At 71.5% G+C, this 55,639-nt stretch carries 52 protein-coding genes (1 of these 52 cut by a window edge); 29 read left to right on the top strand and 23 right to left on the bottom strand.

Annotated features, from left to right (window positions below; all coding sequences use genetic code 11):
• Positions 1-545, bottom strand: partial view of a sensor histidine kinase gene (locus tag ACYQ8L_RS06250; RefSeq protein WP_459940920.1) — the 5' portion only. 937 nt of this gene lie to the left of the window's left edge; only the first 545 of its 1,482 coding nucleotides appear in the window; it begins with the start codon at positions 543-545; the stop codon falls past the left edge of the window.
• 1,484 nt (positions 546-2,029) lie between these two features.
• Between ACYQ8L_RS06250 and ACYQ8L_RS06245 the strand changes: the two genes are divergently transcribed.
• The 4 genes from ACYQ8L_RS06245 (at position 2,030) to ACYQ8L_RS06230 (ending at position 5,122) form a co-directional block, all read left to right on the top strand.
• On the top strand, positions 2,030-2,572 hold the full coding sequence (locus tag ACYQ8L_RS06245; protein ID WP_459940919.1) for a TlpA disulfide reductase family protein: 543 nt from the start codon (positions 2,030-2,032) through the stop codon (positions 2,570-2,572).
• 24 nt (positions 2,573-2,596) lie between these two features.
• On the top strand, positions 2,597-2,818 hold the full coding sequence (locus tag ACYQ8L_RS06240) for a hypothetical protein (protein ID WP_025323981.1): 222 nt from the start codon (positions 2,597-2,599) through the stop codon (positions 2,816-2,818).
• 353 nt (positions 2,819-3,171) lie between these two features.
• Positions 3,172-3,993, top strand: a complete 822-nt coding sequence (locus ACYQ8L_RS06235) for a DsbC family protein (RefSeq protein WP_459940918.1) — start codon at positions 3,172-3,174, stop codon at positions 3,991-3,993.
• A gap of 25 nt (positions 3,994-4,018) precedes the next feature.
• Positions 4,019-5,122, top strand: a complete 1,104-nt coding sequence (locus tag ACYQ8L_RS06230; protein WP_459940917.1) for a multiheme c-type cytochrome — start codon at positions 4,019-4,021, stop codon at positions 5,120-5,122.
• A 305-nt stretch (positions 5,123-5,427) separates the two neighbouring features.
• Here ACYQ8L_RS06230 and ACYQ8L_RS06225 read toward each other — a convergent pair whose 3' ends face one another.
• Positions 5,428-5,949 (bottom strand): thioredoxin family protein, encoded by a 522-nt coding sequence (locus ACYQ8L_RS06225; protein ID WP_459940916.1) that lies wholly within the window; start codon positions 5,947-5,949, stop codon positions 5,428-5,430.
• Positions 5,950-6,339: 390 nt separating this feature from the next.
• Here ACYQ8L_RS06225 and ACYQ8L_RS06220 point away from each other — a divergent pair, with 390 nt between their 5' ends.
• Together ACYQ8L_RS06220 and ACYQ8L_RS06215 are read left to right on the top strand one after the other, a co-directional pair.
• Positions 6,340-6,864: a peroxiredoxin family protein gene (locus ACYQ8L_RS06220; protein ID WP_459940915.1), complete on the top strand. Its 525-nt coding sequence runs from the start codon at positions 6,340-6,342 to the stop codon at positions 6,862-6,864.
• A 7-nt stretch (positions 6,865-6,871) separates the two neighbouring features.
• Entirely contained in the window at positions 6,872-7,036 is a 165-nt protein-coding gene (locus ACYQ8L_RS06215) for a hypothetical protein (protein ID WP_459940914.1), read from the top strand.
• Between the two features lie 61 nt (positions 7,037-7,097).
• On the opposite strand, the gene ACYQ8L_RS06210 is transcribed toward ACYQ8L_RS06215, so the two are convergent.
• From ACYQ8L_RS06210 to ACYQ8L_RS06165, 10 genes are all read right to left on the bottom strand, one after another.
• The gene (locus ACYQ8L_RS06210; RefSeq protein ID WP_459940913.1) at positions 7,098-8,684 is read right to left on the bottom strand and encodes a peptide chain release factor 3; all 1,587 of its coding nucleotides are present in this window, start codon (positions 8,682-8,684) and stop codon (positions 7,098-7,100) included.
• 128 nt (positions 8,685-8,812) lie between these two features.
• Positions 8,813-9,154 carry a phasin family protein gene (locus ACYQ8L_RS06205; protein ID WP_459940912.1) on the bottom strand — a complete coding sequence of 114 codons (342 nt, stop codon included), beginning with the start codon at positions 9,152-9,154 and terminating at the stop codon, positions 8,813-8,815.
• A gap of 140 nt (positions 9,155-9,294) precedes the next feature.
• Positions 9,295-11,946 (bottom strand): alanine--tRNA ligase, encoded by a 2,652-nt coding sequence (gene alaS, locus ACYQ8L_RS06200; RefSeq protein ID WP_459940911.1) that lies wholly within the window; start codon positions 11,944-11,946, stop codon positions 9,295-9,297.
• A 509-nt stretch (positions 11,947-12,455) separates the two neighbouring features.
• Positions 12,456-13,601 carry a type IV pilus twitching motility protein PilT gene (locus ACYQ8L_RS06195; protein WP_459940910.1) on the bottom strand — a complete coding sequence of 382 codons (1,146 nt, stop codon included), beginning with the start codon at positions 13,599-13,601 and terminating at the stop codon, positions 12,456-12,458.
• A gap of 12 nt (positions 13,602-13,613) precedes the next feature.
• Entirely contained in the window at positions 13,614-14,633 is a 1,020-nt protein-coding gene (gene recA, locus ACYQ8L_RS06190; protein WP_459940909.1) for a recombinase RecA, read from the bottom strand.
• 118 nt (positions 14,634-14,751) lie between these two features.
• Positions 14,752-15,351, bottom strand: coding sequence for an RNA 2',3'-cyclic phosphodiesterase (gene thpR, locus ACYQ8L_RS06185; protein WP_459940908.1), 600 nt, complete (start codon positions 15,349-15,351; stop codon positions 14,752-14,754).
• The gene (locus ACYQ8L_RS06180; protein ID WP_459940907.1) at positions 15,333-15,830 is read right to left on the bottom strand and encodes a CinA family protein; all 498 of its coding nucleotides are present in this window, start codon (positions 15,828-15,830) and stop codon (positions 15,333-15,335) included. The genes thpR and ACYQ8L_RS06180 overlap by 19 nt, the downstream gene beginning before the upstream one ends.
• Positions 15,831-15,924: 94 nt before the next feature.
• Positions 15,925-16,377: a phosphatidylglycerophosphatase A family protein gene (locus ACYQ8L_RS06175; RefSeq protein WP_459940906.1), complete on the bottom strand. Its 453-nt coding sequence runs from the start codon at positions 16,375-16,377 to the stop codon at positions 15,925-15,927.
• 3 nt (positions 16,378-16,380) lie between these two features.
• Positions 16,381-17,838 (bottom strand): HD domain-containing phosphohydrolase, encoded by a 1,458-nt coding sequence (locus tag ACYQ8L_RS06170; protein WP_459940905.1) that lies wholly within the window; start codon positions 17,836-17,838, stop codon positions 16,381-16,383.
• Complete coding sequence (locus ACYQ8L_RS06165; protein WP_459940904.1) at positions 17,838-19,718, bottom strand: two-component system sensor histidine kinase NtrB; 1,881 nt, start codon at positions 19,716-19,718, stop codon at positions 17,838-17,840. The genes ACYQ8L_RS06170 and ACYQ8L_RS06165 overlap by 1 nt, the downstream gene beginning before the upstream one ends.
• Before the next feature lie 112 nt (positions 19,719-19,830).
• Here ACYQ8L_RS06165 and glnE point away from each other — a divergent pair, with 112 nt between their 5' ends.
• The 4 genes from glnE (at position 19,831) to ACYQ8L_RS06145 (ending at position 26,648) form a co-directional block, all read left to right on the top strand.
• Entirely contained in the window at positions 19,831-22,728 is a 2,898-nt protein-coding gene (gene glnE / locus ACYQ8L_RS06160) for a bifunctional [glutamate--ammonia ligase]-adenylyl-L-tyrosine phosphorylase/[glutamate--ammonia-ligase] adenylyltransferase (protein ID WP_459940903.1), read from the top strand.
• Positions 22,729-23,274: 546 nt separating this feature from the next.
• Positions 23,275-25,173, top strand: coding sequence for a DUF4388 domain-containing protein (locus ACYQ8L_RS06155; RefSeq protein WP_459940902.1), 1,899 nt, complete (start codon positions 23,275-23,277; stop codon positions 25,171-25,173).
• Positions 25,170-25,313, top strand: coding sequence for a hypothetical protein (locus ACYQ8L_RS06150; protein WP_459940901.1), 144 nt, complete (start codon positions 25,170-25,172; stop codon positions 25,311-25,313). The genes ACYQ8L_RS06155 and ACYQ8L_RS06150 overlap by 4 nt, the downstream gene beginning before the upstream one ends.
• A gap of 78 nt (positions 25,314-25,391) precedes the next feature.
• Positions 25,392-26,648, top strand: a complete 1,257-nt coding sequence (locus tag ACYQ8L_RS06145) for a multiheme c-type cytochrome (protein ID WP_459940900.1) — start codon at positions 25,392-25,394, stop codon at positions 26,646-26,648.
• A gap of 91 nt (positions 26,649-26,739) precedes the next feature.
• Here ACYQ8L_RS06145 and rfaE2 read toward each other — a convergent pair whose 3' ends face one another.
• The 4 genes from rfaE2 to ACYQ8L_RS06125 form a co-directional block, all read right to left on the bottom strand.
• Positions 26,740-27,264 carry a D-glycero-beta-D-manno-heptose 1-phosphate adenylyltransferase gene (gene rfaE2, locus ACYQ8L_RS06140; protein ID WP_459940899.1) on the bottom strand — a complete coding sequence of 175 codons (525 nt, stop codon included), beginning with the start codon at positions 27,262-27,264 and terminating at the stop codon, positions 26,740-26,742.
• Positions 27,265-27,284: 20 nt separating this feature from the next.
• Positions 27,285-28,901: a LysM peptidoglycan-binding domain-containing protein gene (locus ACYQ8L_RS06135; protein WP_459940898.1), complete on the bottom strand. Its 1,617-nt coding sequence runs from the start codon at positions 28,899-28,901 to the stop codon at positions 27,285-27,287.
• On the bottom strand, positions 28,898-30,346 hold the full coding sequence (locus ACYQ8L_RS06130) for a ligand-binding sensor domain-containing protein (protein ID WP_459940897.1): 1,449 nt from the start codon (positions 30,344-30,346) through the stop codon (positions 28,898-28,900). The genes ACYQ8L_RS06135 and ACYQ8L_RS06130 overlap by 4 nt, the downstream gene beginning before the upstream one ends.
• Positions 30,347-30,413: 67 nt before the next feature.
• Positions 30,414-32,519 (bottom strand): pentapeptide repeat-containing protein, encoded by a 2,106-nt coding sequence (locus ACYQ8L_RS06125; RefSeq protein WP_459940896.1) that lies wholly within the window; start codon positions 32,517-32,519, stop codon positions 30,414-30,416.
• Between the two features lie 192 nt (positions 32,520-32,711).
• On the opposite strand from ACYQ8L_RS06125, the gene ACYQ8L_RS06120 reads away from it, so the two are divergent.
• From ACYQ8L_RS06120 to ACYQ8L_RS06085, 8 genes are all read left to right on the top strand, one after another.
• Positions 32,712-32,906, top strand: coding sequence for a hypothetical protein (locus tag ACYQ8L_RS06120; protein ID WP_459940895.1), 195 nt, complete (start codon positions 32,712-32,714; stop codon positions 32,904-32,906).
• Complete coding sequence (locus ACYQ8L_RS06115; protein ID WP_459940894.1) at positions 32,907-33,176, top strand: OsmC family protein; 270 nt, start codon at positions 32,907-32,909, stop codon at positions 33,174-33,176. It abuts the gene before it with no gap.
• Between the two features lie 110 nt (positions 33,177-33,286).
• The gene (locus tag ACYQ8L_RS06110) at positions 33,287-33,526 is read left to right on the top strand and encodes a ribbon-helix-helix protein, CopG family (protein WP_459940893.1); all 240 of its coding nucleotides are present in this window, start codon (positions 33,287-33,289) and stop codon (positions 33,524-33,526) included.
• Positions 33,523-33,891 (top strand): PIN domain-containing protein, encoded by a 369-nt coding sequence (locus ACYQ8L_RS06105; protein WP_459940892.1) that lies wholly within the window; start codon positions 33,523-33,525, stop codon positions 33,889-33,891. The genes ACYQ8L_RS06110 and ACYQ8L_RS06105 overlap by 4 nt, the downstream gene beginning before the upstream one ends.
• A 76-nt stretch (positions 33,892-33,967) precedes the next feature.
• The gene (locus ACYQ8L_RS06100; protein WP_459940891.1) at positions 33,968-34,552 is read left to right on the top strand and encodes a TetR/AcrR family transcriptional regulator; all 585 of its coding nucleotides are present in this window, start codon (positions 33,968-33,970) and stop codon (positions 34,550-34,552) included.
• 137 nt (positions 34,553-34,689) lie between these two features.
• Complete coding sequence (locus tag ACYQ8L_RS06095; RefSeq protein WP_459940890.1) at positions 34,690-35,940, top strand: efflux RND transporter periplasmic adaptor subunit; 1,251 nt, start codon at positions 34,690-34,692, stop codon at positions 35,938-35,940.
• 13 nt (positions 35,941-35,953) lie between these two features.
• Complete coding sequence (locus tag ACYQ8L_RS06090) at positions 35,954-38,989, top strand: efflux RND transporter permease subunit (RefSeq protein WP_459940889.1); 3,036 nt, start codon at positions 35,954-35,956, stop codon at positions 38,987-38,989.
• A gap of 22 nt (positions 38,990-39,011) precedes the next feature.
• Entirely contained in the window at positions 39,012-40,352 is a 1,341-nt protein-coding gene (locus ACYQ8L_RS06085) for a TolC family protein (protein WP_459940888.1), read from the top strand.
• 106 nt (positions 40,353-40,458) lie between these two features.
• On the opposite strand, the gene ACYQ8L_RS06080 is transcribed toward ACYQ8L_RS06085, so the two are convergent.
• The 3 genes from ACYQ8L_RS06080 to ACYQ8L_RS06070 are packed head-to-tail and all read right to left on the bottom strand — an operon-like array spanning position 40,459 to position 43,233.
• Positions 40,459-41,160 carry an MBL fold metallo-hydrolase gene (locus ACYQ8L_RS06080; RefSeq protein ID WP_459940887.1) on the bottom strand — a complete coding sequence of 234 codons (702 nt, stop codon included), beginning with the start codon at positions 41,158-41,160 and terminating at the stop codon, positions 40,459-40,461.
• A gap of 19 nt (positions 41,161-41,179) precedes the next feature.
• Entirely contained in the window at positions 41,180-41,851 is a 672-nt protein-coding gene (locus ACYQ8L_RS06075; RefSeq protein WP_459940886.1) for a response regulator, read from the bottom strand.
• Positions 41,848-43,233 carry an ATP-binding protein gene (locus tag ACYQ8L_RS06070; protein WP_459940885.1) on the bottom strand — a complete coding sequence of 462 codons (1,386 nt, stop codon included), beginning with the start codon at positions 43,231-43,233 and terminating at the stop codon, positions 41,848-41,850. The genes ACYQ8L_RS06075 and ACYQ8L_RS06070 overlap by 4 nt, the downstream gene beginning before the upstream one ends.
• A 361-nt stretch (positions 43,234-43,594) precedes the next feature.
• On the opposite strand from ACYQ8L_RS06070, the gene ACYQ8L_RS06065 reads away from it, so the two are divergent.
• From ACYQ8L_RS06065 to ACYQ8L_RS06025, 9 genes are all read left to right on the top strand, one after another.
• Positions 43,595-44,896: an Lcl C-terminal domain-containing protein gene (locus tag ACYQ8L_RS06065; RefSeq protein ID WP_459940884.1), complete on the top strand. Its 1,302-nt coding sequence runs from the start codon at positions 43,595-43,597 to the stop codon at positions 44,894-44,896.
• A gap of 14 nt (positions 44,897-44,910) precedes the next feature.
• Positions 44,911-45,351 (top strand): EF-hand domain-containing protein, encoded by a 441-nt coding sequence (locus ACYQ8L_RS06060; RefSeq protein ID WP_459940883.1) that lies wholly within the window; start codon positions 44,911-44,913, stop codon positions 45,349-45,351.
• A 142-nt stretch (positions 45,352-45,493) separates the two neighbouring features.
• The gene (locus ACYQ8L_RS06055) at positions 45,494-45,763 is read left to right on the top strand and encodes a hypothetical protein (protein WP_459940882.1); all 270 of its coding nucleotides are present in this window, start codon (positions 45,494-45,496) and stop codon (positions 45,761-45,763) included.
• Positions 45,760-46,176: a response regulator gene (locus ACYQ8L_RS06050; protein WP_459940881.1), complete on the top strand. Its 417-nt coding sequence runs from the start codon at positions 45,760-45,762 to the stop codon at positions 46,174-46,176. Before ACYQ8L_RS06055 ends, ACYQ8L_RS06050 begins: the two co-directional genes overlap by 4 nt.
• Positions 46,177-46,182: 6 nt before the next feature.
• Positions 46,183-46,398: a 4Fe-4S dicluster domain-containing protein gene (locus ACYQ8L_RS06045; RefSeq protein WP_459940880.1), complete on the top strand. Its 216-nt coding sequence runs from the start codon at positions 46,183-46,185 to the stop codon at positions 46,396-46,398.
• Complete coding sequence (locus ACYQ8L_RS06040) at positions 46,389-47,027, top strand: ferric reductase-like transmembrane domain-containing protein (protein WP_459940879.1); 639 nt, start codon at positions 46,389-46,391, stop codon at positions 47,025-47,027. Before ACYQ8L_RS06045 ends, ACYQ8L_RS06040 begins: the two co-directional genes overlap by 10 nt.
• A complete protein-coding gene (locus ACYQ8L_RS06035; protein ID WP_459940878.1) occupies positions 47,024-48,772 on the top strand; it encodes an FAD-binding protein in 1,749 nt (582 codons plus the stop codon). Before ACYQ8L_RS06040 ends, ACYQ8L_RS06035 begins: the two co-directional genes overlap by 4 nt.
• 106 nt (positions 48,773-48,878) lie before the next feature.
• Positions 48,879-49,163, top strand: a complete 285-nt coding sequence (locus ACYQ8L_RS06030; RefSeq protein WP_459940877.1) for a hypothetical protein — start codon at positions 48,879-48,881, stop codon at positions 49,161-49,163.
• 81 nt (positions 49,164-49,244) lie between these two features.
• Complete coding sequence (locus ACYQ8L_RS06025; protein WP_459940876.1) at positions 49,245-49,901, top strand: flavodoxin family protein; 657 nt, start codon at positions 49,245-49,247, stop codon at positions 49,899-49,901.
• A 124-nt stretch (positions 49,902-50,025) separates the two neighbouring features.
• Here the strand turns inward: ACYQ8L_RS06025 and ACYQ8L_RS06020 are convergent, their stop codons facing one another.
• Positions 50,026-50,766 carry a Crp/Fnr family transcriptional regulator gene (locus ACYQ8L_RS06020; RefSeq protein WP_459940875.1) on the bottom strand — a complete coding sequence of 247 codons (741 nt, stop codon included), beginning with the start codon at positions 50,764-50,766 and terminating at the stop codon, positions 50,026-50,028.
• A gap of 253 nt (positions 50,767-51,019) precedes the next feature.
• On the opposite strand from ACYQ8L_RS06020, the gene ACYQ8L_RS06015 reads away from it, so the two are divergent.
• The gene (locus tag ACYQ8L_RS06015) at positions 51,020-51,292 is read left to right on the top strand and encodes an MTH865 family protein (RefSeq protein WP_459940929.1); all 273 of its coding nucleotides are present in this window, start codon (positions 51,020-51,022) and stop codon (positions 51,290-51,292) included.
• A 109-nt stretch (positions 51,293-51,401) separates the two neighbouring features.
• On the top strand, positions 51,402-52,043 hold the full coding sequence (locus ACYQ8L_RS06010) for a flavodoxin family protein (RefSeq protein ID WP_459940874.1): 642 nt from the start codon (positions 51,402-51,404) through the stop codon (positions 52,041-52,043).
• Positions 52,044-52,064: 21 nt separating this feature from the next.
• On the opposite strand, the gene ACYQ8L_RS06005 is transcribed toward ACYQ8L_RS06010, so the two are convergent.
• The 3 genes from ACYQ8L_RS06005 to ACYQ8L_RS05995 form a co-directional block, all read right to left on the bottom strand.
• On the bottom strand, positions 52,065-52,829 hold the full coding sequence (locus tag ACYQ8L_RS06005; RefSeq protein ID WP_459940873.1) for a 4Fe-4S binding protein: 765 nt from the start codon (positions 52,827-52,829) through the stop codon (positions 52,065-52,067).
• 121 nt (positions 52,830-52,950) lie between these two features.
• Entirely contained in the window at positions 52,951-54,843 is a 1,893-nt protein-coding gene (locus ACYQ8L_RS06000) for a dynamin family protein (protein ID WP_459940872.1), read from the bottom strand.
• Positions 54,840-55,457 (bottom strand): NUDIX domain-containing protein, encoded by a 618-nt coding sequence (locus ACYQ8L_RS05995; protein WP_459940871.1) that lies wholly within the window; start codon positions 55,455-55,457, stop codon positions 54,840-54,842. Before ACYQ8L_RS05995 ends, ACYQ8L_RS06000 begins: the two co-directional genes overlap by 4 nt.
• Positions 55,458-55,639 lie beyond the last annotated feature (182 nt).

The raw sequence follows: 55,639 nt of genomic DNA, 5'->3' as shown, positions 1-55,639 counted from the left end.
ACCCCCAGCAGGGCGGCCACGGCCGAGGTGAACAGGAGGAACCGCCTCGTCACCCCCGACAGGATCACGCCGATGTGCCGAAGGGGAAGGATCACCTCCACGGCGCCGAGGAACGCACCGTCCGGATCCCGCACCGGCTGCACCACGCTCAGGTACCGTTCGGTTCCCACCTCCAGCACCTGCTCCCGGCCCTCGGTTCCGACGCGGTCGGGATCGAGGGGTTGATGGGGTAGGGGCGGGTCGCCGCACTCGGGGCAGGCCAGGCTCAGCAGGTTGCCGTCCCGGTCGTAGAACCGCAAGGCGGGCACGGCAGGCCCCTCGAACGGGCTGATCTCGGCCAGGATCTGCTCCAGGTCCACCGTGGGGTCGGCGGGGTGGTAGTAACGCAGCACCGAGGCCAGGGCCCGGGCCAGGATCCACGCCTTGGACCGGGTGGCCTCGATCAGGTGGTGCTTCTCGTCCTGCACCGACACGTGACCGAGGGCGGCGGCGGCGAGCACGATGAGCGTGAAGATGTAGAGGAACAACCGGGTGGCGATTCGCACCGGCCCGCACTCCTTTCCGGGGCGCTGAACCTCCTCGACGGCCCCATGCTACCGGGGGCGAGGGGGGATGTCACGTTATTGGCCTGGCGACAAATAGGCTTGTTTGTCGCGGAGGACGAGCCAAGAGGGAAGCCCCCATCGGCCCCGGTGGGGCCCCACGACGTGCCGCGTAACCGGGTGCACTCCCCCGCGGGCATGGGTTTCAGGAACCGGAATTCAGCGGACAGAAGACATGGAGGGAAGGAACGACAGGCCTGACCCGGCGTCCGACGGCGTGCGGTCACAACCTGCCCACTTCCAAGTATTAATACCAACGGAAGTATTGCCAGATCCCCTGCGTCCACAAGGGAACCAGCGGGTGGGGGGCTGGTGGAGAGCCGGGAGCGGCCCCTTAGCTCGCCGCGCCCTCACCAAGCCTGAATCACCTTGGAAGTTCCGGAACTTCCGCCACCGGCGCCCCGGCCTACCGGGCTGACAACGGCATGCGAAGGCGCGGCGAAGAGGGTGCCGCACTCGCGCCCGGCCGGAGCCAGCCCCCCACCCGCGTCCGGCAATACCTTCGTAGGCCTTAGTATTTCTTCGCAAACAGGCCACCTCTCGGTCTGCTGGAGCTGAATTCTGGCCCCTGAAACCCATGCCTCCCGGACCATGAGGTGGAGGCGAAGAGGCATGGTAATGCCTAGAACGCGTGGGAATCCTGGAGGTTTTCAAGCCTCCCAGCGTCCCAGCCTCCTAGCGTCCTAGCGGAAATGGCAGGCCCGGTGCAGCGTTTCGCCGCCCTCGGGCTGGGACGGAGCGGCGACTGACGTGGGCAGCCTGCCGTACTTGACAGGCACGGGCGGGTTCCCTACGGTAGCCGGGTCCGTTCATCCTGCGGAGGGCCGAGGTGGCGAGAACCGGTGCGACACGGTGGGTCTGGATCGCATGGCTGGCGGCGGGGATCCTTCTGCTGCACGGGCCTGCGGTCCTGGGGGGCCCGGTTGGGTCGGCCGATGGGGCCCCGTCCGCCACGGTTTTCGCGGCCCCGTCCGGTGTGGGGGGGGAACCGCTGTCCCCGGACGGCCTTGCCGCCTGCCCGGTTTGCCACTACTGCGCCTCTTTGCTCCTGCCCGATCCGGGCGCGGCCGTGACCCTGGACCTGAGGCTCCTGCCCCGTTGCGCCGATTCATCCCCGCCGGACAGCGGCGTCGGGGACGTCCCCTCTCCGATCCCCATCGTCGTCGTTTGAACCCCATGCCTTGCACGGGGCGTGCCTCCCCTGCCGGGGCGGTGGGCACGCGGGGTGCATGGTCTTTTCCGGACGTCGGCAGAAATGCTCGGGACCGGGGTCCGTCCGCCTTTGCGCCGCTGAGGGGAGCTCCTCTCCGTGGACGTTCAGCAACGGGTCGGCCCAAGCGGTTTACAGGATCGTGGGAATGCGGGAACACAAGTGCAGAAATCGGTTGCGGGAAACTAGGGTCGGAGTCGGGCGTTTCAGGGGGCCCTTGCCCCGCAGGCCGGGGTGGCGGATCCTGGGTGCTCTGGTGTGCTTGCTGCTGCTCGCCGGGCCCTCGTGGGCGTTGTTCGGGGTGTCCAAGCGGCCGCAACCCGGCAGCGAGGCTCCCCGGTTCGCGGCACCGCTGCTGCGGGGGGGCACCTTCGACCTGGGGACCTACCTGGGCAAGAACCCGATCCTGCTCGACTTCTGGTCGATCTACTGCGTGGCGTGCCTCAAGGAGATGCCGAGCCTGCTGGACATCTACGAGCGGTACAAGGACCAGGGGCTGGTGGCCGTTAGCGTGAACCTGGACAGCTTCGGGGCCAAGCGGGTCCTGCGGTTCGTGCGGGGGCTCAAGTACGAGATCACGTTTCCGATCGTGATCGACAAGCGGCGGGAGGCGGGCGGGCGCTACGGGGTGAGCGTGCTGCCCACCACCGTGGTGATCGACCGGGAGGGCAAGGTCCTGTACTACCACGTGGGGTACTCCCCCGGCGACGAGAAGGAGATCGAGGCCCAGGTGCGCAAGGCCCTGGGGCTAGCCGAGTGACCGGGGGGCGCAGGAGGAAAGGCAATGGAGAACTGGCTCGAGTTCTGGGAGTTGGCGGCCACTTGGACCTTCGTGCCCCTGCTTGCGGCCATCGTGCTGCTGGTCACGGTCGGCACCGGCTGGTGGAAACCCCGTTGGCCCCGGTTGATGTGGGTGCTGGGGCTCGCCCTGGTGGCGACCAGCCTCTACCTCGGCGTGGCCCGGGGGGAGTGGGGGGAGACCCTGTTCAACGGCCAGCTCCTCTGACTGAGCTGCATAGGGGTCGGGTGACCCCCGGACAGGGCAGTAAAGCTCGGTTTCCGCTATTGCCTCTTCAAAGGCATTGCCAGGGTGCGGGGTGGGGGCCTGGTTCCGGCCGGGCGCGGGGGCGGGTTTGAGATTCGCCAGTCGGCACAGGACAGGAGAGCTGGTTTTATCCGAAGCCTCGGTGGGTGTGGGGCCTTAGTGTCGTGCTCCGTAAATTCGCTGATTCCCCCCCCCGCGGCATATGCTTTCTTGCGGTACCCGACACTCATGGAGTGGCGGGTTGACAACTTGCGAATCGACGTCCGAGGCCGGGGCGGGGCCTGCTGCTGGTGTCGGACGAAGAAGGAGTCGCGATGCGATCGACCACGTTTCTTGCTTTCGTCGTGCTGACGGCCGGGGTTGCAGCCCCGGCTTCGGCTTTCGTAAAGGACGGGTGCGGCGCCGGCGACTGCCGGTCGTGCCACAGCCTCTCCAAAAACGAGGCCGAGAACATCCTGAAGGGGCTGGTGCACGAGGTGCTCTCGGTGGAGTTCAGCGATGTGCCCGGGTTGTGGGTGGTGGACGTGGAGGACCAGAGGGGGCGGCGGGGGCCCGTGTACATCGACTTCTCCAAGCGTTACGTGATCACGGGAAACGTGCTGGAGGTGGCGACCCGTGAAAACCTGACGCGGCGGAGGATGATCGATCTGAACCGGATCGACCCCTCGCGGATTCCCCTGGACGACGCCCTTGTGATCGGGGACCCGGCGGCCGAAAAGAAGATCGTCGTGTTCACCGACCCGGACTGCCCGTACTGCCGGAAGCTGCATCCCCAACTCCGGAAGGTGGTGGAGCGGCGGCCCGGGGTGGCCTTCTACGTGAAGATGTTTCCGATCAAGAAGACGAGCCGGGAGAAGGCGAAGACCATCGTGTGCACGCGGTCCCCGGAGCTCTTGGACCGGGCGATGGAGGGCGGGGAGATCCCCCCGCCCGACTGCGAGACGGACCAGATGGAGAAGAACCTGGAGTTCGGTCGGAGCATCGGCGTGCGCTCCACTCCCACCCTGGTGTTCCCGGACGGCCGGGTGATCCCAGGGGCCAAGTCCGCCGACAAGATCCTGTTGCTATTGGACGAGGCTGCGGCCCCTCCCCGCAAGGAGTCCCGGGCAGGGTCCGCTTGGGCGGTCTCCCGTTGAGTTCCCCACGCCAGGAGGTGCGGTCGTGAAGGGGGCGTTTCTTTCGCTTTGGGTGTTCGTCTGGTTGGGGGGGGTGGCCGGCGCCGCGGTTCTGGACCCGGCCCTGTACGTGGGCAGCGAGCGGTGCCGAGGGTGCCATCCGGAGAAGTACCAGGGGTGGAGCAAGACGTTCCACGCCACCGTGGTGCAGGACGCCAAGAAGAACCCGGAGGCGGTGCTCGGCGACTTCTCCGTGCCGAACCTGGGGTTCACGCTCGAGGACGTGGAGTTCACCATCGGCGGGCACTGGCAGCAGCGGTACATGAAGAAGATCGGCGACGACTACTACGTGCTGCCCAAGCTGTGGAGCGTGCAGTCCCAGAAGTGGCAGGCGTACAACGTGTGGTCGTGGCGGAAGATGCCGTACGGGAAGTACTGCAAGGGGTGTCACGTGACCGGGTTCGACCCGACCCGGGGGAAGGCGGTGGAGCCCCGGATCGGGTGCGAGGCGTGCCACGGCCCCGGCCGGGCCCACGCCGAGGCCGAGGGGGCCGGTCTGATCGTGAACCCAAAAAAGCTCTCGGACGAGCGGCGGGACATGATCTGTGCGGCCTGCCACGTGCGGGGGACCGACCCGTCCAAGACGTACTACTTCCCGGTGGGCTTCATGCCCGGGGACGATCTGGGCGAGCACTACGTGCCCAACGGCAAGGAGCCCGAGGAGACGAACACCCAGGCGGTCCTGCGGATGTTCGCCAAATGGAAGAAGAAGCGCGAGGAAGGCGCCCAGCTCAAGTGCGACGTGTGCGGGATTCCCGGGGTGGCCGAGGAGCGGGACCAGGAGAAGGTGGACTCGATGCTGGAGTTCTGCTTCGGGTGCCACGGGTTCAAAAACAAGTACGCCGAGCACACGCGCCACCCCGCGGGCGTCGGGTTGATGTGCTTCGACTGCCACGTGCAGCAGACAAAGGAGATCATGAACCCGGGCACCAAGGACATCCACTCGTACGGCTACTTCCTCGTGCACAAGGAGAAGTGCTACGACCCGCAGATCGAGAAGGCCTGCGGAAAGTGCCACGGCGACAAGGGGCCCGAGTGGGCCCGCCGCACGGTGGAGTCGTGGGGCAAGCCGGTGGAGCTAGACCACTAACTTCCAGGGAACTTCGGGCCTTCGGCCCGCTAGGCAGCTAGGCGGCCAGGCGGCTCTCGAACCGCGCCAACGCTCGGGGGGCATGGGGTCTGCGAATCAGGAGGCAGAAGACAGATTTCAGTGGACAGGTTGTGACCGCACGCCGTCAGACGCTGGACCAAGCCTGTCGTTCCTTCCCTGTCTCCTGTCCGCTGAATTCCGGTTCCTGAAACCCATGCCCCGCCGCCGGCAACGGCCCCGGACCACCGCACGTTACCCTTCTCCGTTGTTAGGGTCGCGCGGCGGCCGAAGGGGGCTTTCCCGCCTCACCTCGCCACCTCCGCGTTGGCCTCCAGCGCCCGAGCCAGGTACTTCTTCATCCAGGCGGGATCGATGTAGTCCGGGAAGCACATGCGGTTCCCCGAGAGGTCCTGGATCACCTCGCCCCGGTAGTCCAGGAAGATCATCAGGCAGTTGTAGTTGTAGTCGAACTTCTGGCCCAGGGCGATCTCCTCCTTGGTCATGTTCTCGTTCAGGTTGATGCGGACCAGGAGGAACCGATTCTTGATGATGTCGGCCACCTCGGGGTCGGTGTACATCTTGGTGGCCAAGCCCTCGCACCGGCTGCACCCTTCCGGGAAGTAGAAGTCCACGATGATGGGCTTCTTCTGCTCGCGCGCCAGCCGCATGGCGTCTTCGAGGGTGTACCAGTCGAGGGGGATGTTGCTCGCGACCGAGTCTTCGATGCGCATGTGGGCGTTGCCGGAGCGGCGGTTCTGGCCGCCGGTGGCGCACGCCCCGAGGACCAGAGGGATCAGGGCCGCTGCTGCGATGAATCGGCTTCTCATGGGTCGTCTCCTGTCAGGGGAGGGACCGGTCCCGGTCCCAGGGTCCGAAAGGGCCCGCGAGCACGGGCCGTGTCCGGCAACTATACCCGATTTTGTCCTCGGGGCAATTCAGGGGGTTCTCTGGACCGGCGACAACGTTGGCGCGTTTCAGGACAGAGACTAGAATTTGGGGCCACGCCCGGCGCTCCAGCAGGCTCCACGCCCCAGAGCGCGTCTATTTGGCCGCCGGAGTAATAGGAGGCGCTAGCCTCCATTTGTGGGCCTGACGGACAAGCAGGCGCTACCCTTCCCAGCTTGGAGGGGCAAGGGGCCAGCCCTGGCCCCCGCGGCGGGGTCTCGCGTAGGATATCCCGCTCGGGATTCCGGAGGGTTGAGCGGAGTGTCACCGTGATGCGCGGCTTGCGTGTGCTCCTGTGGATGCTCGTCGCCTTGCCCCTGGCGGCGGGACTGGGATGTTCCGGAGAGAAGGCCCCGGCCAAGGCCGAGAAGGGGCGGCCTGCCCCCGACTTCGAGCTCGTCGGGCTCGACGGGACGACCTGGCGGCTGTCGGACCTGCGGGGCAAGGTGGTGTTCGTGAACCTGTGGGCCACCTGGTGCCCGCCGTGCCGGCAGGAGATCCCCTCCATGGTGCGGTTCTACCGTAGGTACAAGGACAAGGGGGTGGAGATCCTGGCCGTGTCGGAGGACCGGGATCCGGCCGCGGTCCGGGCTATGGTGATGCGTCAGGCCGTGGTGTTTCCGGTGCTCATGGACCGGGATAAGCTGGTGTACGGCCTGTACCGGGCCACCGGCGTGCCCGAGACCCATCTCATCGACAAGAAGGGGGTGATCCGGCACTCGGTGATCGGGCCGTTCGATTGGGAGGCTCCCGAGGTGGACCGGGCCGTGGACCAGCTGCTTCAGGAACCCCTGTGAGGTCAGAGTGAAGCCGTCGCCCCAGCGCACCTACACCTGCAACGACTACCGCCAGGAGATGCGGCTCCTGGGCCTCAAACGCCGGCTCGAGGACCCGGCGCTCACGGACGACGAGCGCCGCCGGCTCGAGGCCGAGATCCAGGCCCTGGAGCAGGAGATGGGCATGGGTTGACTTCGGTCTTCGGTCGTCGGTCCCCGAGCCGACGATCCGGGGGCCGAATCTCCTCGGCCGCTTACGCCGTCTCCTGGAAGACGACTCCCTCCGCCCGTTCGGCCAGCCACTCGAAGGCCCAGGCGCTCTTGAACAGGATCACGGGCCGGCCCTGGCGGTCCTCGCACCACAGGGTGCTCGGATCCCGATCCACGGCGGCCGGGTCGAGGCCGTCGCCCTCCACCCACCGGGCCACCTGGAACGGCATCGGCTCCAGGGTCACGGTGACCCCGTACTCGGTCTCCAGCCGGTATTTCAGAACGTCGAACTGGAGCACCCCCACGGCCCCCACGATGGGGTCCTTGTCCCCCAGGGGTTGGCGGAACACCTGGATCGCCCCCTCCTGAGCGAGCTGCTCGAGGCCCTTGTGGAGCTGCTTGGATTTGAGGGCGTTCTTCACCCGGACCCGGGCGAAGTGTTCCGGGGAGAAGTGGGGCACGCCCTCGAAGGTGAGGTCCGGGATCTCGGTCAGGGTGTCGCCGATGTGCAGTGTGCCCCGGTCGTGGATCCCGATCACGTCCCCGGGGTAGGCCTCGTCGATCACCACCCGCTCCTGGGCCATGAACTGGAGCGGCAGGGCCAGTGCCACCTCCCGGCCCAGCCGGGGGTGGCGCACCTTCATGCCCCGCCGGAACCGGCCCGACACCACCCGTACGAATGCGACCCGGTCGCGGTGCTGGGGGTCCATGTTCGCCTGGATCTTGAACACAAACCCGGAGAACCGCTCCTCCGCCGGGCCCACGGGCCCGGCCGTCGAGGGCCGGGGGCCCGGCGGCGGGGCCATCTCCAGGAAGTCCTGGAGGAACGGCTCCACCCCGAAGTTCGTGACCGCGCTCCCGAAATAGACAGGGGTGAGCTCGCCCGCGAGCACCCGGTCCAGGTCGAACTCCTCCCCGGCCCCCTCCAGGAGCTCCACCTCCTCGCGGAACGACGCCAGGTCGTGGGGATCCAGAAGGTCGGCCAGGGAGGGGTCGTCGGGCCCGGTCATCCGGGCCGCGGTGCGGCGCTGCCCGTGGTCGCCCCCTTCGAAGAGAAGCACGTGGCGGTCCCGCAAATCGTACACCCCCCGGAATCGTTTCCCCATCCCGAGCGGCCAGGTCACGGGGCAGGCCGCGATGCCCAGCACGTCCTCGATCTCGGTCAGCAGTTCGAGCGGCGGCCGGCCCTCCCGGTCGAGCTTGTTCACGAAGGTGAAGATGGGGATGCCCCGCATCCGGCAGACCTGGAAGAGCTTTCGGGTCTGGGCCTCGACGCCCTTGGCGCAGTCGATCAGCATCACGGCGGCGTCGGCCGCCGTCAGCGTGCGGTAGGTGTCCTCCGAGAAGTCCTGGTGGCCCGGGGTGTCCAGAAGGTTTACCCGGTACCCGTTGTACTCGAACTGGAGCACGCTCGTGGTGACCGAGATGCCCCGGGCCTTCTCGAGTTCCATCCAGTCGGAGGTGGCGTGGCGGGCCGCCCGGCGGGCCTTGACCGCGCCGGCGAGGTGGATGGCCCCGCCGTAGAGGAGGAATTTCTCGGTGAGGGTGGTCTTTCCGGCGTCGGGGTGGGAGATGATGGCGAAGGTGCGCCGCCGGGCGGCCTCGCGGGCCACGGCGTTGGGGGTGTCCATGTGGGGGGCTACCTCGTGCGAAAAAGAGGGGATGGCGACAACGAAAACCGGCCCTCGGGGCGTTCCGAGGGCCGGGCAGGATACGGCCTGGGGCCGGAGAAGTAAAGTTCGGTTGCCGGGCACCGGGGCTACATCGTGGGGACCTCTTCGTCCCGGTCCCGCTCCCGGCGCTCGAGGTCGGCCACCCGGCGCTCCAAGGACCGGAGCTGCTCCTCCACGAGCTCGAGGTCCTTTCTGGGCACCAGGTCCATTTTCCGGAAGGCCTCCTGGATGAGATCCCGGATCCGGGCCTCCCACTCCTCCCGGGAGGTCTCGGCCTTGGCCAGGATCTCCTTCACGATGTTCTCCCCCTCCTCTTGGCTCATGCGGCCCTGCTCCACCAGCTCGTCCACGAGCTTGCGGGCCCGCTCCTCGGTCAGGGTGAGAAGGCCGATGCCGGCCAGGGTGGCTTTCCGGAACATGTCGAGCATGGCGGACTCCTCTCTCGGCTGGAAGGCTGGAAAGCTAGGAGGCTAGGAGGCTGGGAGACCTCGAGTTCCGCCTCCCCGCGTGCGGGTCCAACGTGCCCCAGTTCCCCGGGGTTGTCAAACGGGAACCCGGTCCAAGGGTGTCAGGCCCCCAGGAGCTTCGCCGCCTCTTCATAAGCCGCCTCGAGGGCCTTGTCCAGGCCCGAGGGGTCTGGGCCGCCGGCCTGGGCCAGCTCGGGCTTGCCGCCGCCCCGGCCCCCGACCTTTTCGGCCAGGGGTTTGATGAGGTCCCCGGCCCGGACCCGTTTGGTGAGGTCCTTGGTCACGGCCACGAGAAGGAGCGCCTTGCCCCCGGCCTCTGCCCCGAGCACCACGATCCCCGATCGGATCCGGTCGCGCAGCCCGTCGGCGAACTCCCGCAGGGCCTTGGGGTCGGCCGCCGGCACCCGGGTCGCGAGCACCCGCACGCCGTCGATCTCCCGGGCCTGGGCGAGCACGTCCCGGGCCGCCCCCCCGGCGAGCTGGCTCCGGAGCGAGCTGATCTCCCGCTCCAGCTCCTTGGTGCGCTCCAGGGCCCGGCGCACCTTCTCCGGCACCTCGTCGGGGTTGGCCCGCAGAAGGGCCGCCGCCTCGGCCAGGGCGTCCTCCATGGCGAACACCCGCTCCAGGGCCCGATCGCCGGTGGCCGCCTCGATCCGGCGCACGCCGGCGGCCACCCCGCCCTCGGACACGATCTTGAACAGCCCGATGTCGCCGGTGCGGGAGGCGTGGGTGCCCCCGCACAGCTCGGCCGACACCTCGCCCATCCGCACCACCCGGACCCGGTCGCCGTACTTCTCGCCGAACAGGGCCATCACCCCCTGGCGCCGGGCCTCCTCGAACGACTCCTCCGAGACCGTGATCGGGTGGTTGGCCTGGATCCACCGGTTCACCCGGCGCTCCACCTCCCGGAGCTCCTCGCCGGTCATGGGGGCGAAGTGGGTGAAGTCGAACCGCAGCCGATCCGGGGCCACAAGCGACCCGGCCTGCTTGACGTGGTCGCCGAGCACCTGGCGGAGGGCGGCGTGGAGGAGGTGGGTGGCCGAGTGGTTCTGGGCCGTGGCGAACCGGGCCCCGGCCTCGACCCGGGCCACCACCCGGTCGCCCTCCCGCAGGGTGCCGCGGCTCACGGCGCCCTTGAGCACGATGAGATCCGGGAACGGCTTGGCCGCGTCCTCCACCCGCACGTACACCCCGTCGGCCTCGAGGCTTCCGGTGTCGCCCACCTGGCCGCCGCTCTCCCCGTAGAACGGAGAGTCGGCGAGCACCACCTCCACGGCCTCGCCCTCCCGGGCCTCGGCCACGCGGTCGCCGTCTCGCACCAGGGCGAGCACGGGCGTTTCGGCCTCCAGCGTCTCGTACCCCACGAACCGGGTGGCGACCCCGGCCGACCGGAGGTCCCGGTACACCCCGGCCACGGCCTCCTCCCCCGAGCCCTTCCAGGAGGCCCGGGCCTTTTCGCGCTGGGCCTCCATCTCGGCCTCGAACCCGGCCTCGTCCAGGGTGAAGCCCCGGTCGCGGACGATGTCGGCCGTGAGGTCCACCGGGAACCCGTAGGTGTCGTACAGCCGGAACACCACGTCGCCGGGGATCACGGTCTCCCCGCGGGCGGCGAGCCGGGCCACCTCCTCCTCGAGGATCTGGAGGCCCCGGTCCAGGGTGCGGGAGAACCGCTCCTCCTCGTGGAGGATCACCTTGGCGATGTACTCGCGCTTGTCCGAAAGCTCGGGGTAGGCCCCCTCCATCTGGTCGATCACCACCCCCGAGACCTTGTGGAAGAACGGTTCCTCGAATCCGAGCATCCGGCCGTGGCGCATGGCCCGCCGCATGATCCGCCGCAGCACGTAGCCCCGGCCCTCGTTGGACGGGAGCACCCCGTCGGCGATCAGGAACGTGGTCGCCCGGATGTGGTCGGCCACCACCCGCAGGCTCACGTCGCTCTCCTCGGCGCGGCCGTAGGGCACACCGGCGAGGTTCGCCGTGAAGTCGATGATCGGGCGGAACAGATCGGTGTCGTAGTTGGAGTGCACGCCCTGCACCACGGCCGTGACCCGCTCCAGGCCCATTCCCGTGTCGATCGAGGGCTTGGGCAGGGGGGTCATGGTGCCGTCGGCCGCGCGCTCGAACTGCATGAACACCAGGTTCCAGAGCTCCAGGAACCGGTCGCAGTCGCACTCGGGGCCGCACCGGTCCGGGTCGGGGCAGGGGTAGATGCCGGGCCCCTGGTCGTAGTGGATCTCGCTGCAGGGGCCGCAGGGCCCCGTGTCGCCCATGGCCCAGAAGTTGTCCTTGGCCCCGCACCGCACGATCCGCTCGGCCGGCACCGGGGTCTCCTGGAGCCACAGGTCCCGGGCCTCGTCGTCATCCTCGTAGATCGTGACCCACAGCCGGTCGGGATCGAGCTTCATGTGCTCGGTCAGGAACTCCCAGGCGAACCGGATCGCTTCGCGCTTGAAGTAGTCGCCGAACGAGAAGTTCCCGAGCATCTCGAAGAACGTGTGGTGCCGGGCCGTCCGGCCCACGTTCTCGAGGTCGTTGTGCTTGCCCGAGACCCGAAGGCACTTCTGACAGGTTGTGGCCCGGACGTAGTCGCGGCGCTCCTGCCCGGTGAACACGTCCTTGAACTGGACCATGCCGGCGTTGGTGAAAAGGAGCGTCGGGTCGTTTTGGGGCACCAGGGACGAACTCGCCACCACCCGGTGGCCCTTGGAGGCGAAGTAGTCCAGGAACGCCTTTCGGATCTCGTTTCCGGTCATCGAAGAACCCCTGTCATCGGATCGTGGATCATACGAAACGGGCCCCGAAACCGGGGCCGGATGCGCGAGAAGCCCGGCGGCTGGGGAGCTTGAATCTCCCGTAGGCCGCGGGGCGGCCAGATCGCAAGAACAATAACCTCTCGGTCTCGCCCGCTCCCTTGGCCGCCGGAGCCGGGACCACGGGCCCTGAGACCGTGCCAGGTGTCAGAGGGCAGACGAGAGAGGACCGGGTTTTTCTGACCTCTGACTTCTGAATTCTGGCCCCTGAACCGGCCGCCGCTCCCACAGGTTGGCCGGCGCGATGGCGCCGGAACCCCAAACGTTCTTAGCCGCCTAGCTGCCAAGCAGCCCAGCCGCCTAGCCGAAGTTGCTTGGAGGCTGGGGACCGAACGGCGGCAAGCGAACCGGCTGGGACCCTTGTCGCCCGGGCCGCTCCCCGAGGTGCATCTCCGCGTTCGCGTGGAGCAGAAGGCCTCCTAGCTTCCTAGCCTCCCCAGCTTGCCGGACTGTCAGAACCGCTCGATCTTCAGGCCCCCGTTTTTCTCCCCGCCCTCCTCGGCCGTGTTCCAGCGGGTGTCGCTGGTGGACTGGATGCCCGACATCTTGAGGGCGAAGTCGTCCGGGTTGGACGACTGGCGCAGGGCTTCCTTATACGTGATGAGGTTTTTCTTGAGAAGCCCCATGAGCGACTGGTCGAAGGTTTGCATGCCGTAGGTGGTGAACCCCTCCGCGATGGCCGTGCGGAGCTCCTTCGTCTTCTCGGGCACCTCGATGCATTCGCGCACCCGGGCCGTGGACACCAGCACCTCCACGGCCGGCACCCGGCCCTTGCCGTCGGCCCGGGGCACGAGCCGCTGGCTGATCACGCCCCGGAGGATGCTCGCGAGCTGGAGCCGCACCTGCTTTTGCTGGTACGGCGGGAACACCGAGATGATCCGGTGGATGGTCTCGGCCGCGTCCACGGTGTGGAGGGTGGAGAGCACGAGGTGTCCGGTCTCCGCCGCCACCAGGGCGGTCTCGATGGTCTCGAAATCGCGCATCTCCCCCACCAGGATCACGTCTGGGTCCTGACGCAGGGCGCTTTTCAGCGCGCCGGCGAAGCTCAGGGTGTCGAACCCCACCTCCCGCTGGTTGATGATCGATTTCTTGTCCCGGTGCAGGAACTCGATGGGGTCCTCGATGGTGATGATGTGGCAGGTCTTTTTCTGGTTGATGTAGTCGATCATCGAGGCCAGGGTGGTCGATTTCCCCGATCCGGTGGTCCCGGTCACCAAAATGAGGCCCCGGGGTTCCATGGCCAACTCCTCCACCACCTTGGGCAGGAGGAGTTCCTTGACGGACTTGATTGCGGTGGGGATCACCCGGAACACCATGCCCACGGTGCCCCGCTGCTGGAACACGTTCACCCGGAACCGCCCGAGCCCCGGCACCCCGTAGCCCATGTCCACCTCGTGCTGATGCTCGAACACGTCCCGCTGGGCCGGGGTCATGATCTCGTCCGCGAGTTTCTGGAGCACCTCGGGGGCGAGCCGGCCCGCATCCTTGTAGGGGTAGAGTTGGCTGTCCCGCCGGAAGATGGGGGGGAGGCCCGCCTTCAGGTGGATGTCGGAGGCCCGGGCCTTGACCGCGACCTCCAGGATCCGGTTGATGTCCATGGCGGCCACCCCCTACGCCTCGGCGGGCGGGGCTTCCGGAACGGCGAGCCCGAGCTTCTCGCGCACCTGGCGGTCCACCTCCTCCAGGATGTCGGGGTTCTCCTTGAGGAAGCGGCGGGCGTTCTCCCGGCCTTGGCCGATCCGGGTCTCGCCGTAGGTGTACCAGGCGCCCCGCTTGTCCACGATCCCGTGGTCCGCTGCGAGGTCCAGGAGGTCACCGGTGCGGCTTACCCCTTCGTTGTACAAAATATCGAACTCGGCCTTGCGGAACGGCGGCGCCACCTTGTTCTTCACTACGGTGACCCGGGTGCGGTTGCCCACCACCTGGTCGCCGTCCTTGATGGCGCCCACCCGGCGCACGTCGAGGCGCACCGACGAGTAGAACTTGAGGGCGGTTCCGCCGGTGGTGGTCTCGGGGTTTCCGAACATCACCCCGATCTTCATGCGGATCTGGTTGATGAAGATCACGAGCGTCCGGGTCTTGGAGATGGTGGCCGTGAGTTTCCGCAGGGCTTGGCTCATGAGCCGGGCCTGGAGCCCCACGTGGCTGTCGCCCATCTCCCCCTCGATCTCGGCCCGGGGCACCAGGGCCGCGACCGAGTCCACCACCACCACGTCCACGGCGTTGGAGCGCACGAGGAGTTCCGTGATCTCCAGGGCCTGCTCCCCGGTGTCGGGCTGGCTCACCAGGAGGTCCTCCACGTTCACCCCGAGCCGCCGGGCGTAGGAGACGTCGAGGGCGTGCTCGGCGTCGATGAAGGCCGCGATGCCCCCCTGGCGCTGGGCCTCGGCCACGGCGTGGAGGGCGAGCGTGGTCTTCCCCGACGACTCGGGCCCGAAGATCTCCACCACCCGCCCCCTCGGGTATCCGCCCACCCCGAGGGCGAGATCGAGGGAGAGGGCCCCGGAGGGGATGGCCTCGACGCCCCGGGCCGGGCCGGCCTCGCCGAGGCGCATGATTGCGCCCTTGCCGAACTGCTTTTCGATCTGGCCGATGGCCAGGTCCACCGCCTGGCGGCGTTCGGTTGTCATCGCGTTCTCCTCTGTAAGGACCTTGTGCGAGAAGGCTCGAAAGCGGGAAGGCTAGAAGGCCAAGGGCCCTCTCCGGTTCCACCACCCGACCGGGCCACTGCCCCTCCCGCGCCGGTTCTCAGGGGGGTGAACCGGCGGCGGCCGGCCCCAGGGGGGCCCGGCCCCGTTCGATGTAGTCGGGGCCGCCCGGGCCGAGACGGCTTTCGAACAGGGTCAGGTGGGCCACCTCGAACGCCGTGCCCCGGTAGGACCGTTCGGCCGGACCGAGCCGCTCGAGCCCCGGGATCCCCCCGGGCCCCCGGGACCGGCCGAGCGTGATGTGGGGCCGAAACGGTCGGGCCTCGCGGGGGAACCCCAGGCGCTCGAGCCGGGTTTCCACCTCGAGGGCGCACCGGCCGAGCGCCGCGGTGCCGCCCTCGAGCCCCACCCAGAGGACCCGGGCCCTTCCCCGGGGCGGGAAGGTTCCCACGCCCGCGGGGGTGAGCCGGATCGGCCCGGCCACGGGCAGGGGCGGGGCCAGGGCCTCGCGCACCGCCTCGAACCGCTCCGGGGGGATCTCCCCCAGGAACCGCACGGTGATGTGCATGCGGTCCGGCCGCACCCACCGGGCCCGCACCCCCCGGGCCCGGAGCCTTGCCGCCAGGTGCCCCAGTTCCTCGCGCAGGGGCGCCGGCAGTTCGGCCGCCACGAAGGCCCGGATCAGGCCGTTTCCGTCCACGGCAGCTCCGCCTCCCGGGCAAGCCGTTGGAGCACCGCCTCGGCCGCCCCCTCCTGGATCTCGGTTCGTTCCCCGTGGAGTCCGAGCCGCTCGGCCCGGATGCGTCCCGGCCGGCCCCAGGCCACCCATACCGTGCCCACCGGTTTTTCCGGCGTGCCCCCGGTGGGGCCGGCAATCCCGGTCACGGCGGCCCCCAGCCGGGCCGGCGACCGGCGGAACAGCCCCTCGAGCATGGCCCGGGCGCACGCCTCCGATACGGCGCCGTGCGTTTCCAGGAGATCCTCCGGCACCCCGAGGAGTTCGACCTTGGCCCGGTTCGAGTAGACCACGAGCCCCCGGTCGAAATAGGCGGAGCTCCCGGGCACCCGGGTGATCCGGTGGGCGATGAGCCCGCCGGTGCACGACTCGGCCACGGCCACGGGTCCACCGCCGGAGGCGAGGGCGGCGGCCAACCGCAGTTCCGGGGGAGGTTCGCTCACGGTGTTGCCCCCTTTTGGGCCGGGCGGCCGGTCCCCCCGGCAAGTCCGGAACGGCATCCGTGCCGAAGGCGCCCCAACCCCGCGCTGGCGGGGCTCAGAGCCATCCGGACCGCACGAGGAGTTCGAGGACCCCCCGGGCGGCGAGCCCGGCCGCGAGATCGTCGAGCAGGATGCCCCAGCCTCCCCCCACCCGGCGGTCGATCCACCGGATCGGGGGGGGCTTGAGTATATCAAACGCCCGAAACGCCACAACACCGGCCACGAAGGCGCCGATGCCGGGCGGTAACCCCAGCACGGCGACCCAGAACCCCAGGGCCTCGTCGAGCACGATCCACGGCGGGTCGTGTTCGGCCTCGGCCCGGGCGGCCCGGCCACAGGCCGCCGCCGCCAGAGGAAGGCACAGGAGAAACAGGCCGAGCTCCAGGGGCCATGGGAGAAGCCCCAGCGCCGCCACCAGCGGAACCGCGGCCAGGGTTCCCCAGGTCCCCGGGGCCCGGGGCAGGCGCCCGACCCCCAGGCCCGAGGCGGCGAGCGTCCAGGGGTCCATGGGCTACGGCTTGGGCTTGGGCCGGGGGTGGGCCGCCAGAAACGCCTTCACGCACTCGGGGTCGAACTGGGTCCCGGCGCACCGCTCGAGCTCCGCGATCGCGACGTCGTGGCTCAGCCCTTTCCGGTAGGCCCGGTCGCTCGTCATGGCGTCGTAGGTGTCGGCCACGGCCATCACCCGGGAGGCCAGGGGAATCTCCTCCCCCGCGAGCCCCTCGGGGTATCCCTTGCCGTCGAACCGCTCGTGGTGGTGGTACACGATGGGCACCACGTCCCGCAGGAACGAGATGGGTTCCAGGATCCGCTTGCCCATGGCGGGATGGCCCTTGATGATGTCGTACTCCTCGGGGGTGAGCCGGCCGGGTTTGTTCAAGATGGAGCTCGAGATCCCGATCTTCCCGATGTCGTGCAGGAGCCCCGCCTGCCGGAGCGTCTGACAGAAGTCCTCGTCGAGGCCCATTTCCCGGGCCGCCGCCACGGCGAGCCGGGTCACGTTCTCGGAGTGGCCGTGGGTGTACGCGTCCTTGGTCTCGATGGCGAGCGCCAGCCCCTGGATCGTCTCCCGGAAGGTGTTCTCCAGGTCGGCGTAGAGAAGGGCGTTCTCCAGGCTCGCCGCGGCCCGGTCCCCGAGCACGATCAGGGCCTTCTCCTCCCGGGGCCGGAACGGGGCCCGCTTGCGGCGGGAGTAGGCGTTCAGGAGCCCCAGCACCTGGCCGCCCCGCCGGAGCGGCACGGAGAGGAGCGTGTGCATCCGGCTCCGGCCGGCATCGGTGAGAAGCGAGGCGAGGTCCTCTCCCTGCACCTGGACGTGGGGCTTGGCGCCAAGCAGGGTTTCCAGCCGGTCCGGGGCGGCCAGGAGCGGCGTCTCGTCGCCGTTGGGCCCCAGACCCAGCCGACGGGTGAATCCTTCTTCCTTGGGCGGCCGGAACCACAGCTCCACGGCGTCGGCCCCCACCTCCTTGCACGCCGCCTCCACCACGATCCGCAGGACCTCGTCGAGGGAAAGGCTCGAGGAGACGGCCTCGCTCAGCCGAAGCAGGGTGACCTGCTCCCTCAGTTGCAGGTTCTCGGCCTCGAGGCGGAGTTTCTCGACGGCCCGGTTCACCACCTGGATGAGTTCGCCCACCTTGAACGGCTTGAGGATGTAGTCGTAGGCCCCGATCTTCAGGGCCTCGATGGCGGTCTCGACCGTGGCGAACCCGGTCATCATGATCACGATGGACGGGTGGCCGGCCTTTCGGATCTCCCGCAGGAGCTCGAGCCCCCCCATGCGGGGCATCTTGAGGTCGGTGACCACGACGTCGTAGGGGTCCTTCTGGGCGAGCTCCCAGGCCTCGTCCCCGTCGGCGGCCTCGTCGACGCTGTAGCCCTGCTCCTCCAGGATGTCGGCCAGGACCCCGGTGATGTCCTCTTCGTCGTCCACCACCAGCACGCGGGGCCGGTGGGTCCGTTCGTCCTCCATCACGCGCTTGCTCCTTCAGACGGCGAGTCGGGTTCCGGTTTCGCCGCCCTCCCCTCGGGCCCGGCCCGAAACGCGGGCAGCCGGACCCGCGCCACCGTGCCCCGCGGGGCGCGGGGTTCCAGGCCCAGTTCTCCCCCCAGCCGGCGCACGATGCCCAGGGCCACGAACAGCCCCAGCCCCGTGCCCTTGCCGGCCGGTTTGGTCGTGAAAAACGGCTCGAACACCCGCTCCCGATGCTCCTGCGGGATGCCCGGGCCGTCGTCCTCCACCTCCACCCACACGGCGGCCCCGGACGAGCCGGTCCGGACCCGGATCGTCCCCCGGCCGGCCACGGCGTCGCGGGCGTTGGTCAGAAGGTTCAGCAACACCTGCTCCAGTTCCTCGCGGTTTCCGAGCACCTTGGGCAGATCGGGGGCCAGTTCTTCCACGAGGCGGACGTTTCCCCGGGAGAGGTCGTACCGGGCGAAGGAAAGGGCCTCGGCCGTCACCTGGTTCACGTCCACCGGGTACACCCCTTCGTCCCGGGGCCGCACGAAGCTCATGAGGTTTCGCACGAGCCGGTGGATCCGGTCGACCCCTTCCCGGATCCGGCGGGCCCCTTCCCGGTGCTTGGGCTCCTCCAGGCGCATCTCCAGGAGCTGGGCGTAGGAGGACACCGCGGTCAGGGGGTTGTTGATCTCGTGGGCGATGCCCGCCGCGATCTGGCCCACGGTGATGAACTTTTCGTGCCGCTCCACGGCGCGGGCGAGTTCCCGTTCCCGGGTCACGTCCCGGGCGTAGGCCACCGCGGCCACCACCTCGCCCGAGGGGCCCACCAGGGGGCACGCCCGGTAGAGGTAGGTGCGCCCGTTCCAGCGCAGCTCCGTCTCGGCCGGCGGGGCATCCGGGCCGGCCTCGAACACCCCGGGAACGGGGCAGCCCGGACACGGGTGGTCCCCCCCGTGGAGCACCTCGTGGCACCGCCTGCCGATGAGTTCCCGGGGGTGAACCCCGGCCAGCCGGGCCAGGGCCCGGTTGGCCCGGCGGATCCGGAACCCCCGGTCCAAGATGGCGATGGTGTCGGGGATCGCATCGAACGTGCGTTCCCACTCGTCCTTGCCCACGCTCAGGGCCTGGTACAGCCGGCTGCGGCGAAGGGCCTCCGCCCCCTGGGCCGCGAAGAGCTCCACGAGGCCCTTCTCCCGGGTGCCGAACGACCGGCCCCCGGCCGACCGGACCCATAGATGCATCGGCGGGTTTCCCTCCACCGGCACCCGCGCCTCGGTCCAGGCCTGGGGCGTGGGCCGGAACGCGGGTTCGGCGGCCTCCGGCACCAGGGAGGTTTCCGCGCCGGGCAAGATCTTCTCCAGGGCCCCGGCCAGGTGGTCGAGGATCTCGCCGGGCACCTGGCTTTTCACGAACACCCGCTGAGCTTCCACCAGGGCCTCGAGGCCCCGGGTGTGCTCCTCGAGTTCGTCGTAGAGATCCCGGAGGTTTTCCTGGCTGGCCCGGAGTTGCTCCATGTAGGCCGCGAGCTGGGCTCCGGTGGCCTCCTGCTGCTCCCGGAGCATCTGGCGCATCCGGGCCCGCTCGGCCAGGCCCCGAAACCGCGCGGCCCGAAGCGCCTCGGGATCGTCGGGCGAAACCGCCTCGTGGGCCCCAGCGGCCACGGCCTCGGCCACCCGGCCGGGTTCCTCCACCACGGCCGCCACTAGGGCCTCGGGCCAGCGGGCCCGGGCCTCGCGCACGCGCTCGGGCACCGAGGCCCCCGACGCAGTCACCAGCACGAGGGCGGGGGTGCCGGCGGCCGGGGAGAACCCGGCGGCCCCGAGCTCGGGCTCGAGCTCGGGGAACCGGGATCCGGCCCAGGTAAACGGCAGGCTTTCGGCGGTGTAGGCCATGGGGTGTGGGATCTCCGTTGACCCGGCCGAGCACCGGCGGCTAGTCTGCGCGCCGGGGGGCCCGGGAAAGACTCGACATCATATCCAGAAATCGGCAGGGGATGCCAACGACATGAGCCCTGAATCCGGCCCGGGCCGAAGCCCCCTCGTCCCCGCCCATCCCCGGTGGGCCGACGAGGGGCTCGCGGTGCTGCACGACAGGGGGGTGGACCCGGCGCGGTGGCCCTCTTCGGCCGCGACCGCGCTCACGGCGGCCCTGGGGGCAAGCCCCGAGGTGGGACGGTGGGTGCGCCGGCGTCCCGAGCTGGCGCTGCGACTTTTGGAGCCGGACCTGACCGGGGCCCTGGGTCCCCAGGACATCCGGCGCCGGATCGATGCGGCGCTCGAATCGGGCGAGGCCCCCGAGGTTGCGCTGCGCAGGGTACGGGCCGAGGAGATGCTCCGGATCGTGGCCCGGGAGGCCGCGGGGCTCGCGCCGGTGCACGTGACCGCGGCCGAGGTGAGCGCACTCGCGGAGGCCGCGGTGGACGCGGCCCTTGGGGTGGCCTGGGCCGAGGCCGGTCCGGCCTCCGGCCGCCGGATCGTGGCCCTGGGCATGGGGAAGCTCGGCGGGCGGGAGCTCAACCTGAGCTCCGACGTGGACCTCGTGTTCCTCTACGACACCGAGGGGGAGGATCCGGACGCCGACCGCTTTGTTTCGCGGATCGTCTCCCGGGTGGTGGAACTCCTCGGCCGGGTGACCCCGGACGGGTGGGTGTTCCGGGTGGACCTGGGGCTTCGGCCCGAGGGGCGAAGCGGCCCGGCCGCCCACTCGGTGGAAAACGCGGTGCTCTACTACCAGTCCTGGGGCCAGACCTGGGAGCGGGCGGCGCTGCTGCGGGCCCGGCCCGTGGCCGGCGACCGGGCGTTGGGAGAGCGGTTTCTGCGGGAGGTGGAGCCGTTTGTGTACCGCCGCAGCCTCGATTACACCACCGTGGAGGACCTCAAGGAGATGAAGGCCCGGATCGACCGGGCCGCGGCCCGGCGATTGGGCGGCCACGACCTCAAGCTGGGGCGGGGGGGCATCCGGGAGGTGGAGTTTTTCGTCCAGACCTTCCAGTTGATCCACGGCGGCCGGACCCCGGTGGTGCGGGGCGGAACCACCTGGGAGGGGCTCGAGCGCATCGCCCGGGCCGGCATCGTGGATCCCGAGGTCGCCCGGCGACTGGCCAGGGCCTACGGGTTCCTGCGGGGTCTCGAGCACGCCGTGCAGGCGCTCCATTTCCGCCAGACCCATCGGTTGCCGGCCGATCTCGAGGAACTCGGGGCCCTGGCCCGCCGCATGGGGTTCGACGGCCCCGACCGGGTGAGGCTCCTGGAGGAGGCGCTCGAGGAGGTTCGGATCGACGTCCACGGAGAGTACGGCCGTCTGATGCACGGGGCAAGCCGCGAATGGGAGGAGGGGGACGACGCCGAGGCCCAGGCGCTCCTGGCCCTGCGGGAACGCGAAGAGGCCCTGGAACGCCTGGCGGCGGCGGGGTTCCGGAACCCGGGCCGCGCGTGGGAGGGGTTGGAGCGACTCCGGGGCTCCGGGGGGCGGGTCCCGCCGTCACCCCGCAGCCGCCGGATCCTGGGCCGCATCGGGGCGCGGCTCCTCGCGGAGGTTCGGCGGTCCCCCCACCCCGACCAGGCCCTGGAGTATCTGGGGGAGTTTCTGGATTCCTCGGGGGCCCGGGCCTCGTACCTGGCGCTCCTCGAGGAGAATCCGGCCACCGCCCGGCTGCTCGTACAGCTGTTCGGGACGAGCCGGTTCCTCTCCCGGTACCTGGTGAGCCACCCGGAGCTCCTGGACGAGCTCGTGCTCGGCCCCGGGGCTCCCGAGGGCCGGTCGCCCGACGAGATGGTGGAGGAGTTGACGGCGGCCCTGGAGGACATGGACGACGAAGAGGCGTTGGATGCGCTTCGTCGGTTCCGCAACGCAGAGTTTCTGCGGATCGCGCTCCACGACCTTTGGGGCGACCTCCCCCCGGAGGGCGTTACCCGCCAGGTGACACGTGTGGCCGAGGCGTGCCTGGCCGCTGCGCTCGCCCGGGCGGGGCGGAACCTCCGGAAACGCCACGGCAAACCCCTCCTGACCGACGGCCGCGAGGCACGGTTCGCCGTGCTCGGCATGGGGAAACTCGGGGGGGAGGAGATCGACTACCATTCCGACCTGGACGTCGTGTTCGTGTACGAAGGGATGGGCGAGACCACGGGGGGGGCGGGCCGCCCGCTCTCGAACGCCGAGTACTTCGCCCGGCTCGCCCAGCGGCTTATCACGGCGCTGAACACCCGGACCCGCGAGGGGGTGGCGTTTCGCATGGACGCGCGGCTCCGGCCCTCGGGGAACGCGGGCCCCCTGGTGACCTCGCTCGAGGCGTTCGAGGCCTACCATCGGGGGGAGAGCCAGACCTGGGAGAGGCAGGCCCTGATCCGGCTCCGGCCCGTGGCGGGAGACCCCGAGCTGGGCCTCCGGGTGCGGGAGATCGCGGACGAGGTGCTCTACGCCGGTCCCCCGGCCCGGGACCCCCGGCCCGAGATCGCGGCCATGCGGGAGCGGATCGAGCGGGAGGTGGCCCGGGAGGAGCGGGGCCGGGTGGACCTCAAGGCCGGCCCCGGCGGCCTCGTGGACGTGGAGTTCGCCGTGCAGGCCCTGCAACTCCTTCACGGGTGGCGGATCGGGGCGGCCCGCAGCCCGTCCACCCTGGCCGCCCTGGAGGGGCTTCGGCAGGGGGGGGCCGTGTCGGCCGGGGACGCCGAAGTCCTGGAGGAGGGGTACCGGTTCCTCCGGCGGGTGGAGGCCCGGCTCCGGATCCTGTCGGAGCGCCCCACCGATCTCCTGCCCCGGGACCCGGACACCCTGGCCGACCTGGCCCGGGGCCTCGGGTTTCCCTCCGGCGAGGCGCTCGCGGAGTCGGTGGGGCGGTGGAGGGACCGGATCCGGGCGGTGTACGCGAAACTCATGGATCTCGACCGGGCGGACGATCGGTAAGATCGGTCTGAGCCCCGCGGCCTTCGGCCCCGGAGATGGGGCCTCCTGCAGGGTAGCCCCTGACAAGGAGTCCGGATTCCAAGGAACTTCGGTCTACGGTCCCCGGTCCTCGGTCCCCGGTCCTTTGGCCCAGACCGTGGCGATTCACCTTGTGGCCGAAACGGAGAAGTTATTAACCCGGCGTCAATACAGGCGCGCAAGGAGATCGCGAGGGCATGGGGCCTGCTTCCGGCCGTGCGTGAGTGCGGCATCCGGCTTACGCTGCATCCGGCACTCAGCCGGATGGATGGAACCATTTGGGAACTCTGGGTGTTTTCGTCAGTCCGCTTGGCCGGAAGGGTCCCAGTCGTTGGCTGAGTGCCGGATGCAGCGACTGTAGGAGCCACGCCTGGCGCTCCAGCAGGCCCCATGCCCCCGGCCGTGGCTATTTAGCCGCCGGAGTAATAGTGTTCTAGTGAACGGGCCGCGCGCCGCGGCCTACGGGAGCCTTCCAGGATCTTCGCGGCCAGGCCGCCTCGCCGTCCGGCCGCCCAGCGGAAACAGCCCATGCGGAAACGAGTGCTCATCGTGGATGACGACCCGGGGACCCAGGGGCTCCTCGTGGAGGTGCTCCGGGAGATCGAGGGCGTCGAGGTCGAACCGCTCATCGCGTCCACGGACGAGGAGGGGTACCAACGGTTCCTCGAGGTGGGGCCGGATCTGGTGCTCCTCGATCTCCTCCTTCCCCGCAAGGGGGGGATGGACCTCCTGCGGCGGATCCGGGCGCTCCGGGGGGGCCGGGAGGCCGCGGTGATCGTGATGAGCGCCGTGTTCCGGGAGGCCGACGTGCGCGCCGAAGCCGTGGGGCAGCTCGGCGCCCTCGAGTTCTTCCGCAAACCGTTCCACCTGCCCTCGGTGCGGGCCCGGCTGTCCCAGGTGCTCGCGCCCCGGGAGCGGCCGGCCCACGTGGCACCCCTGTTCGGGAACGGGAGAGGGACGGCCTCGGCGGGCACCCTGGCCGCCGTGGAACTCCCGGCGGTGCTCCGGGACCTGGCCCGCAGCCGCGCCGACGCCTGCCTCGACCTTCGGATGGGCCGGGTGCGAAAGACCCTCTTCTTCCGGGAGGGCCGGGTCGTGTTCGCGCTTTCGAACCGGTTGGCCGAAACCCTGAGCCGGTTCCTCCTGGCCGAGGGGATGATCGACGAGGACCTCTACCGGCGGGGCCTCGAGGCCATGCGGGCCGAGCGACGGCGGCTCGGGGAGTTCCTGGTGGCCGAAGGGGCGATCCACCCCGACGCCCTCCACGGGGCGCTGCGGCACAACCTCTGGGAGAAGTGCCTCGACGTGTTCTCCTGGCCCGAGGGGGAGTTCCGGGTCGGCGAGTTCCGGGCGCCCCCGGCCGAGATCCCTGGCCCCCCCTTCGAGGTGGACCGGCTGGTGTGGGAGGGGGTGCTGGGGCGGTACCCCTACGAACGGGTCACCGCGGCCCTGGCCCCCTACGAGGGGATCCCCATCGGCCTGAGGGGCGATCTGTTCGACCTGGCCGCGCGGGTGAACCTGGACCGGGATCATCTCCAATTTCTCCATATGGTGCGCCGCCGCCATGGGGAACCGTTGGGGCGGCTCCTTGCCGAGGCCCAGGGAGAGGCCGAGGTGCGGGTGCTGTACTACCTGCTGGTCTACGGCCTGCTGGGGGCCGCGGACCGGGAGGGCGAGGACCTGGATCTCGCGGACCTGGAACGGGTGCGCCGGGCGCGCCGGGAGCTCGACGCCCTCCGGCGCCGCAACTATTTCCAGGTGCTGGGGGTGCGGGTGGGGGACTCGGACGAGGCGGTCCGCCACGCCTACCTCCAGAAGGCCAAGGATTACCACCCCGACGTCCTCTCGCCGGGGGAGCCCGAGGCCCTCAAAGGCATCTACGGCGAGATCTTCCGGTTGGTCCAGACCGCCTACGACGCCATCAAGACCCAGGCCCGGCGGGACGAGTACCTGCGGTTCCTCCAGGGGGCGGAGCCGGAGTCGAGGGACGCGGGCGACATCCTTTCGGCCGAGGCCCGGTTCCAGGAGGGCCGGCAGTTGTTGCGGCGGCGACGGTGGGACGAGGCCGCCCGGGCCTTCGAGGAGGCGCTCGCCGTAAACCCCGACGAGGGGGAATACGTGCTCCACCTGGGGCTCGCGCGGCTACGCCAGGCGGCCGCCGGCCGCGACGGGGCCCTGGCCGAGGCGCGCGCCCTCTTCCAGCGGTCTGCGGAACTCCTTCCCGGGGCGGCCGAGCCCTGGTTTCGGCTTGGCCGGCTGGCGCTTCTGGACGGCGACGCGGCCGGGGCCCGACGGTCGTTCCGGGAGGCCCTGCGGCGAGACCCGCGCCACACGGACGCCCTGCGGGAGTTGCGGCGCCTCGACCAGGAGGACGAACGGCAGAAGGCGAAGGGGCTGGGGCTTCTTTTTCGCGGGAGACGCACATGACGCTGGGACGGCTGACCGGGGGGGTGTTGGCGGTGGCGCTCGCGCTGACGGTTTCGGCCCGTGCCGTGCCGGGCCGGGAACCCACTCTTTTGCTCGCCTACACCTCGGGCGTCCGGGGCGAGATCGAGCCCTGCGGGTGAAAGAGCGGCAGGTTCGGGGGTCTCGCCCGAAGAGCCGCGAAGATCTCGGAACTCCGCAAGACCGGGGATCTGCTCTACGTGGACGCCGGGGACGCCCTCTTCCGCGCGCCGGCGGTGCCGGCCGGGGAGCCGGGACGGCCCCTTCGGGAGCGGGCGGCCCTGGTGGCCCGGGTGCTGGTGCGCTGCGGGGCCGCCGCCGTGAACGTGGGGCGGCTCGACCTGGCGGCCGGGTTGGGGTTCCTCGAGGCCCTGGCCGGGGGATGGGGCGTGCCCTGGGTCTCGGCGAACCTCTTCGACGCCGAGGGGCGGCGGACCTTTCCGGCCTGGCGGATCGCGCGATGGGGGGCCGGCGAGGTGGGGATCGTGGGCCTCACCCGGCCCTCGCCGGGTGACGACGCCCGCCTCGGCATCCGGGTGGACGATCCGGCCGAGGCCCTTCAAACCGCGCTGGGGGAGCTCCGGGGCCGGGGCGTGGAGACCGTGATCGTGCTCTCGAACCTCGGGCTCGAGGCCGAAAAGGATCTGGCGAAGCGGGTTCCCGGGGTCGCGTTTCTGGTGGGCGGGGGAACCTACCCCTACCTTCCCGAGCCCCCGGTGGTGGGCGACACGGTGATCCTCCACGCGGGGGATCGGGGGCGGTTCCTGGGGGTGCTGGAGACCGACGCCGCGAGCCTGGGGCGGTGGCGCGATCCGGTGAATGGGGCCCAGGAGGGGATCTGGCGGGCGCGGCTCGCCGCGGCCGAGGCCGAGCTCCAAAACGCCTCGCCTGACACGGCCCCCGCGGTGCGAAACACGTGGGACCGGCAGGCCGCGGTGGCCCGGGCGGCGTTGGAGCGCCTGGCGACCGCCCGGGCACGGTTCACCCACCGCATCGTGCCGCTCGCGCCGGGCGTGCCCGAGGACCCGGAGGTATCCGGGTGGGTGCGCAGGGTCACGGGCAGCCCCCCGCCGGTGCCTCCCCGGCCCGCCGCCCCCGCAGCCCGGGCCACCCACACGGGTTCGGCCGGGTGCCGGGGGTGCCACCCCCGGGCGTACCGAAACTGGGTCAACACCCCCCACGCCAGGGCGTACGGACCGCTCCGGGGCAAGAAGCCCGATCCGGCCTGCCTGGAATGCCACGCCACCCGGATGGTACGGGAGGGGGGCGCGTTCACCGAGCCCACCGTGGCCTGCGAGGCCTGCCACGGGCCGGGGGTGAACCACCGGGGCCGGGGGAACATCGTGCGCTCGCCCCCGCCCGCGACCTGCCGGAGGTGCCATCGGGGGTACCACAGGGGGGAAGAGGCCTTTGATTTTCCAAAGGCCCGCGACGCGATCCGGTGTCCGGAAGGCTAGGCGGCTGGGCGGCTGGGAGGCTAGGAGGCTGGGAAGCGGGGAGGCTGGGAGGCTGGGAAGCGGGGAGGCGGACGGCGTTGGGCCCCCCCTTCTACCGCTCGCGCGTCCCGGCATCTGCGTGCATCGCTAGGATCCGTTCCACGATGCCGGTGGTGGACTTCCCTTCCACAACGGGGATCGTGACCACCCGGCCGCCGCGCCGTTCCACCTCCTCGCGGCCCACGATCGCCTCGGGCGCCCAGTCGCCCCCCTTCACGAGCACGTCGGGGCGAACGGCCTCGATGAGCCGCAGGGGGGTATCCTCTTCGAACACCACCACGTAGTCCACGCTGGCGAGGGCGGCGAGCACCGTGGCCCGCTCCTCCTGGGTGCACACGGGCCGGGTGGGGCCCTTGAGCCGCCGCACGCTGGCGTCGCTGTTCAGCCCCACCACCAGGCAGTCCCCCAGGGCCCGGGCCGCCTCCAGGTAGCGCACGTGTCCGGGGTGCAAGATGTCGAAGCACCCGTTGGTGAACACGACGGTCTCGCCGGAGGCCCGCCGCGGGGCCAGTTCCTCGACGAGCCTTTCCGCGGACAGGATCTTTTGGTCGATGGGGGTGGGGTGGTGGGAAGGCATGATCTACTCCCGGGGGTGGCTCACCGCTCCACGACCCAGGGCAGGAGCCCCTCGGCCCGAAGCACCGGCCACAGCGCGGGCGAGAGCTTCGCCTCGGTCAGGAACAGCTTCTCCCCGGCGGCCCGGGCGGGGTAGAGTCGTCCGGTCAATCGCTCGTCGTCGATCACGAGGCCGGGCACCCGCAGCCGCACGGCCTGGCCGGCCGGCGCCTCCACCGTGGTGGCGGCGTGGGGCACGCCCAAAAGGGCCAAGATGTCCCGAAGCACGGCCAGGTCCGAGACGCCCTCGGGCCACCGTACGGTGAAGTACCCGGCACGCCGGAGCAGATCCTCCAGCCGGCCGGCACCGGGAGGGGGCACGGCGTAATCGAGTCCGGACCACCGAAACCAAAGCTCCGGCCGCACCCGGTACCGGATGCCGCCGGCGAGGTCGAGGTCTAGCTCCGGCCGCACCCGGTGGGGAACCCCGAGGGCCGATAAGAGCGCGGCCGCGCCGGTGGCCCGGTCGGCCATGGAAAGGGTGGTCGGCCGAAACCCGCCCGGCTCCTCGCCGGCGCGGGCCGGGAGGGCCGCGCCGAGCCGGTGGAGCTCCATGCCGAGCCGGCGCACCTCCGCCGCGAGTCCGGGCAGCACCTCGCCGCCGGCCCGCAGGAACACGTGGACCTTTCCCTCCCACAGGTCTTCGGGCCGGGGCACCACGGTCCACCGGGCCAGGATCCAGAGCTCGGCCCCGCCCCCCAGGGCCACCGTGCGGGGCCCCTCGGTGAGCTCGTGGAACCCTAGGTGGGGCAGGAGCCGGCCGAGCTGGGTTTCGGGATCCGGGTCCACCCCCCGCACCACCCCGTAGCCCCAGGTTCGCTCCACCTCAGTGGCAAGGGTCGCGGCCAGCCGTTCGCCGGGATCCAGGAACACCTTCCGGCCCGAAGGGCCGGTCACGAGTGGAAAGTACTTGGCGGGGAGCCGCAGCGTCCTTCCCCGGCCCAGGGGCAGGAACGTCTCCCCGGTGTCGGTGACCTGGCAGCCCAGCTCCCGGAGGAGGCCCAGGACCGTGGCGTGGGAGGGAGGGACCTGGACGGGCTTGGGCGGGGCCCCCTCCGGGTTTGCGACCTCGGGGGGAATGCGGAGCCGCTGGCCGACGTAAAGGCGATTCAGGTCCCGGATGCGGGGATTCGCCTTGGCCACCGCCTCGAGGGCCCGGGGCATCTCGTCGCGGGTGACCCCGAACCGTTGCGTGAGAACCTTCCATAGACTGTCCCCGGGCTGCACCGTGTACGTCTGCTCCCGGGGCGATTCCTCCTGCGGGGCCAGGCGTTCCTCGATCTTGAACGGCACCCTCACCCGCTGGCCCGGCCGGAGCCGGTCGGGGTCGACGCCGGGGTTGAGCTCCCGAAACGCCTCCACGAACGTCGGTAAGGCCTCGGCGTCCACCCGGTACTCGGTGCGGAGGATCCTCCAGAGGCTCTCCCCCGGTTGGATCTCCCGGGTTTCCGCGAACACGGAGCGGTTCCCCCGGCGCTCCACCGAGAGGGTGCGCTCCAGCCGGATGGTGGTGCCCGGAGGAGGAGGGGCCTCGTCGGCCGGCCACGCGGGAACCGCGAGGGCGAGGAGGAGCGCGGCCGCCGCCCCGCGCGGTTTCACCGGCCCAGAACCTCCAGGAAGCACGGGCCGCCGATCCACAGGTCGTCCTCGAAGTCCTCGATGTTGGCCCAGGAGGCGCGGGCCACCAGCGCCCGGTTCGCGTCGTACTCGTACCGGAATTCGATCGGGGTGTCTTCGGCCGTGCTGGAGACCTGGATGGCGTCGGGCCCGGCGGTTTCCGAGAACCGAAGCGTCCGGCTGAACACCCCCGGATTCTCGGTTTCGGGAACCTCCTTGTCCTCGCCGTTCACCTGGACCTGGATCGCGCCGCTCCCGGCCGCGGCTACGTCGAGTACGATGACCCGGGCGGTCGTGCCGAACCCCAGGTACCGGGTGCTGTCGATGGAGAGGAACCGGGCCACCAGGGCCTCGACACCGCCGTCGGTGCCGAACCAGATGTTCCCGGCCGGGTCGGCGAAGACCTGAAACGTGTTCTTGGTGCTGGACGGGACCGGTGTGCCCCCATCGAGGACCTGGGCCCATTCCGAAAGGCTGGTGCCGTCCCACACGGCGAACCAGGCCCCGTCGGTGCCGGCGGCGAGCCACAGGGCCTGCTCCACGGCGTCAAACCCGAGGGCGTGGGGCACGAGCCCGTCTGGCACGGCGGTTTCGAAGCTCGGCGCCGCGGACTGGGGGTCCGTCAGGTTTGAGGCGGCATACTGCCAGACCTTGTCCTCCCCCAGGACCCACAGGTTTCCTTGGTCGTCATAGAGCAGGTCGATGAGATCCCCGGTGGCTCCCGGGGTGTCGAGGGCCACGGGGGACCCGCCCGAGTCCACGAGCAGGACTTGCCCCCCGGCCAGGTAGGCGGCCGTGGTCGGGGAACCCGGCGCCACAGCCACGGCCGCGACCGTATCGCCGTCGGAGTACGGGCTGTCCGTGGTCTCCTGGGGAGCCTGGCCCGAGACGTCCCACTCCCGGAGGCCGGCGTTGGTGGCCACCCACACCCGCTGGGTTCCCGCGGAAGCGAGGTCGTTCACGTGCTGGGCGTCGTCCTGCCCCTGGAACAGGGTGGCGTCTTGGGGGAGCGAAAGCCCCGAGGTCGAAAGCACCCGGCCGTACTGGAGGCCCGTGGTGAACCCGGCGAAAAAGTACTCGTCGTTTCCGATCTGGGCGAAGGTCACGGCCGTCGCGGTGTCGGAGAGGAGGCCGTCGGTTTGCCGAAACGGAAAGAAGGTGGCCCGGCCGAACAGGGTGGCGGGTTGGGCCGGGTTTGCGCCGGCGGCGGGGGCGAGGGCCGAGATGCCGTTGGGGGTTGACACCCAGACCCGGTTCGCCCCGTCGGCTGCAAGCCCGTTCACCCTGCCCGTCGCCAGGGGGAGGCCCAGGGTCGAGAACGATTTCTCCGGCACGTGGAGGTGCAGGTCGTACTGGGCCCGGGCGCCCGCGGGCGGGATCATCAGGGCGGCGAAAAGAAAAAAGATCGGGGCTCGGAACGGTCTCATGGCGGCTCCTCCGCGGAAAAGGGCCTTATAGCACGCCCATTTCCGGGGCTTCAAGAAACGCCGAGGGTCAGCGGTCGCCCCGGCGCAGGAGCGGGGTGATGTCGGCGATGGGGTTTTGGCGCATGTCAATTGCGCACGAGGCCGGCAGACGCGCGATGGGGGAGATGTCGCGGATGCGGTTGCCGGTGAGCCGCAGCTCCCGGAGGTTCCGGAGCTCCGCCAGGGGTCCGATGTCCGCGATGGCGTTGAACGAGAGGTCGAGGCGCTCGAGTCCGGTCAGCGCCTCGATGCCGCGGAGGTCCTGGACGTCCGGATCCCCCCCCTCGGGGGTGGCGCAGTCGAGGCTGCGGAGGCGGGCGACGAGGGCGGGGGCGAGGGGTCCGCCCGGCTGGCCCAGGGCCCGGCGCACGCACGCCTCCAGCGCGGGGTCGGCAAACGCCACGCCGGTCGGTTCCGGCGGCCGGGGTGCGGCCGCGGGCCGAGGGAGCGCAGCCGGGGTGGCGTTCTGGCGGCGCCGTTCCGGTTTCCGGGCCGATCGGGGCGCCGGTTTCGGGGGAGAAGCGGGGGAGGCGTCGTGCTCCGCCGGGGCGGGCCGGGGCTCGGGGGGGACGGAGCGCGCTCCCTCGGCCGTGGCGGTCCGGTCCGATCCGGGTTCCGAAGGACGGCCCCCGGGAGACTCCGGGACGGCCGGCGCCGGGGACGAACCCACTGGCCCGACGGGTGCGGGAAAGGGGGCGTCCTGAGCCGCGACGGGGGCTGTTGGGGCCACCGGCCCGTTCGGAGCCCGTTCGTTTTCCGCCGCGGCTCTCGGCGGTTGGGGGGCGACCTCCGGCTCCGGCGACGGCGGTCCTGCGGTGACGGGCTCCACGGGGCTCCGGCCCGCCGCCATCCACCCGGCGACGGCCACCGCGAGCCCCAGCACGGCGGCCGCGAGCACCCAGGGGGCCCGCCGCCGCGGCACGGGGGTTCGGGGCTCTTGCGGTGCCGCCTTGGGGACCGGGGACGGCTCGGGCGGCGGCTTCGGATCGGGCTCCTTGCGGACCCCGGGCAGAAGGGCCCCCGAGAGGTCGGTCCCCTCGGTAAGGGCGCCCCCGATGTCGGCCCCCCGCAGGTCCGCGTCCCGGATCGACGCCCCCGCCAGATCGGCCCCGGCCCACCGGCTGTGGCGGCAGGTCGCGCCGTCGAGGCGGGCGGAGCGGAGGCGCGCGCCCCGCAGATCGGCGTGGAGAAGCCGCGCTTCGGTGAGGTCGGCGCCCTCGAGGTCTGCGTCGCGCAGATCGCTCCCGGAAAGGTCGGCCTTGCGGAGGTCCAGGTGGGAGAGGTCGAGTCCCCGGAGGTCGAGGTGCGAAAGGGGCGCGCCGTCTTTCCCCCGAGCCTCCACCTCGGCCCGGGTGGGTTTCCGGAGTTCGCGCTCCAGCTTCCGGATCCGCGTCGGCCAGGCGGCCGGTGCCTCGGCCCGAAGTTCCTCGGCCTCCGCCCGGCGGCCCATCTCCACCAGGATTGCCTCGATCCGGAGCGCCGCGGCGTCCGCGTCCCCCTCCGGGCCGGAGAGGGCCTGCTCCAGCTCCTTGCGGGCGGCGGCGAGCAGGGGCGCCCACTCCGAGGGGTAGCGCAGCCCGGCCCCGGCCTTCCGGGCCTCGGCGATCCGAGCCACGGTGGCCACGAGGTGGCGGCAGGTTTCCTCTTCGAGCCCGGTGACCGCGGCCACGTCCCTCGGGGGCGCCGACGAGAGCACCTCAAGCTTGGCGATGCGGGCCGCGGCGAGCCGGTCTACCGCGTCGGGGGAGAGCCCCGGGGTGCGGGAGACGGCCCACCCCAGGGCTTCGAGATCGTCCCGGGCCGTGCGGGGTTCCTGGGCCGCGGCGCCCAGGAGCCCCAGCAGGGGGTCGCGCAGTTCGAGCAGGGCGTGGAGGGCCTCGGTGGACACGGCTCCCCGTTCGCCCACGTCCCGGAGGAGCTTCCGGAGTTCCCGAAACGTCCGGGCCAAGTCCTCTAGCCCCGCGTGTTCGGCTACACCGATGACCCCCTCCACCTGGGGCAGAAGCTCCGTGACCCGTTTCGGGTCCTCGAGGAACCCGGCCGGGTCGGTCAGGAACGCCCGGATCGGACCGAGGTGGGCCGCCGCCACCTGGCAAAACGTGTGGAGGAGTTCCGGGTTGGCGTCGGGTTCCATGGGGGCCTGGGGGATCGGGTGCACACGTCCAAGGCACGGATCGGCGGGGCGGCCCGAAAACCTTAGGCTGAGGGGATTTCCGCTTTTTCCCGTTGGACAACCCGGCGGGGCCGCGGTACCAAGGATGGGGACGTCGTCGACCAGATCCGGGGCGAGCTTCCCCGGACGCCCCCCACCGAAGGAGGAAGGCCCATGGGAACCATCGTCCACACGTCGCGCATCACGATCACCCGGGAGAAGGGGCCGGTCCGGAAGGCCGTGATCCACGGCCTCGAGGAGCCCGTGTACTACGGGGTCCACTCGGGCATCCAGAAGTTCTACGGGGTGGACCCCGTGGAGGAGCACGCCGCCACCCTCGACCACATCGTGGGCGCGGTGGCCGGGTGAATGATGGGCACCCTGGCCAGCGTGCTGGCCACGAAGAAGATCCGTACCCACACCGACCGGTTCCGGTGCGAGGCCGAGGGCGATATCGAGGACGTGGGGGGGGTGCTCAAGATCACCCGGATCCGGGTGCGCTACTTCCTCAAGGCCCGGCCCGAGGAAGAGGCCGACGCCCGCTGGGCCCTGGAGAACTACATCGAGCGCTGCCCCGCCGCCCAGAGCGTGATCGGCTGCATCCCCATCGAACACAGCCTCACCATCGAGCCGGGTTGACGGGAACGCCCCCCTGGGGTTGGGGGCGTTCCCCGACCCCAGGGGACCCCTTGCTCCCCGGGCCCCCTGAAGATATCATTTTGCTCAAATGCTATCAGTGGAGGTGCAGGATGGTCCGCACGATCGTGAGCCTGGACCCCGACGACAAGCGCTGGCTCGACGAACACGCCCGGCGCCTGGGTGTCTCGATGACCGAGGTGGTGCGCAGGGCAATCCGCCTTTATCGGCGAACGGACGCACCGGAGGCTCCGGGGTTAGACGAACTCTTGGCCCAGACGAAGGGCGTGTGGAAGGGCGAGGACGGCCTGCGGTATCAAGAAAAGGTTCGGGCGGAATGGAAAGAGCGTTGACCCGTCTGGTCGACTCGGTGATCTTGATCGACCACCTGAACGGCGTGACGGAGGCCACCGACTACCTTCGGGCCCATTCTCGTGCGATTGCCGTCTCCGTGATCACGCGCGCCGAGGTTCTGGCCGGTCTGGACGCGGTGCAGGTGCCGGTGGTGCGGCCGCTCCTCGATGCGCTCGTCACGCTGCCCGTGGACGTCCCCGTGGCGGACGCCGCGGCCCGCTTGCGGCGCGAGTACCGCTGGAAGCTGCCGGACGCGCTTCAGGCGGCGGTGGCGCTCCACCATGGACTCAAGCTGGTCACCCGGAACACGAAGGATTTCCCGCCGCAGAGATTCTCCTTCGTGGAGGTGCCATACCGCCTCTGACGTGCCCCTTCGTTTTCCCTTGACAGCGGTCCAGTTGGTTGGGATACTGACTGAGTACTCAGTCCAGGAGGAACCCATGACCCGCCGGGAGGCCATTTTGCAGGCCGCCGTGGAGTTGTTCGCCGAGCGGGGCTACGACGGCACCAGCACGGCCGACATCGCCGAGCGCGCCGGCGTTGCCCACGGCACGGTGTTCCACCACTTTAAGACCAAGGAGAACCTGCTGGTGGAGATCGGGGCCGTGCTCGTGGCCGCGTACCGGGACCACTGGCGGCGGTTCGATCACGCCGCCGGCACCGGATGGGAGGCGCTGGAGCGGTCGTTGCGCCTTGACTTCGCGTTCATCCGAGCCCGGGAGCGGGAGGTCGTGGTGCTCGTGCGGGAGATTCCACGGCTGTTCGGCACCGAGGAGGAGCGACGCCAAGTCGCCGAGATCCACTGCGCCATGGACGAGATCAACGGGATCCGCCGGGCCATCCTGCGACGGGGCCTGGCAGACGGCTCGATCCGACCAGTGGACCCGGAGGCCGCGGTGTTCGTGATCCAGAGCCTTATGGACGGTGTGGTCCACCGGTTGGCCAAGGGGTTCGAGGAGATGCCCGCCGACGCCGAGGAGGCCGTGGTGGGGTTCTTCCGCCGGACCCTCCGGGCCGGCGGCTGAGGCCGATCCGCGCGGGGCGCCCGAGCGCCCCGTTTTGTCGGCCCGGCTAACTGAGTGAGTAGTCAGTCTGTCGCGCGGCGGCCCCGTTTCGGGGCCCAGATCCCCCGGGGCCCGTCGCCGGGGAAAGGAGTTTCCAGATGAACCGATCGGCTTGGATGGCGTCCCTCACGGTCCTGGCCCTCCTGGCGGGGGGCTGCGCCCGGGAGGCGGCCACCGCTCCCACGGCGGAGGCCGCCCGCCCCGTGAAAACGGCCGTGGTGTCCGCGGGGTCCCCGGTGGAGTCCCGCTCGTTCCCGGGCGTGGTCGAGGCGGCCACGGAGACCCGGCTGGCGTTTCGGGTGGGCGGGCCGGTGGTGGCCCTGGAGGTGGGGATGGGCGAGCGCGTGGCCCGCGGACAGGTGCTCGCGCGGATCGATCCCCGGGATTACCGGGTGCGGGTGAGGGCCCTGGAGGCGGCGCTCGCCGAGGCCCGGGCCCAGGCCAAGGCCCTGCGCGAGGGGGCCCGGGCCGAGGACGTGGCCGCCCTGCGGGCCGAGCGCACGGCCGCGGCCTCCCGGCTGGAGGAGGCGCGGACGAACTGGGAGCGCTACCGCCGGCTCCTGGCGGAAGGGGTGGTGGCCCAGGCCGCGGTGGATCGGGCCCGCACCGCCTACGACGCGGCCCGGGCGGCCCTGGAGGCCCTGGACCGGAACCTGGAGAAGGCGACCTCGGGAGGCCGGCCCGAGGACCTCGAGGCCATGGACGCCCGGATCGACCGCCTCGAGGCGGAGCTGGCCGCCGCCCGGAACGCGCTGGCCGACACCGAGCTGCGTGCCCCGTTCGACGGGGTGGTGCGCGACACGCTGGTGGAACGGCACGAGACGGTGGCGCCGGGCCAGCCGGTGGTGAGCCTGTTCCAGGACGGCCGGCCCGAGATCACCGTGCGCGTGCCCGAGGCCATCGCGGCCCACCCGGAACGGATCGCCGGCGTGGTCTGCACGGTGGAGGCCCTGCCCGGCCGGCGCTTCGAGGCCGAGGTGAAGGAGGTCGGCCGGGGCACCGGCGCGGCGAACCAGGGCTATCCCCTCACCGTGGCGGTGCGGATCCCCAAAGGGGTGGTGTTGCAGCCGGGGATGGCGGCCTCGGTGACCCTGGCCCTGCGCAACCCCTCGGCCGAGGGCGCGGTGCGCGTGCCCCTGGCCGCCGTGGCGGCCGATCCCCAGGGCCGGTCCCGCGTGTTCCGGTTCGACCCCTCCACCTCCACCGCGGTGCCGGTGCCCGTCCGAACCGGGGCGGTGCACGGCGGCGAGGTCGAGATCCTCGAGGGCCTCACCCCGGGCGACGAGATCGTGACGGCCGGGGCCCGGTTCCTGCGGCCCGGCCAACCCGTGCGCCGGTTGGGCCGGTAGGGGAGGCGACGCCATGGGCCTCACCGCTTGGACCCTCAAGAACCGCACGGTCGCGTACCTGCTCCTCGTGCTCACGGCCCTGGGGGGCGTGGCCGCGTACCGGTCGCTGGGGCAGCTCGAGTTTCCGGCCTTCACCATCAAGACCGCGGTGGTCCTGACCCCGTACCCCGGCGCCACGGCCGAAGAGGTGGAGCAGCAGGTCACCGACCCCATCGAAACCGCGGTCCAGCAACTCTCCCAGGTCAAGGAGGTCCGCTCCCTGTCCCGGGCGGGGCTTTCCATCGTGTACGTGGACATCAAGGACCGGTACCTCAACCGGGACATGCCCCAGATCTGGGACGAGCTGCGGCGCAAGGTCTCGGACGTGCGCGCCCAGCTCCCGGCAGGGGCGCTCCCGCCCCAGGTCAACGACGACTGGGGCGACGAGTACGGGGTGTTCTTCGCGCTGACCGGCGACGGCTACTCCTACGCCGAACTCAAGGCCTACGCCGACGATCTGCGGCGGGAGCTTCTTCTGGTGCCCGACGTGGCCAGCGTGGAGATCTGGGGCGCCCGCCAGGAGGTGGTGTACCTGGAGATGTCCCGGGCCCGCCTGGCCGAGGCCGGGGTCCCGGTGGAGGCCGTGGTGAACCTGCTCAACGCCCAGCACCGGGTGGTGGACGCCGGCCGCGTGACGGAGGGCACCGACGAGCTGCGGCTGCGGCCCACGGGGGGCATCGACGACCTGGAGGAGATGGAGAACCTGCTCGTGCCCACCGACCGGGAGGGGGGGCTCGTGCGCCTGGGCGATCTGGTCACCATCCGCCGCGGGTACGAGGAGCCCACGCCGTGGGAGATGCGCCACAACGGGCTGCCCGCCCTGGGGATCGGCATCGCCACCGTGAGCGACGGCAACGTGGTGCGCATGGGCCGGGCCGTGAAGGCGCGGCTGGCCGAGTTGGAACCCCTGCGGCCCGTGGGGATGGAGTTGGCGCCCATCGCCTACCAGGCCGACACCGTGTCTGAGGCGGTGAACGGGTTCCTGGTGAACCTGGTGGAGGCCGTGGCCATCGTGATCGGGGTGCTGTGCGTCACCATGGGGATGGCGTCGGGGTTGGTGATCGGGGCCGTGCTCCTTCTGACCATCCTCGGCACCTTCGTCGGCATGGCGGTGTTCGGCGTGAGCCTGCAACTCATCTCCCTGGGGGCCCTCATCCTGGCCCTGGGGATGCTGGTGGACAACGCCATCGTCGTGACCGAGGGCATCCTGGTGCGCACCCAGGCCGGGATGGACGGCGAGCGGGCGGCGCTCGAGACCGTGCGGCAGACGGCCTGGCCGCTCCTCGGCGCCACCGTTGTGGCGATCCTGGCGTTCGCGGCCATCGGCACGTCCCGGGACTCCACCGGGGAGTTCTGCGGCTCGCTGTTCTACGTGCTCGGCCTCTCCCTGGGGCTCAGTTGGGTGTTCGCGGTGACCGCCACGCCGCTTCTCGCCCTGCGGTTCCTGCGGCCCTCGGCCGGGGCCGTCGGCGCCGACCCCTACGCGGGCCGCTGGTTCCGGGCCTACCGCCGGCTCCTCTCCGGCGCCCTGCGCCGACGGGTCGCGACGCTCACGGCCCTGGGGGTGCTCCTCGGGGCGGCGGTGTGGGGGTTCGGATTCGTGGAGCAGTCGTTTTTCCCTAGCTCCCGCCGGTCCCAGTTCATGGTGGACCTCTGGGAGCCCGAGGGCACGAGCATCGCCCGCACGTCGGCCGACGCGGCGCGGGTGGCCGAGTTCCTGGCGGGGCTCGACAACACCGAGGCCACCACCACCTTCGTGGGGCAGGGGGCGCTGCGGTTCCTGCTCACCTACGAGCCGGCCATGCGCTCGAGCGCCTACGCCCAGGTGCTCGTGACGGTCGCGGACTACCGGGGCATCGACGCCATGGTCGCCCAGACCCGCCGGTGGCTCGCCGAGAACCTGCCCGGCGCCGAGACCAAGGTGAAAAAGTTCGTGATCGGGCCCTCGGCCGGGGCCAAGGTGGAGGCCCGGCTGAGCGGGCCCGACCCGGCGGTGCTCCGTCGCCTGGCCGAGGAGGTCAAGGCCGTGTTTGCCTCCACCCCGGGCGCCTACGCCGTGCGCGACGACTGGCGCCAGCCGGTGCCCGTGCTCCGGCCCGCCGTGGCGGAGGCGAGCGCCCGGCGGCTGGGGCTCACCCGCGTGCAGCTCGGCGGCGCCCTGGCCGCATCGTCCTCGGGGCTTCCGGTGGGCCAGTACCGGGAGGGCAACGACCTGCTGCCGATCGTGCTGCGGCTCCCGGAGCCCGAGCGGGCCGGTGCCGGCTCGGTGGCGGACGCCCCGGTGCCGCTGCCGGGGGGCGGGGCCGTGTCGCTGGGACAGGTGGCCCCCCGCACGGAACTCGCGTGGGAGACCTCGATCATCCGCCGGCGCAACCGGAAGCGCACCCTCACGGTGATGACCGACCCGGAGGTGGGTAACGCCGACCCCCTGTTCCGGGCCGTCAGGCCCCGGGTGGAGGCCCTGGCCCTCCCCGCGGGGTACACCCTGGAGTGGGGCGGGGAGTACGAGAGTGCCCGCGACGCCCAGGCGAGCCTGTTCCGGTTGGTGCCCCTCTACTTCCTGGCCATGGCGGTGATCGTGGTGGCGCTGTTCAACCGGCTGCGCCAGCCGCTCATCATCTTTCTGTGCCTGCCGCTTGCGGTGGTCGGGGTGACCGCGGGGCTTCTCGGGTTCGGCGCCTCGTTCGGGTTCATGGCGCTCCTGGGGTTCCTGAGCCTGTCGGGCATGCTCATCAAGAACGCCGTGGTGCTGATCGACCAGATCGACCTGGAGATCCGGGAGGGCAAGGAGCCGTTCCGGGCCATCGTCGATGCCTCCACGAGCCGGACGCGCCCGGTGCTGATGGCCGCCCTGACGACCGTGCTGGGCATGATCCCCCTCGTGCTCGACCCGTTCTACTCGGCCATGAGCGTCACGATCATGGGCGGCCTCACGTTCGGCACGGTGCTCACCCTCGTCGTGGTGCCGGTGCTCTACGCCGTGTTCTTCCGCGTGCGGCCGGCGGCATGACCGCGGGCCGAAAGGACGTGCCATGAAGAAGTTCCTGCTCCCCCTTGTGGTCGGGACGGCCCTGTGGGGCCCGTCGGCGTGGGCCGCCCCCCTGACCGTGGACGAGGTGGTGGCCCGGGCCCTGGCCCACAGCGACGCGGTGGCCGCGGCCCGAGGCGAGGAAGAAGCGGCCCGGGAGGCCGTGCGGGAGGCCCGGGCCCGACGTCTTCCCCGCCTCGACCTCGGGTACCGGTACACCCGGTTCGCCGACACCCCGGTGGTGAAATCCTCATTCGGGGACCTCCCCACCTCCCACGACGGCCTGCACCGGTGGCAACTGACGGTCTCCCAGCCCCTGTTCACCGGCTTCTCCCTGGCCGAGAACCAGCGGGGGGCCGCCGCTGCCCGCCGGGGCCGGGAGGCCCAAACGGCCCGGGCCCGCCAGGCGGTGGCGGCCCGGGCCCGCACGGCCTACCATCGGGTGCTCCTGGCCGGGGCCCTGGTGCGGGTGGCCGACGACGCGGTGGCCTCCCTGGAGGCCCACCGGGAGACCGCGAAACGCTTCCACGAGCAGGGCCTGCAGCCCCGCAACGAGGTGCTCCGGGCCGAGGTGGCCCTGGCCGAGGCGCTGCAGGAGCGGGAGCGGGCCCGGGCCGACCTGGCCCTGGCGCGGACCCGCCTGGCGCTCCTGGCCGACCTCCCCGAGGGATTCGAACTCGCGCCCCTGGCCCCCGACCGGGCCGCGGCCGCAGACCCCGGGGCGTTCGAGGTCTGGCTCGGGCGGGCGTACCGCTACCGGCCCGAACTTCGGGCCGCCGAGGCGGAGTTGGACGCCGCCCGGGCCCGGGAGCGGGCGGCCCGGGGGGAGTACTGGCCCACCGTGGAGGCCGTGGCCGGCTACGAGCGGGTGGGGGACACCCTCGACGCCTCCCGGAACGGCTTCGCCAACGACCACAACGCCTGGGTGGCCCTGGAGGTGCGCACGAACCTGTTCTCGTGGGGGGCCTCCGCGAGCCGGGTGGGGCAGGCCCGGGCGGCCCGCACGGCGGCCGAGGCCCGGCTGCGGGGCCTTCGGAAGGACGTGGCCCTCGAGGTCAAGCGGGCGTGGCTCGACGTGGGGGTGGCCCGGGCCAACCTGGCCACGGCCCGTGCCGCCTTGGAACAGGCCCGGGAGAACCTGCGGATGACCACCCTCCAGTACGAGCAGCAGCTCGCCACGTCGGCCGACGTGCTCGACGCCCGGGCGTTTCTCACCCGGGCCGAGACGAACCACGAGGCCGCCTTCTACGGCTTCCTCGACGCCCGAACGGCGCTGGACCTCGCGGCGGGGACGCCGGTGGGCCCGCCCGCCGGGGACCGGGACGACCGGGAGAGCGACCGATGAGCCCCCTGGACACCGCCGTCGGGGTCATCCTCCTCGTTCTGCTGGGTATCGGCCTCCTCTTGGGGCGAGAGGGCCGGCGCCCCCCTTCGCGCCCCCGGCCGAACCCTTACCCGTACCCCTGGCGCTCAAGCTGCTCGAGGAGGAAGGCGCGCACCGCGTCCCGGCCGCGGAACACGCCGTAGTGGCCCTCGCACAGGACGTCGGCCTCGAGGGCCAGGAGCCGGCGCATCGAGGCGGCCCAGAGGTCCTCGTCCGAGCCGAAGTCCGGGTGGAACGGGCCGTGGACGTCCTGGGCGAAAAGGATCCGCCCGTGGGGCGTGTCCCACACCACCGAGATGGACCCCGGCGTGTGCCCCGGGGTGTGGAGGCACTGGAGGGCGGCCTCCCCCACGGGGACCACCTCCCCGTCTTCCTCCAGAACCCGGTCCACCCGCACCCGGGGCAGGCGGATCCCGTACCACGAGGCCGCGGTGCGGCGGGGGTCGCCCGTCTCCACGGCCTCGAGATCGCCCCGGTGGCAGACGACCTGGGGATGGGCCGCCGCGACGATCTCCGCCACCCCGCCGATGTGGTCCACGTGGCCGTGGGTGAGGAGCAGGGTGGACAGGGGTTTCTCCCCGAGGCCGGCGGCTCGGAGGTTCGCGAGGATCCGCCGCGCGCTCGCCCCCGCCCCGCAGTCGATCAGGCCGGCGGCGCTCCCGCCGTCCACCGCGTAGACCAGGCAGTCGGCCGGGTCGGTGATGCCCGGGCCCCCCACCAGGTACACCCCGAGCGCCACGACCCGCGGGCCCTTTCCCGAAACCCCCATGGCTGCTCCTTCCCCCGGCTCAGGGCTCCTCGTATTTGTACCCCACCCCGTATACGGAGTGAATCAGGGCCAGGTCGGGGGCCACCGCCGCGATCTTTTTCCGAAGTTTCTTGATGTGGCTGTCGATAGTGCGGTCGCACACGATCCGCTGGTCCCGGTAAATCCGGTCCATGAGCTGGTCGCGGGAGTAGATGCGGCCCGGCCGGGCCGCCAGGGTTTGGAGGAGCCGGAACTCCACCGGGGTGAGGTCGAGCTTGCGCCCGCCCAGGTAGGCCGCGTACCGCTCCTCGTCGAGTTCCAACAGCGGGCGGCCCGGGGGGTGTGCGGGGGCGCTCCGGCGGAGCACCGCCTTGACCCGGGCCACGACCTCCCGGGGGCTGAAGGGCTTGCAGATGTAGTCATCGGCCCCGAGTTCGAGGCCGAGCAACCGGTCGATCTCCTCCACCCGGGCCGTCACCATGATGATGGGGACCGCGCTGAACCCCCGGATCGCCTTGCAGAGGTCGAACCCGCTGCCGCCGGGGAGCATCAGGTCCAGGAGCACGAGCGCGGGGGGCGCCCGCCGCACCCGGTCCACCACCCCCTCGGCGGTGGCCATCCGCTCCGTGGTGAACCCCTCGCGCTCCAGGTAGTCGCGGAGGAGTTCCGCCAGGCGGTCCTCGTCTTCCACGATCAGGATCGGTCCGTTCATGCGCCGGCCCTCCGTTCCCGGGGCAACCGCACCCGGATCGCGAGCCCGCCCAGGGCCGAGGGGGCGGCCTCGATCGTGCCGCCGTGGGCCTCCACGATGTTCTTGCAGATCGTGAGCCCCAGCCCCGCCCCGCCCGTGGCGCGATTTCGCGACGCCTCGCCCCGGTACAGGCGTTCGAACAGGCGGTCCCTTTGCTCCTCCTCCACCCCTGGGGCGGAGTCTTCCACCACGATCTCCACCCGGTCGGGGCCGGCCTCGGCCCCCACCCGCACCCGCCCGGGCGCCGCGGTATAGCGCAGGCTGTTCTCCAGCAGGTTCTCGAAGAGTTGCCCGAGCCGGTCCGGGTCCGCCGTGAGCGGAACCGGTGCCCCGGGGAGCCGGGTCTCCAGGGCGAGCCCGGCCGCCTCGAGCCGGGGGCCGAAGCGTTCAAGGGTCTCGGCCAGGAGGCCCACCACGTCCACGGGCCTTTTCCGGTAGGTGAGGGCACCGAGATCCGACAGGGACAGTTCGTACAGATCGTCCACGAGCCGGGCGAGCCGGAGCACCTCGCCGTGCAGTCCGCCCAGCCCCGCCGCGTCGGGCGTGCGAATCCCGTCCTGCATGGCCTCGATCTCGCCCCGGAGGACCGCCAGGGGCGTGCGCAGTTCGTGGGCGATGTCGGCCACCCACTGCCTGCGGGCGGTTTCGTTCGCCTCCAGGGTCCGGGCGAGTTCGTTGAAATCCGCGCACAGCCGGCCGAGTTCGTCGGCCGGCCCAGGGGGAACCCGGGTCCCGTACCGGCCCGAGGCGAGTTCGCGGGTGGCGGCCGACAGCGAGCGGATGGGCCGCAGCAGGTGGTTGGCCAGGGGAAACGACAGAAGGAGCGAGAACCCGGCGGCCACGAGGGAGATCAGGGCGAACGCCCGGGTCTGCCGTTGCACGAACAGCAGGTCGGCGGCGTCGGTGAGTTCCCGCAGGGGCACGGCGGCCAGATACCCCACCGGCCGGCCCCCGTGCACCACCGGCACGAGCCGCTCCGGGGCCTTTCGGTCCGAGGGGGCGAACACCGGCCGCTTCCGGGCGTCGAACAGCTCCACCCGGGCCCCCCGGCCGGGTGGGGGCGGGGGCGGCGGGGCGCCGAGGCCTCCGGTCCGGGCCCCGGCCTGGAGGATGCGGTGCCAGGCTCCGGGGTCGTTCCGGAGAAAGTCCCAACTGCCGTTCTCCCCGTAGAGCACCGCGAGGCGTTCCGCGAGGGCTTGAATCTCGGCCGTCTGCTGTTGGTTGACGTAGGCCAGGAACTCCCGCCCGAAGCTCCAGCGCAGAAAGAGAAAGAGCGAGGTCGCGACCACGGCGCTCGACACAAGGAGCGCGGCGAAGAGCTTGGTCCGGATCGAAACCGTCATGGCCGTCGGTCTCCAGGTCTCGTGGGCTCGGCTGGGGGAAAAGGATACCCCGAAACTGTGCACGAAGTGTGGAGCCCGTTTTTCCCATTTCGTCCCCATTTCCTGCCCATTCCTCCGGCATTCTACCCCCGACGTCCCCGGGGCGCCCCGCGAGGGGGTCCATGGAGCTTCCGCCGTACCAGGGATCAGAATTCAGAGGACAGATGTCAGAAACCCCCTGTCCTCTGTCTTCTGTCTTCTGGCACCTGACACGGGCCCGTCGCCCCGCCCGCCGACGCACACACCGGCGCCTACGCGTGGCAGTGTGTCGCGAACGGGCCGCCCCGCGGCTTACGGGAGCTTCCAACCGAGGAGGTGGATCATGAGCAGCGCAGGGATGGCCGCCGTCGCCGCGGCGGTGGTGCTGGCGGGATGGCTCGTGGGGTGCGCCGACGGGCCCGCGGGGACCGACCCCGTCCCGACCGAGGCCGGGGTGAAGATCACCTCGGGGGCCTTGCGGACCTACCCGCTGGTCGACACGGGGCAGAGCGCCTGTTTCGACACCGACGGGGAGCCGATCGACTGCCCGGCAGAGGGCGCAGCCCTCTACGGCCAGGACGCCCAGTTCACCGGCACCTCGATGAGCTACACCGACAACGGGGACGGCACGGTGACCGACGAGGTCACGGGGCTCATGTGGCAGCAGACGCCCACCGGCGAGCACCTGAGCTGGGCGGAGGCCATAGCGTACTGCGAGGCCTTGGAGTTGGGGGGCTACGGCGACTGGCGCGTTCCCAGCGCCAATGAACTCTTCTCCCTCAGCGACTTTTCCCAGGGTTGGCCCTACATCGACACCGAGGTCTTCGACCTTTCGGACCCCACGGTCAGCAAGGACGAGCAGTACTGGACGAGCACCGCCTACGCGGGGGTGACCGTGGAGGGGCGCGACGAGGCCGTGTTCGGCGTGAACTTCGGCACGGGGCACATCAAGGCCTATCCCGGGTCGGTCACCGGCCCCACGGCGAAGCGGGTGCGCTGCGTGCGGGGTGAGGAGTACGGCGTCAACGCCTTCGTGGACAACGGCGACGGCACCGTGACCGACTGGGCCACGGGGCTCATGTGGGCGCAGGAGGACGGCGGCGTTGGCATGGACTGGGAGGAGGCCCTCGCCTGGGTGCAGCGAAAGAACGCCGAGGTCTACCTGGGCTATAGCGACTGGCGTCTCCCCGACGTCAAGGAACTCCAGAGCATCGTGGACTACACCCGGGCCCCCGGGGCCACCGACCCGGACCGGGAGGGCCCGGCCCTCGACCCGGTCTTCCACATCACCCCCATCACGAACGAGGCCGGTGAGGCCGACTATCCCTACTTCTGGACGAGCACGTCGGCCCGGTTCCAGGCGTGCGGGCCCCATTCCTACGCCTGGTACGTGGCGTTCGGCCGGGCGGTGGACCCCAGCGGGGCCGACTCCCACGGGGCGGGTGCCGTTCGGTTCGACACGAAGGTGGAAGGGGGCGCCACGGGCGAGGGGGGAGAGCGCGTTTACAACTTCGTGCGCCTGGTTCGCGGCGGCGACGTGGCGGAAACCCCGGCGGGGAATCCCTCGGACGAGGTCTGCGACGGTTCCGACGTGACGTTGCCGGAAGGCCCGGCCAGTTGGGGCGGTGGAATCCCGACACCCTAACCAAGGAGGTTCCCATGATCGGCGCCATCGGCATGAACGGCGGCACGGGGGTCTACGCGGCCCAGGCCGCGAGACGGCCCCCTCCCCCGCCCCCGGACAAGGACGTGTTTCGGGCGGCGGACCAGGATGCGGACGGCACGGTGTCGTCCGCCGAACTCGACACCCTGACCCAGGCCCTGTCGGAGGTCACCGGGACCCCGGCCGACACCCAACAGGTGCTGGAACGCTACGACACCGACGGGAGCGGCGGCCTGGACGGCGCGGAACTGTCCGGCTGGCTCACCTCCCAGGGCCTCGGCCCCCCGCCGGGCGCGCCGGAGGCCCTTGGGGGAAGCCCCCCGGTCACCGGGCCCGGGCGCGCGGCCGCGGCGTACCAGGAGCAACGTGACGGCACCATCGACCGGTTGCTGGCCCTCCTGAAGGAGGGGTCCAGCGCGTTGAACACCACCGCCTGACCGAGGGGACCACCGCCCCTGGAACGCCCGCCGCTCGCCCATGCGGCGGGCGTTCCGTTTCCCCATTTCGTCCATCTTGGCTGCGCATTGGGCCCCTATGCTGTTCCCATCGAGACGGTTCCCCCCAACCAAGGAGTGACCGATGAAACGACACCTGCTTCTCACCCTGGTTCTGGGCCTCGGCCTGTCCTTCCTTTCCGCCCCTGCCCGGGCTCGCGGCGGTCGACCGCCCCACGGGCCGCCGCCCGAGGCCTTTGAGGCGTGCGAGGGCAAGGGCGCGGGCGACGCCGTGGAGTTCCGCGGCGGACGCGGCGAACTCGTGGAGGCCGTGTGCCGGGAGCACGACGGCCGCCTGGTGGCGGTGCCCAAGGACGCCCCGGAACGGCCCGAACGCCAAGGGGACCCGCGATGATCGCCGCGTGCGGTGCCCGGGTTTGCGGGACCCCCGGGCGCTCCCCGGGGGCTGACGCCCCCCGGGTGCTTCTGGTGGACGACAACCAGATGCTCCGGGAGTTGACCGCGGCGTTGCTCGCCGAGCAGGGGTTCGCCGTGACCGCGGTCGGGGACGCCCGGGCGGCCCTCGAGGTCCTCGGTCGGGAGCCGATCGACGCCGTGGTCACCGACATCCGGCTGCCGGGGCCCGACGGAAACTGGCTCCTGGGATGCATCCGGGGGGCCGGGGGCCGGCAGCCGGTCGTGGCTGTCACCGGGTCGCCCGAGCGGGTCACGGCCGCCTTCGACGCCGTGCTCGTCAAATCCTACGCTCCGGCCCGTCTCGGCACCGTGGTGACCGAGTTGCTCGCCCGGGCGGGGGAAGGGAGGTGAGCATCGATGGCCATCGAGCGGATCGACGGATGCATCGGGTGCGGCACCTGCGTGCGCACGTGCCCCACCGACGTGATCCGGCTGGACGAGCACTCGGGGAAGGCCCGGGTGCGGTACCCGGCGGACTGCCAGATCTGCCATCTGTGCCGGCTGTACTGCCCCGTGGGCGCGATCACCATCACGCCCGAGAAATCGATCCCGGTGGTGGTGCCATGGGGGTAGGGCTGCGGCGGGTCTCGGCTCGGCGGGAATTGCAGCGGTTCGCGGCGCTGGCCGGGGGGCTCCCCCTCGCGTGGTGGGCCCTGGGGGGGCCGCCGGCCCGGGCCCCCTGGGCCGACGCCCTCTCGATGGTGGCCCTGGTGGGCTTGGGACTCCTGGGCGGGCTTTTGCACCTCACCCGGTCCGGTGCGGCGGGACCGGCCGTGGGCCGGATCCTGCGGGTCCACCGGGTCGCCGGATTCGGGGCGGTGGCGGCCGGGCTCGCCCATCCGTTCCTGGTGGTGGCGCCCCGGTTCTGGGAACCCGGGATCGCGCCGGCGGACGCCCTGGCCGCCCTGGTTTCCCGGATCGGAACCCCGGGCCTCGCCCTGGGGGGCCTGGCCTGGCTGGCGTGCCTCGGGCTCGGGGTCACGGCCCTGTGGCGGGGCCCCGTTGCCTACCGCACCTGGCGCCTCGGGCACGGCTGGTTGGGAATCCTGGCCGCGTTCTCGGCCGCCGGCCACGCCCTCGTTCTCGGCCGGCACCGAAGCGCCTTCATGGTGGTGACCGCGGCGGCCGTGGTGGCCGGGTGCGTCTACCGGCTGCTCCGGGGCCGCCCCGTTCGGGACAACACAGGAGGAATCCGACGATGACCGAGCAACCAAGCGGCGGGGTCTCCCGCCGGGAGTTTCTAGCCGCCTCGGGCGGGGCGGCCGGGTTCGTGGCCCTGGCGGCCTTGGGGCTTTCCGGGCTCGGGGCCTCGCCCGAACCCAACGAGCCGGCGGTCGACCCCGCATCGGCCCGGTGGATCGAACACGAGGCCGACGTGCTCGTGGTGGGAGGCGGCATGGCCGCGGTGTTTGCCGCGGTCAAGGCCCGCGACGCCGGGGCCCGGGTGGTCGTGGTGTCCAAGGGCCGGATCGGGGCCTCGGGCCAGACGCCCTTCGCCAAGGGGATCTTCGCCTATGATCCGAAAACCGCGCCCCTCGGGCCGGACGAGTTCGTGGCGGCCGTGTCACGCTCGGCCCTGGGCACGAACAACCCGGTGTTCACGCGGCAGCTCGTGGAGCACTCCCGGGCCCGGGTGGAGGAACTCCGGGCGTGGGGGTTCTTCGACGCGCCGCTTTGCGCCCCCGCCCTGCGCCAGCCCCTCGACGCGCGAAGGATCCCGGTGGTGGAGCGGGTCATGGTGACCCACCTCGTGCGGCAGGGCGGCCGGGTCGTGGGGGCCGCGGGGTTCGCCTTCGACGAACCCCGGCTCCACCTGTTTCGGGCCAACGCGGTGGTGTTGTGCACCGGGGCCGGAGGGTTCAAGCCCAGCGGGTTTCCGATCTGCGACCTCACCCACGACGGCACCGCCATGGCCTACCGGGTCGGAGCCAAGGTCACCGGAAAGGAGTGGAACGACGGGCACTTCACCCGGGCCGACCACCCGGCCGCCTGCTACGACGGCTGGCGGGGGATGTTCGACCGAAAACCCGGGATCACGCAGGTCGAGATCCACCACGACCTGGGCGTCGAGATGAACTACCGGGCCTACGTCCTCGGCGGTCCCCTGGAGGGGGGACCGCCCGGCGCGAAGGAGGCTTCCCCGTTGGAAGGGGGGCCCTACCAGCCGGAGGAGTTCCGGCGCCCGGGCGGCCCGCCGCCCCCGTCCCCGGGGAAGGGGCGGCGGCCCAAGGGCCCGCCGCCGGGCATGGGCGGCGGGGCCCTGATGGGGGGAGCCTCGGCCGGCATGTCGATCCACAAGTCCGAGGGGCTCGCGCCGACCGACCCGACCGGGGCCTCGACCGTGCCAGGCCTGTGGGCCGCGGGCGACGCGTTGGGATCCCACATGTCGGGGGGGATCTACACCCAGATCGGCTCCTCCCTGGCCGGTTCGGCGATCCAGGGGGCCCTGGCCGGGGAGGCCGCGGCCCGGTACGGCAAGGGCGTGCCCCCGCCGCGGATCGCGGCGGCCGACCGGGACCGGTTGGGCGAGGAGATCCTGGCGCCCCTGCGGCGCAAGCGGGGGTTCGGACCGGCCTGGGTCACCCAGACCCTCCAGGGGATCATGATCCCCAACTTCGTCCTCTACGTGAAAAGGGAGCCGCTCCTGCGGGCGGCCCTGGCCTATGTGGAGGAGCTGCGCGACCACCACGTGCCCCTGCTGCGGGCCGCGGATCTGCACGAACTGCGCCTGGCCCACGAAACCGCCAACATGGTGCTGAACGCCGAGATGAAGCTGCGGGCCTCCCTGTTTCGTACCGAGAGCCGCTGCAGCCACTACCGGCTCGACTACCCCGAGATGGACACCGCCAACTGGAACGCGTGGGTCAATCTCTACCGGGGCCCCGACGGTTCGATGCGGGTGGAAAAGCAGCCCTTCGGCACGTGGGCCGCCGGGCAAGGGGCGTGAGGAAAAAGGAAAACACCCCGGATGGTAGCGGCCGCTACCGCCCGGGGCGGCGGGCGGCGCTAGGGTGTCACCATCGAACGGAACCCACGCCGAACGGAGGTGACCCATGAGCGCCAAGAACACCCTTTACACCCAGTTGGCCGAATCCCTGAAGGACCTGTGTTTCCCCATCCGGAGCCCCGGGGAGCTTCGCCGGGAACTCGACGAGCACGGCGTGGGGCCCGTGTGCGCCGGGGCGGTCTGCCTCGACCCCGACGGGATCTCCGAACTCCTGTCCCCCCGGGATTTCCTGTTCACGAATCCCACCCAGATCGCCCAGGTCCTGGCCCAGCGGGCGGCCGTCGCGCTCATGCCCGGGGCGTCCGGGTCGGGGAATCGGCTCCCCCGGTAGCCCAGGCTACATGCCGGGGCGGCGAGGTGCGGTACCCTGCACACGGATGCTCTTGGACTCTCCCACGAAGGAGGACGACCCATGAAGGTGCTCGGCGTATCCGGAAGCCCGGTTCCCAACAGCAACACCGACCGCATCGTGAAGGCTGTGCTCGAGGCCACCGGCCTCGAGACCGAGTTCGTGAAGCTCAAGAAGTACGACGTGGCCCCGTGCCAGGCCTGCCTGGGGTGCGTGGAAACCAACCGCTGCGTCATCCAGGACGGCGGCATCGAACTGGCCGAGAAGGCCAAGGATGCCGACGCCCTGGTGATCGGCGGTTTCACCCCGTACTCCAGCCTCGACGCCCGGACCAAGGCGTTCATCGAGCGCCTGTACCCGCTTCGCCACAAGCACGGGTTCCTGAGGGGCAAGCCGCTCGCCGCGGTGGTCACCTCGGCCGTGCCCCGGGGCGCCGAGGGGCTGCCCCCGGCGGCGGATTTCGGCGTAGGCGCCATCAAGTTCATGGCCATGGAGGAGGGCATGGAGTACGTCGGCGAGGTGGTCATGGACGGCAATGTGCCCTGCGTGAAGTGCGGCTACGGCAACGAGTGCGTCATGAGTGCCATCCCCATGCTCTACGGCCCCGAGGCGACGGTGGAGTCGGTGGGCATCAAGACCTTCGAAGACAGGGACACGGTCGTCGAAGAGGCCCGGGCCCTGGGCCGGAAGATCGCCGAGGCCCTGGCCCGGAAGAAGTAGCCGGTCGGGTCGCATCGCCCGGCGACCGGTGATCCGCCCGTCCCGGCCGGAAACGGTAGGCGCGAGGCGAGCGGGTCCCCTACCGGCCCCCGGAAGCATGAAGGCACAATCTGGGCGGCGGGGTTCAGTTTTCCCTCCCTTGCGCCGCGGGCGCCGGGGCGAACGCCGACTGGTCCGTCACGAAGAGGTATCGGCCCTTGGTGCGCACCCGGCCGGTCTCCTTGAGCTTTTTCATGGCCTTCGTGATGCTCACCCGGTGGGCGCCCACGAGAAACCCGATCTCCTCGTGGGTCAGAGGGAACGCGATGTTCCAGCCTCCCGGCACGGGGGTGCCCACCTGCTCCGCCACCGTCAGGAGGGTCTTGTACAGCCGTTCCTCGAGGCTGGGCTCGGAAAGGGCCCCGAGTTTGCCGGTGAGGTAGTCGATCCGCTTGGCCAGGTTCTTGATCACCGCAAGCCCCACCTGGGGGTGCCGCTCCACGAGCCGCTCGAAGGTCGGCCGGCTGAGGCCGCACACGAGCGAGGGGGTGATGGCCGTGGCGAACACGGGGTACTCCCCCTCCTCGATGAACACGCTCTCCCCCAGGAGGTCGCCGGCCTTGCGGAACCCCAGGATGAGTTCCCGGCCGTCCTCGGTGAGCTTCCAGAGTTTCACCGCCCCGCCCTTGATCAGGTACATGGAGTTCGCCGCCTCGCCCTGGCTGAAAATGGTCTGGTTCGGTTCGTAGCGTCGGCGGACGAGTTCCTTGCTCACCGTCTCCCAGGCCTCGGGCGGCGCCCCCTCGAACAGCCACACGTGGCCGAAACACTTGGGGCTGAGTTCCACGCCCGGCCCGGCGATCTCGGCACACAGACATCCCGCCATGGTCGTCTCCTCTCTCTGGGGTGCAGGTCGTTTCCCGAGTCCCCCCGGCTGTCGCGTCTTCCCCCGTGGCGCACAGCATGCCCGCGAAGGGGAACCGGAGGTGTAGCGGCGACTACACGAAGGCCTACGGCGGCGCCCTCCCTCCCCGGCCGGGGTGGGGTCCCTGAAAACCCTTCCATCGGTAGCGCCCGCTACAACCGCGCCCGAACGGCCCCGGTAGCCTGGGCCCGTGCGGGGGTGAGCAGGGAGGTCAATCTACCACCCGGGCCCCAGTCCGAAAGGAGAGCGTCATGGACGTGAAGGCCGAACTCCGAAAGCAGATCATCGAGGCCTCGGCCGGGGCGCGGAGTTCCCCATCGCCACGCCGGAGGCCCTGCTGGCCGCCTTCGGCGGACCCGACGCGCCCTGCCGGGCCGGGGACGTGAAGCTCCGTGCCGGCGACGCGGGCACCGTGCTCACACCGGCGGACTTCCCGTTCGCGAGCGCCGAGGCGGTGGCCGACACCATCCTGTCCCGCGCCTTGTAGTAGGATCGGGGAAAGGGGGGGCGCAGGCGCCTGCGCCTGGCAGTGTGACGCCATCCGGCCTCCATGGCCCGTCCAGCCCGTCAACCCACACCCGAGGAGGTTTCCACCCATGAAGATTCTCGGCATCTCCGGCAGCCCCCGGCGGGGGAGCACCACCGACCGGCTCGTGCAGGCGGTCCTCGAAGGGGCGGCCTGCGACACGGAGTTCGTCTCCCTGGCCGGCCGGCGGATCGGCCCGTGCATCGCCTGCCTCGGCTGCGTGGAGGACAACGTGTGCAAGGTGCGCGACGACATGGCGCCCCTGCGGGAGAAGGTGCTGGCCGCCGACGCCCTGGTGATCGGCGCCCCCAACTACTTCGGCCTGCTCAACGGCCTCACCCACTGCTTCCTGGAGCGGTTCTACCAGTTTCGCCACCGGGATCGGGCGCTCCTGGCCGGAAAGCTCGGGGCCGTGGCCAGTGTGGGGGGCCGGATGCCGGATCCCCCGGCCGAGAACGTGAGGGCCTTCTTCGCGGCGAACCAGATCGAGTACGTGGGCGCGGTGTCGGCCCAGGGACCGGCGAGCTGCTTCTCCTGCGGATACGGGGAGGGCTGCGACGCCGGTGCGGTGCGGAAGCTCTACGGCCCGAACCCCCGGATCACCCCCGAGAACACCCCGGACCTGGCGAAACAGCCCGAGAAGATCGAAGCCGCCCGGGCCCTGGGCGCCGAACTGGCGCGCCGGCTAAGGGAACGGACGGCCGCCCCGTGAGGGGCGGGTCCGGCGCGGGGCTCAGGTTCGGCCCACCGGGCAGGTGGCCATGCACCGGAAGCAGAAGTACTGGAACCCGATGAACCCGGCCTGATAGAGGCGCCAGTAGTGGGGGTCGCGGAGCATGGCCTTGCGCTCGGCGGGGTCGGCCTCGCCGAACTGGGTCCAGAACCGGATCGCCCCGGCGATGCCGTAGGGCTGGGAGTTCTTGAGGCACTTCATCACGTCGGTCTTGCCCTCCTCGTCCAGGGCCGAGGCGGGGCAGTTCTCCACGCACAGGCCGCACCCGGTGCACAGTTCCTCGGCCACCGGCGGGTCGGGGGGGAGTTCGGCCTCGGTGACCACGGCGGTGAACACGACCCGGCTTCCCAGCCGGGGGTGGATCACCAGGTTGTGGCGGCCGAACCGCCCGAGGCCCGCGGCCACGGCGGCGTGGCGAAGCGACAGGTCGCCCACGGTCCCCTTGGTCTCGAGGCTCATCTCCAGGGGATACGAGGCCGGCACGGTGACGGCCCGGGCCCCTGTTTTCCGCTCGATGAACCGGGCCACCTTGTAGTTGCACGACCGGGAGAACTCCATGACGTCGAGCCGGCCGTTCATGGCGATCTGGGGGCTCGGGCTCTCGCAGGTGGAGAGTTCCCGGTAGGCCAGGACCACGATCGACCGGGCCCCGGGCAGGAGCCGCTCCACTGGCGGGGAGAGCGGGCTTCGATAGCCCGGGGCCGCCGCAAACCCCACGTCGTCCACCCCGGCCTCGAGCGCGTAGGTGCGGATCGATTCCCTCATGGCGTCTCCTTCCGGCGGACTCGCCGCGCTGTGGCCACCGGGGGGCCGGGGCCCGTCTCACGATTCCGGGTCGCTGGGTTCGGGCCGCGACGGGCCCGAGCCCGCGAACCCCGGGGAGGTTTCAGGGTTTCGGCCGCGGATCCCCCGGCCCCCCGAGGGTGCCGAGCACCCATTCGGCCAGGGCATCGTAAACCTGGGCCGCGGCCTCGTCCACGTGGGGGGCGAGGCAGTCGGCCTCGACCCGCTCGAGGTAGGCCGACCAGGCCCGCTCCAGGGCCAGGACCGCGCCGGCCCGGCGGGCGGCCGCCCCCGCGCGCCCGCCGGCCCGGAGCCGGTCCCAAAGGCCGGTCCGGCGGTCCGAGGCCCCGGCGGTCCCCCGGAACAGGGGAATCCGCCGGGTGGCCGTGATCTGGCGGGAGAGTTCCCGGCGGTCGGGGGCCTCGCCCGGGGCGAGCCCGGCCTTTTCCAGCGCCTCGGCCGCCTCCCGGGCCAGGCTCTCCCCCGCCCGGGCCAGGGCGCCCCGGGCCTCCAGGGCCAGGTTTCGCACCGCGTTCACCCGCAGGGGTTCGGTGGCCGCGAGCACGGCCTCGATCCGGTCCCGGTAGTCGGGCGCCGCGGGGTCGAGTTCGGCCACCCGGGCCGCCCAGGCCCGGCGGTGGGGGCTTCGCCGCCGGCCGAACCCCCGGCGCAGCTCCGCAGCGATCCGGTCCTTCTCCCGCTCGGCCGCCCCGGCCATCCGCTCCGAGAGCCAGCCCAGAAGGGCGTCGGCCGTGTCGGCCCGCCAGGGGCCCCGCCCGAGCCCCAGGGGCGACGTGCCGCCGGCCGCGGCCAGGGCCTCCACCATCACCCGCCGGAGGTCCGCCCGGCACCGGGCGAGGACGAGCCGGTCCCGCTCGGCCTCCACCCGGGCCCAGAGTTCGTCCCGAAACGCCCGAAAGGCGTCCCGGAAGGGGGCCGCGAGGGGGGAGCCCTCCCAGGCCTCCCGAAGCCGGGCCTCGCCGGGGGCGAGCCGCTCGGGATCCAGAAGGGCCAGGCGGTCCAGGAGCCCCAGGAGGGCCGAAAACGCGGCGGGTCCTTCCCCCACCCCCAGGCCCCGGAGGTCCCGTTCCACCGCGCCGGCCACCCGGGTCAGATCGGCCGGGCCCCGGAGTTCGGAGAGGTCGGCGTTCAGCACGAACCGCGTGATGGGTAAGAGCCCGTACCCCCGCAGGGCCTCCAGGAACCGGAGATCCGCCTCCCGCAGGCCCACCCGCCCGGAGATCACGTACACGATGGCGTGGGCCCCGAGGAGCGCCCGGTCCACCACGGCGTCGTGGGCCGCGTTCCAGGCGTCCACCCCGGGGCAGTCCACGAGAACGACGCCCGCGGGGAGGTCCGGGGCCGGAATCTCCACCCGCACGGCCTCGAGAAACGTGGCCACCTCGTCCCGGGTGACCCAGCCCCAGAGGCCCTCGCCCGGGGGGAGGGAATCGTCCCGGGGGGTGTCGGCGAGCCGGTCGGCCACGGCGTCGAACCCGCCGAGGAGCGCGGCCAGGGCGGTGCGGTGGGGGGAAGGGGGGCCGTCCAGGAGGGCGCGGGCCGCCGCCCGGTGCTCGGGGTTCCAGAGGTCCCAACGGCCCGGGCGGCCCAGGGCCTCGAGGTGGAGCGAAAAGGCCCGGTTCACGGCGGCTCGGGACCGCCAGGTCACCGTGGTGCCGGGCCGGTCGGCCGGAACGAGTTCGGTGACCTGGGCCGTGAGCACCCCCGACCCCCGGGGCAGGGCGTCCCGGCCCACGAGGGCGTTGGCGAGGGTGGACTTTCCGGATTTCACGGCCCCCACCAGGGCCACCCGGACCTCGGCGTCGGCGGCCCGGGTCAGGGCTCGGTCCACCTGGGCGAGCCAGTCCCGGACCCGGCCCCCGAGGTCGGGCCGCCGGGCCGCCAGGTCCCGGAGGCCCTGGCGGGCCTCCTCGGCCGCGGCCTCGACCCCGGCCCGGAGCCGTTCGGCCCGGGCCGATCGGACCGGGTCGGTCACGGGGCCTCCCGGTGGAGGGCCCAGGCGAGTTCGGACCAGAGTTCGAACCCGGCCCCTTGGGGCAGCCCGGCGGCCGGATCCGCCGGATCCACCCATCGGTGGCCGGTGAGTTCTCCGTCTCCCTCCCGGGCTGTGGCCGGGTCCACCGTGAGCCGGCAGCACACCCCCACGTGGACCCGGCCCACGTCGGTCTCGTCCTCGTTGATGAGCCCCACCACCTCGAGGTCCCCGACCCACCGGGCGGGATACTCCTCGGCCACCTCTCGCCGGGCGGCCCGCTCCAGGAGGGCCGGACCGGCCTCCGCGCCGTCCGCGTCCTCCCGGTCGATGTGACCCCCGATCCCCAGGCTCCAGAAGGCGTGGAGCCGGGCCTCGGTGCCCTGGCGGGGGTACACGAGCACCCGCCCCCGGGGGTCGAAAAGCGTCACGTAGGGAATGACCTGCTTCCAGTCCGGGTCGGTCTCGGCCGCGGGCCGGGGCATCCACCGGGCCTCCCGTAAGCTCAGGCGGGCCGCTGCGTCGGCCCACGAGGCGGCCGGCACCCGGGCCCTCGGCCGGCGCAGAAGGGGATCGAGGACGGTGCGGGGCACGACGAGGATCGTCTGGTTCTTCATGGTTCCTCCGGCGCGGGGGTTCGCCCGGAGTCTGTCACACCGGCCGCCCCCGCCTCAACCGCCCGGACGCACGAAGGGCCGGCCCCGGGGGGCCGGCCCTTCTGGTGCCTCCGGCGTCAGCAGGGGTGGACGCTGGAGGTTCCCACCACCTTGGGCTTCACGTAGGTCGTTTTCTTCATGGC

This window comes from Deferrisoma palaeochoriense (assembly GCF_054656955.1).
This window is presented reverse-complemented; position numbering and strand designations above follow the sequence as displayed.

Coding starts and splice junctions, on each gene's coding strand:
- ACYQ8L_RS06240 (WP_025323981.1), top strand. CDS start 2,597: ATGGAGAACTGGCTCGAGTTCTGGGAGTTGGCGGCCACTTGGACCTTC.
- ACYQ8L_RS06235 (WP_459940918.1), top strand. CDS start 3,172: ATGCGATCGACCACGTTTCTTGCTTTCGTCGTGCTGACGGCCGGGGTT.
- ACYQ8L_RS06225 (WP_459940916.1), bottom strand. CDS start 5,949: ATGAGAAGCCGATTCATCGCAGCAGCGGCCCTGATCCCTCTGGTCCTC.
- ACYQ8L_RS06220 (WP_459940915.1), top strand. CDS start 6,340: ATGCGCGGCTTGCGTGTGCTCCTGTGGATGCTCGTCGCCTTGCCCCTG.
- ACYQ8L_RS06210 (WP_459940913.1), bottom strand. CDS start 8,684: ATGGACACCCCCAACGCCGTGGCCCGCGAGGCCGCCCGGCGGCGCACC.
- ACYQ8L_RS06205 (WP_459940912.1), bottom strand. CDS start 9,154: ATGCTCGACATGTTCCGGAAAGCCACCCTGGCCGGCATCGGCCTTCTC.
- alaS (WP_459940911.1), bottom strand. CDS start 11,946: ATGACCGGAAACGAGATCCGAAAGGCGTTCCTGGACTACTTCGCCTCC.
- ACYQ8L_RS06195 (WP_459940910.1), bottom strand. CDS start 13,601: ATGGACATCAACCGGATCCTGGAGGTCGCGGTCAAGGCCCGGGCCTCC.
- recA (WP_459940909.1), bottom strand. CDS start 14,633: ATGACAACCGAACGCCGCCAGGCGGTGGACCTGGCCATCGGCCAGATC.
- ACYQ8L_RS06175 (WP_459940906.1), bottom strand. CDS start 16,377: ATGGACCCCTGGACGCTCGCCGCCTCGGGCCTGGGGGTCGGGCGCCTG.
- ACYQ8L_RS06170 (WP_459940905.1), bottom strand. CDS start 17,838: ATGGAGGACGAACGGACCCACCGGCCCCGCGTGCTGGTGGTGGACGAC.
- ACYQ8L_RS06165 (WP_459940904.1), bottom strand. CDS start 19,718: ATGGCCTACACCGCCGAAAGCCTGCCGTTTACCTGGGCCGGATCCCGG.
- glnE (WP_459940903.1), top strand. CDS start 19,831: ATGAGCCCTGAATCCGGCCCGGGCCGAAGCCCCCTCGTCCCCGCCCAT.
- ACYQ8L_RS06155 (WP_459940902.1), top strand. CDS start 23,275: ATGCGGAAACGAGTGCTCATCGTGGATGACGACCCGGGGACCCAGGGG.
- ACYQ8L_RS06150 (WP_459940901.1), top strand. CDS start 25,170: ATGACGCTGGGACGGCTGACCGGGGGGGTGTTGGCGGTGGCGCTCGCG.
- rfaE2 (WP_459940899.1), bottom strand. CDS start 27,264: ATGCCTTCCCACCACCCCACCCCCATCGACCAAAAGATCCTGTCCGCG.
- ACYQ8L_RS06130 (WP_459940897.1), bottom strand. CDS start 30,346: ATGAGACCGTTCCGAGCCCCGATCTTTTTTCTTTTCGCCGCCCTGATG.
- ACYQ8L_RS06125 (WP_459940896.1), bottom strand. CDS start 32,519: ATGGAACCCGACGCCAACCCGGAACTCCTCCACACGTTTTGCCAGGTG.
- ACYQ8L_RS06120 (WP_459940895.1), top strand. CDS start 32,712: ATGGGAACCATCGTCCACACGTCGCGCATCACGATCACCCGGGAGAAG.
- ACYQ8L_RS06115 (WP_459940894.1), top strand. CDS start 32,907: ATGATGGGCACCCTGGCCAGCGTGCTGGCCACGAAGAAGATCCGTACC.
- ACYQ8L_RS06110 (WP_459940893.1), top strand. CDS start 33,287: ATGGTCCGCACGATCGTGAGCCTGGACCCCGACGACAAGCGCTGGCTC.
- ACYQ8L_RS06100 (WP_459940891.1), top strand. CDS start 33,968: ATGACCCGCCGGGAGGCCATTTTGCAGGCCGCCGTGGAGTTGTTCGCC.
- ACYQ8L_RS06095 (WP_459940890.1), top strand. CDS start 34,690: ATGAACCGATCGGCTTGGATGGCGTCCCTCACGGTCCTGGCCCTCCTG.
- ACYQ8L_RS06090 (WP_459940889.1), top strand. CDS start 35,954: ATGGGCCTCACCGCTTGGACCCTCAAGAACCGCACGGTCGCGTACCTG.
- ACYQ8L_RS06085 (WP_459940888.1), top strand. CDS start 39,012: ATGAAGAAGTTCCTGCTCCCCCTTGTGGTCGGGACGGCCCTGTGGGGC.
- ACYQ8L_RS06080 (WP_459940887.1), bottom strand. CDS start 41,160: ATGGGGGTTTCGGGAAAGGGCCCGCGGGTCGTGGCGCTCGGGGTGTAC.
- ACYQ8L_RS06075 (WP_459940886.1), bottom strand. CDS start 41,851: ATGAACGGACCGATCCTGATCGTGGAAGACGAGGACCGCCTGGCGGAA.
- ACYQ8L_RS06070 (WP_459940885.1), bottom strand. CDS start 43,233: ATGACGGTTTCGATCCGGACCAAGCTCTTCGCCGCGCTCCTTGTGTCG.
- ACYQ8L_RS06065 (WP_459940884.1), top strand. CDS start 43,595: ATGAGCAGCGCAGGGATGGCCGCCGTCGCCGCGGCGGTGGTGCTGGCG.
- ACYQ8L_RS06060 (WP_459940883.1), top strand. CDS start 44,911: ATGATCGGCGCCATCGGCATGAACGGCGGCACGGGGGTCTACGCGGCC.
- ACYQ8L_RS06055 (WP_459940882.1), top strand. CDS start 45,494: ATGAAACGACACCTGCTTCTCACCCTGGTTCTGGGCCTCGGCCTGTCC.
- ACYQ8L_RS06050 (WP_459940881.1), top strand. CDS start 45,760: ATGATCGCCGCGTGCGGTGCCCGGGTTTGCGGGACCCCCGGGCGCTCC.
- ACYQ8L_RS06045 (WP_459940880.1), top strand. CDS start 46,183: ATGGCCATCGAGCGGATCGACGGATGCATCGGGTGCGGCACCTGCGTG.
- ACYQ8L_RS06040 (WP_459940879.1), top strand. CDS start 46,389: ATGGGGGTAGGGCTGCGGCGGGTCTCGGCTCGGCGGGAATTGCAGCGG.
- ACYQ8L_RS06035 (WP_459940878.1), top strand. CDS start 47,024: ATGACCGAGCAACCAAGCGGCGGGGTCTCCCGCCGGGAGTTTCTAGCC.
- ACYQ8L_RS06030 (WP_459940877.1), top strand. CDS start 48,879: ATGAGCGCCAAGAACACCCTTTACACCCAGTTGGCCGAATCCCTGAAG.
- ACYQ8L_RS06025 (WP_459940876.1), top strand. CDS start 49,245: ATGAAGGTGCTCGGCGTATCCGGAAGCCCGGTTCCCAACAGCAACACC.
- ACYQ8L_RS06020 (WP_459940875.1), bottom strand. CDS start 50,766: ATGGCGGGATGTCTGTGTGCCGAGATCGCCGGGCCGGGCGTGGAACTC.
- ACYQ8L_RS06010 (WP_459940874.1), top strand. CDS start 51,402: ATGAAGATTCTCGGCATCTCCGGCAGCCCCCGGCGGGGGAGCACCACC.
- ACYQ8L_RS06005 (WP_459940873.1), bottom strand. CDS start 52,829: ATGAGGGAATCGATCCGCACCTACGCGCTCGAGGCCGGGGTGGACGAC.
- ACYQ8L_RS05995 (WP_459940871.1), bottom strand. CDS start 55,457: ATGAAGAACCAGACGATCCTCGTCGTGCCCCGCACCGTCCTCGATCCC.